The sequence below is a fragment of the Polyangium jinanense genome (genome assembly GCF_028435265.1).
GTDB lineage: Bacteria > Myxococcota_A > Polyangia > Polyangiales > Polyangiaceae > Polyangium > Polyangium jinanense.
Window position 1 is genome coordinate 56270 of record NZ_JAGTJK010000027.1, and the last position, 57671, is coordinate 113940.

General features: G+C 69.6%; 47 protein-coding genes and 1 tRNA gene (2 of these 48 running past the window's edge). 26 read left to right on the forward strand and 22 right to left on the reverse strand.

Annotated elements, in window-relative coordinates:
- On the reverse strand, positions 1 to 495 hold the start of the coding sequence (locus KEG38_RS34905; RefSeq protein WP_272424611.1) for a serine/threonine-protein kinase. It extends 1425 nt beyond the left edge of the window; only the first 495 of its 1920 coding nucleotides appear in the window; it begins with the start codon at positions 493 to 495; its stop codon lies beyond the left edge, outside the window.
- 124 nt (positions 496 to 619) lie between these two features.
- Between KEG38_RS34905 and KEG38_RS34910 the strand changes: the two genes are divergently transcribed.
- Positions 620 to 2272, forward strand: a complete 1653-nt coding sequence (locus KEG38_RS34910; RefSeq protein ID WP_272424612.1) for a DUF2961 domain-containing protein — start codon at positions 620 to 622, stop codon at positions 2270 to 2272.
- Here KEG38_RS34910 and KEG38_RS34915 read toward each other — a convergent pair whose 3' ends face one another.
- A complete protein-coding gene (locus KEG38_RS34915) occupies positions 2273 to 3319 on the reverse strand; it encodes a Ca2+-dependent phosphoinositide-specific phospholipase C (RefSeq protein WP_272424714.1) in 1047 nt (348 codons plus the stop codon).
- A gap of 165 nt (positions 3320 to 3484) precedes the next feature.
- Positions 3485 to 4339, reverse strand: coding sequence for a pyrroline-5-carboxylate reductase (gene proC, locus KEG38_RS34920; protein ID WP_272424614.1), 855 nt, complete (start codon positions 4337 to 4339; stop codon positions 3485 to 3487).
- Positions 4340 to 4528: 189 nt separating this feature from the next.
- Here proC and KEG38_RS34925 point away from each other — a divergent pair, with 189 nt between their 5' ends.
- Together KEG38_RS34925 and KEG38_RS34930 are read left to right on the forward strand one after the other, a co-directional pair.
- Complete coding sequence (locus KEG38_RS34925) at positions 4529 to 6046, forward strand: Do family serine endopeptidase (protein ID WP_272424615.1); 1518 nt, start codon at positions 4529 to 4531, stop codon at positions 6044 to 6046.
- 52 nt (positions 6047 to 6098) lie between these two features.
- Positions 6099 to 7580 (forward strand): 2OG-Fe(II) oxygenase, encoded by a 1482-nt coding sequence (locus KEG38_RS34930; RefSeq protein WP_272424617.1) that lies wholly within the window; start codon positions 6099 to 6101, stop codon positions 7578 to 7580.
- Between the two features lie 13 nt (positions 7581 to 7593).
- Here KEG38_RS34930 and KEG38_RS34935 read toward each other — a convergent pair whose 3' ends face one another.
- Positions 7594 to 8070: a hypothetical protein gene (locus tag KEG38_RS34935; protein ID WP_272424618.1), complete on the reverse strand. Its 477-nt coding sequence runs from the start codon at positions 8068 to 8070 to the stop codon at positions 7594 to 7596.
- Positions 8071 to 8206: 136 nt separating this feature from the next.
- Between KEG38_RS34935 and KEG38_RS34940 the strand changes: the two genes are divergently transcribed.
- From KEG38_RS34940 to KEG38_RS34955, 4 genes are all read left to right on the forward strand, one after another.
- Complete coding sequence (locus KEG38_RS34940) at positions 8207 to 9172, forward strand: DMT family transporter (RefSeq protein ID WP_272424620.1); 966 nt, start codon at positions 8207 to 8209, stop codon at positions 9170 to 9172.
- 19 nt (positions 9173 to 9191) lie between these two features.
- Entirely contained in the window at positions 9192 to 10337 is a 1146-nt protein-coding gene (locus tag KEG38_RS34945; RefSeq protein WP_272424622.1) for a 6-phosphofructokinase, read from the forward strand.
- Complete coding sequence (locus KEG38_RS34950; RefSeq protein ID WP_272424623.1) at positions 10334 to 11260, forward strand: hypothetical protein; 927 nt, start codon at positions 10334 to 10336, stop codon at positions 11258 to 11260. The genes KEG38_RS34945 and KEG38_RS34950 overlap by 4 nt, the downstream gene beginning before the upstream one ends.
- Positions 11261 to 11336: 76 nt before the next feature.
- The gene (locus KEG38_RS34955; protein WP_272424624.1) at positions 11337 to 14192 is read left to right on the forward strand and encodes a response regulator; all 2856 of its coding nucleotides are present in this window, start codon (positions 11337 to 11339) and stop codon (positions 14190 to 14192) included.
- Between the two features lie 21 nt (positions 14193 to 14213).
- Here the strand turns inward: KEG38_RS34955 and KEG38_RS34960 are convergent, their stop codons facing one another.
- Both KEG38_RS34960 and KEG38_RS34965 read right to left on the reverse strand, forming a co-directional pair.
- A complete protein-coding gene (locus KEG38_RS34960) occupies positions 14214 to 14660 on the reverse strand; it encodes a cytidine deaminase (RefSeq protein WP_276074004.1) in 447 nt (148 codons plus the stop codon).
- Entirely contained in the window at positions 14657 to 15520 is an 864-nt protein-coding gene (locus KEG38_RS34965; RefSeq protein ID WP_272424626.1) for a purine-nucleoside phosphorylase, read from the reverse strand. The genes KEG38_RS34960 and KEG38_RS34965 overlap by 4 nt, the downstream gene beginning before the upstream one ends.
- A 203-nt stretch (positions 15521 to 15723) precedes the next feature.
- Between KEG38_RS34965 and KEG38_RS34970 the strand changes: the two genes are divergently transcribed.
- The 3 genes from KEG38_RS34970 to KEG38_RS34980 all read left to right on the forward strand — a co-directional run bounded on the left by KEG38_RS34970 (position 15724) and on the right by KEG38_RS34980 (position 18361).
- The gene (locus tag KEG38_RS34970; RefSeq protein ID WP_272424628.1) at positions 15724 to 16077 is read left to right on the forward strand and encodes a hypothetical protein; all 354 of its coding nucleotides are present in this window, start codon (positions 15724 to 15726) and stop codon (positions 16075 to 16077) included.
- A gap of 404 nt (positions 16078 to 16481) precedes the next feature.
- On the forward strand, positions 16482 to 17141 hold the full coding sequence (locus tag KEG38_RS34975) for an RNA polymerase sigma factor (protein WP_272424630.1): 660 nt from the start codon (positions 16482 to 16484) through the stop codon (positions 17139 to 17141).
- Positions 17138 to 18361, forward strand: a complete 1224-nt coding sequence (locus KEG38_RS34980; RefSeq protein WP_272424631.1) for a FecR family protein — start codon at positions 17138 to 17140, stop codon at positions 18359 to 18361. Before KEG38_RS34975 ends, KEG38_RS34980 begins: the two co-directional genes overlap by 4 nt.
- 44 nt (positions 18362 to 18405) lie before the next feature.
- On the opposite strand, the gene KEG38_RS34985 is transcribed toward KEG38_RS34980, so the two are convergent.
- Complete coding sequence (locus tag KEG38_RS34985) at positions 18406 to 18726, reverse strand: PilZ domain-containing protein (protein WP_272424632.1); 321 nt, start codon at positions 18724 to 18726, stop codon at positions 18406 to 18408.
- A gap of 60 nt (positions 18727 to 18786) precedes the next feature.
- On the opposite strand from KEG38_RS34985, the gene KEG38_RS34990 reads away from it, so the two are divergent.
- The 4 genes from KEG38_RS34990 (at position 18787) to KEG38_RS35005 (ending at position 24317) form a co-directional block, all read left to right on the forward strand.
- Positions 18787 to 19716 (forward strand): hypothetical protein, encoded by a 930-nt coding sequence (locus KEG38_RS34990; protein ID WP_272424633.1) that lies wholly within the window; start codon positions 18787 to 18789, stop codon positions 19714 to 19716.
- Positions 19717 to 19902: 186 nt separating this feature from the next.
- Positions 19903 to 20748 carry a nucleotidyltransferase family protein gene (locus tag KEG38_RS34995; RefSeq protein ID WP_272424635.1) on the forward strand — a complete coding sequence of 282 codons (846 nt, stop codon included), beginning with the start codon at positions 19903 to 19905 and terminating at the stop codon, positions 20746 to 20748.
- A 202-nt stretch (positions 20749 to 20950) separates the two neighbouring features.
- The gene (locus tag KEG38_RS35000; RefSeq protein ID WP_272424637.1) at positions 20951 to 23254 is read left to right on the forward strand and encodes a hypothetical protein; all 2304 of its coding nucleotides are present in this window, start codon (positions 20951 to 20953) and stop codon (positions 23252 to 23254) included.
- A gap of 100 nt (positions 23255 to 23354) precedes the next feature.
- The gene (locus KEG38_RS35005; protein ID WP_272424639.1) at positions 23355 to 24317 is read left to right on the forward strand and encodes an alpha/beta fold hydrolase; all 963 of its coding nucleotides are present in this window, start codon (positions 23355 to 23357) and stop codon (positions 24315 to 24317) included.
- Here KEG38_RS35005 and KEG38_RS35010 read toward each other — a convergent pair whose 3' ends face one another.
- The 3 genes from KEG38_RS35010 to KEG38_RS35020 form a co-directional block, all read right to left on the reverse strand.
- A complete protein-coding gene (locus KEG38_RS35010; RefSeq protein WP_272424640.1) occupies positions 24318 to 25880 on the reverse strand; it encodes a GMC family oxidoreductase N-terminal domain-containing protein in 1563 nt (520 codons plus the stop codon). It lies immediately after the preceding gene.
- Positions 25877 to 26392, reverse strand: coding sequence for a hypothetical protein (locus KEG38_RS35015; RefSeq protein WP_272424642.1), 516 nt, complete (start codon positions 26390 to 26392; stop codon positions 25877 to 25879). Before KEG38_RS35015 ends, KEG38_RS35010 begins: the two co-directional genes overlap by 4 nt.
- Positions 26393 to 26528: 136 nt before the next feature.
- On the reverse strand, positions 26529 to 27104 hold the full coding sequence (locus tag KEG38_RS35020; protein ID WP_272424643.1) for a hypothetical protein: 576 nt from the start codon (positions 27102 to 27104) through the stop codon (positions 26529 to 26531).
- A 401-nt stretch (positions 27105 to 27505) separates the two neighbouring features.
- Here KEG38_RS35020 and KEG38_RS35025 point away from each other — a divergent pair, with 401 nt between their 5' ends.
- Genes KEG38_RS35025 through KEG38_RS35035 form a run of 3 tightly spaced genes read left to right on the forward strand, consistent with a single transcriptional unit; the run spans position 27506 to position 30629 of the window.
- The gene (locus KEG38_RS35025; RefSeq protein WP_272424645.1) at positions 27506 to 28192 is read left to right on the forward strand and encodes a response regulator; all 687 of its coding nucleotides are present in this window, start codon (positions 27506 to 27508) and stop codon (positions 28190 to 28192) included.
- Entirely contained in the window at positions 28189 to 29475 is a 1287-nt protein-coding gene (locus KEG38_RS35030) for a HAMP domain-containing sensor histidine kinase (protein ID WP_272424647.1), read from the forward strand. The genes KEG38_RS35025 and KEG38_RS35030 overlap by 4 nt, the downstream gene beginning before the upstream one ends.
- Before the next feature lie 23 nt (positions 29476 to 29498).
- Positions 29499 to 30629 carry a dipeptide epimerase gene (locus KEG38_RS35035; RefSeq protein ID WP_272424650.1) on the forward strand — a complete coding sequence of 377 codons (1131 nt, stop codon included), beginning with the start codon at positions 29499 to 29501 and terminating at the stop codon, positions 30627 to 30629.
- Here KEG38_RS35035 and KEG38_RS35040 read toward each other — a convergent pair.
- The gene (locus tag KEG38_RS35040) at positions 30619 to 31905 is read right to left on the reverse strand and encodes a hypothetical protein (protein ID WP_272424651.1); all 1287 of its coding nucleotides are present in this window, start codon (positions 31903 to 31905) and stop codon (positions 30619 to 30621) included. The genes KEG38_RS35035 and KEG38_RS35040 overlap by 11 nt on opposite strands.
- 146 nt (positions 31906 to 32051) lie before the next feature.
- On the opposite strand from KEG38_RS35040, the gene KEG38_RS35045 reads away from it, so the two are divergent.
- Positions 32052 to 32747: a hypothetical protein gene (locus KEG38_RS35045; protein ID WP_272424653.1), complete on the forward strand. Its 696-nt coding sequence runs from the start codon at positions 32052 to 32054 to the stop codon at positions 32745 to 32747.
- Positions 32748 to 32781: 34 nt separating this feature from the next.
- On the opposite strand, the gene KEG38_RS35050 is transcribed toward KEG38_RS35045, so the two are convergent.
- From KEG38_RS35050 to KEG38_RS35090, 9 genes are all read right to left on the reverse strand, one after another.
- Positions 32782 to 33219: a nuclear transport factor 2 family protein gene (locus tag KEG38_RS35050; RefSeq protein WP_272424654.1), complete on the reverse strand. Its 438-nt coding sequence runs from the start codon at positions 33217 to 33219 to the stop codon at positions 32782 to 32784.
- Positions 33216 to 34169, reverse strand: coding sequence for an aldo/keto reductase (locus KEG38_RS35055; protein WP_272424655.1), 954 nt, complete (start codon positions 34167 to 34169; stop codon positions 33216 to 33218). Before KEG38_RS35055 ends, KEG38_RS35050 begins: the two co-directional genes overlap by 4 nt.
- Before the next feature lie 55 nt (positions 34170 to 34224).
- Entirely contained in the window at positions 34225 to 35283 is a 1059-nt protein-coding gene (locus tag KEG38_RS35060; RefSeq protein WP_272424656.1) for a type III polyketide synthase, read from the reverse strand.
- Between the two features lie 1024 nt (positions 35284 to 36307).
- Positions 36308 to 37012, reverse strand: a complete 705-nt coding sequence (locus KEG38_RS35065) for a dienelactone hydrolase family protein (RefSeq protein ID WP_272424657.1) — start codon at positions 37010 to 37012, stop codon at positions 36308 to 36310.
- A gap of 28 nt (positions 37013 to 37040) precedes the next feature.
- Positions 37041 to 39413: an efflux RND transporter permease subunit gene (locus KEG38_RS35070; protein ID WP_272424659.1), complete on the reverse strand. Its 2373-nt coding sequence runs from the start codon at positions 39411 to 39413 to the stop codon at positions 37041 to 37043.
- Positions 39414 to 39468: 55 nt separating this feature from the next.
- Complete coding sequence (locus KEG38_RS35075; protein WP_272424661.1) at positions 39469 to 40155, reverse strand: tetratricopeptide repeat protein; 687 nt, start codon at positions 40153 to 40155, stop codon at positions 39469 to 39471.
- A gap of 62 nt (positions 40156 to 40217) precedes the next feature.
- The gene (locus KEG38_RS35080) at positions 40218 to 41045 is read right to left on the reverse strand and encodes a hypothetical protein (protein ID WP_272424662.1); all 828 of its coding nucleotides are present in this window, start codon (positions 41043 to 41045) and stop codon (positions 40218 to 40220) included.
- A gap of 139 nt (positions 41046 to 41184) precedes the next feature.
- On the reverse strand, positions 41185 to 43470 hold the full coding sequence (locus KEG38_RS35085; protein ID WP_272424663.1) for an amylo-alpha-1,6-glucosidase: 2286 nt from the start codon (positions 43468 to 43470) through the stop codon (positions 41185 to 41187).
- Positions 43470 to 43847 (reverse strand): response regulator, encoded by a 378-nt coding sequence (locus tag KEG38_RS35090; protein WP_272424664.1) that lies wholly within the window; start codon positions 43845 to 43847, stop codon positions 43470 to 43472. Before KEG38_RS35090 ends, KEG38_RS35085 begins: the two co-directional genes overlap by 1 nt.
- 358 nt (positions 43848 to 44205) lie before the next feature.
- On the opposite strand from KEG38_RS35090, the gene KEG38_RS35095 reads away from it, so the two are divergent.
- Together KEG38_RS35095 and KEG38_RS35100 are read left to right on the forward strand one after the other, a co-directional pair.
- Positions 44206 to 44289 (forward strand) — tRNA-Leu (locus tag KEG38_RS35095).
- A gap of 140 nt (positions 44290 to 44429) precedes the next feature.
- The gene (locus tag KEG38_RS35100; protein WP_272424665.1) at positions 44430 to 45791 is read left to right on the forward strand and encodes a hypothetical protein; all 1362 of its coding nucleotides are present in this window, start codon (positions 44430 to 44432) and stop codon (positions 45789 to 45791) included.
- Between the two features lie 92 nt (positions 45792 to 45883).
- Here the strand turns inward: KEG38_RS35100 and KEG38_RS35105 are convergent, their stop codons facing one another.
- Positions 45884 to 47062: an AAA family ATPase gene (locus KEG38_RS35105; RefSeq protein WP_272424666.1), complete on the reverse strand. Its 1179-nt coding sequence runs from the start codon at positions 47060 to 47062 to the stop codon at positions 45884 to 45886.
- 127 nt (positions 47063 to 47189) lie between these two features.
- Between KEG38_RS35105 and KEG38_RS35110 the strand changes: the two genes are divergently transcribed.
- The 4 genes from KEG38_RS35110 (at position 47190) to KEG38_RS35125 (ending at position 54669) form a co-directional block, all read left to right on the forward strand.
- Positions 47190 to 48128: a DUF4190 domain-containing protein gene (locus KEG38_RS35110; RefSeq protein WP_272424667.1), complete on the forward strand. Its 939-nt coding sequence runs from the start codon at positions 47190 to 47192 to the stop codon at positions 48126 to 48128.
- A gap of 67 nt (positions 48129 to 48195) precedes the next feature.
- Positions 48196 to 48471: a hypothetical protein gene (locus KEG38_RS35115; protein ID WP_272424669.1), complete on the forward strand. Its 276-nt coding sequence runs from the start codon at positions 48196 to 48198 to the stop codon at positions 48469 to 48471.
- A 92-nt stretch (positions 48472 to 48563) separates the two neighbouring features.
- The gene (locus KEG38_RS35120; protein WP_272424671.1) at positions 48564 to 49583 is read left to right on the forward strand and encodes a serine/threonine-protein kinase; all 1020 of its coding nucleotides are present in this window, start codon (positions 48564 to 48566) and stop codon (positions 49581 to 49583) included.
- Between the two features lie 28 nt (positions 49584 to 49611).
- A complete protein-coding gene (locus KEG38_RS35125; protein ID WP_272424673.1) occupies positions 49612 to 54669 on the forward strand; it encodes a tetratricopeptide repeat protein in 5058 nt (1685 codons plus the stop codon).
- A 33-nt stretch (positions 54670 to 54702) separates the two neighbouring features.
- On the opposite strand, the gene KEG38_RS35130 is transcribed toward KEG38_RS35125, so the two are convergent.
- Positions 54703 to 55635: a lysophospholipid acyltransferase family protein gene (locus KEG38_RS35130; RefSeq protein ID WP_272424674.1), complete on the reverse strand. Its 933-nt coding sequence runs from the start codon at positions 55633 to 55635 to the stop codon at positions 54703 to 54705.
- Positions 55636 to 55733: 98 nt separating this feature from the next.
- Between KEG38_RS35130 and KEG38_RS35135 the strand changes: the two genes are divergently transcribed.
- Together KEG38_RS35135 and KEG38_RS35140 are read left to right on the forward strand one after the other, a co-directional pair.
- Positions 55734 to 56786 (forward strand): NAD-dependent epimerase/dehydratase family protein, encoded by a 1053-nt coding sequence (locus KEG38_RS35135; protein WP_272424675.1) that lies wholly within the window; start codon positions 55734 to 55736, stop codon positions 56784 to 56786.
- Between the two features lie 77 nt (positions 56787 to 56863).
- Positions 56864 to 57671 carry the 5' portion of a DUF5916 domain-containing protein gene (locus tag KEG38_RS35140; protein ID WP_272424677.1) on the forward strand. Its footprint extends 1703 nt past the window's final position, so only the first 808 of its 2511 coding nucleotides appear in the window; its start codon is at positions 56864 to 56866; the stop codon falls past the right edge of the window.

Consider the following 57671-nt stretch of genomic DNA (forward strand, 5'->3'; position numbering starts at 1 on the left):
CCCGAAGCTCGCGAGCTCCCAGAACGGATGGCTCGCATCCGCGAGGAGGTCGCTCCACGACACGCCCTCAATCCGCTTGATGACCAGGATCGGCCGCCCTGTATCGTCGAGCCCGAGCGCGTGCACCGGCACGATGTTCGGGTGTTCGAGCCCCCCGGCGACCTGGCCTTCGCGAATGATCGCCAAGGACGCGCTCCGGGGCGCGTCGTCGTGCGGTATTTTTACGGCGACATGGCGATCGAGGGATCGCTGATGCGCGAGGTAGACGGCCCCCATGCCGCCTTGCCCGAGCTGCCGCACGAGGGTGAGGTCGACGCCCGGCGAGGAGAGCACGGGTGCCTTGCCCTCGATCGCGCCGGTCGAAAGCGACAGGCGCGGCAGCACTGGCGTTTCGGCGTCCGGCGGATGGCTCCGCGGCGGCGCGCCCTCGGTCGTGGTCCCGAGGGCCTCCGCCAGGTCTTCCACGCGGATCGTGTCGGAGATGGTCCATTCCATTGCGCGCCTCGAAGGATGCACCATTCCCGCCGCCCGGAGAAGTGCGGGTTCCGACTTTTCTCGTCCGCTGCGCACGAAAAATACGCTCGCCTCCGGGGCGGCATCGGCGCACATTGAACGGACGATGGACCGCACGATCCGCCGCGCACGCGCCACCTTTTTCGTCCTCGCCGCCGCTTCCGCCGCCGGTTGCAGCGATGATCCCCGCCCCGTGGTGACGCTCCCGCCGCCAGGCACGCGCGAGGAGCTCGCGGACGAAGCCGCGCTCGCGGCGCTCGCGGATTTCCGGGCATTGCCCGTCTTCGGCGAGGAGAGGTACGTCCAGACGGGGAGCCAGGATCGCCTGAGCGGCGCGCCTGCGCCGGCCGATTTCGTGGAGCGTGGAAACCGCGACATGAACCATTTCGTCTGCCGCGGCCGCGAGGCCTCCGTCAGCGAGAACCAGCTCATCCCGCCGATTTACGACGAGGCCGCGTGCCCCGAGGCGTACGTGCGGGGCGTCGTGCTCTCGCGGTTTTCGGGTTCGGGTTACCTGTCGCGGCTCTGGCTCACGGCGAGCTCGCTGCGGAACGGGCTCGTGGCGAACGACGAGGTGCTGCGGATCTGGGTCGACGACGAGGCGAACCCCGTCGTGGAGGAGCCGCTCGCCGCGGTGATCGACGGCACGGCGGGGGAGATGTTCGCGCCGCCGTTCGGTGATGGGCCGGGGAATCACCTCGCGTGGTATTATCCGGTCGTCTTCTCCAAGAAAATCGTGATAGCCCTCGATGGGCTCGGGCCGCTGGAATATTATTATCATCAGGCAGGGGCGGTCCTTTCCCCGGAGGCCGTGCCGCGCAAGGCGGCCGAGGCGCGCCTCGCCGCGCGGGACCAGGCGATTTCCGTCCTCTCGTCCACGGCGGAGGGGGTGATCCCGGGCGAGCCGCTCCTCGCGCCCAAGACCGTGACCCTGGAGCCCGGACAAACGACCACGCTGGCCGATCTTGCAGGTCCTTCCACGATTCATGCGTTTTCCATCGAGGTCGCCGAGGCGCAGCTCGCCACGCTGCGTGACGTCACGCTTTCGGTCACCTGGGATGATGATGCCGCGCCGGCCATTCTGCTGCCGTTCTCGGATCTCTTCGCCGCGACGCTGGATGCGCCGGAGAATGCGAGCCTCGCGCTTGCGGGGTCGAAGGACGGAGGCACGGCGCGTCTCGCCTTGCGGCTCCCGATGCCATTCAAGGAAAAGGCGGTCTTCGCGGCGACGAGCGCGGCCGCGGAGCAGGTCGATTTCACGCTCTCGATTCGAGGCGAAAAGGTCGTCCCGAGCGAGCCGTTCGGCCATCTCCACGCCGTCCGCAACGAGACCGTCGCGCCCGCGCCGGGGCCCGAGCATCCACTCGCGAGCGTCACGGGCCGCGGGCGCTGGGCCGGGACGTGCCTCATGCTGGAAGGCCGCGGAATCGGTGATGGCAGCCTTTTCGACGAACCGCTCAATTTCCTCGAAGGTGACGAGCGCGCCGTGCTCGACGGCGTGACGTCGGTCGTCGGAACGGGCACCGAGGATTACCTGAATGGCGCGTTCTACTTCGAATCCGGCCCTCACGCCTCGCCGTTCGCGCAATGGTGGGGCACCGAGGTCACGCCGCCCTCGGCTCGCACGAGCGCGTGCCGGTTCCACGTGCTCACGGATCGGATCGACTTCCAGAAGAGCGCGGAGATCGCGCTGGAAATTGGTCCAGGCATCCCCGAAACGCTCGACCGGTACCGGAGCGTGACGTTCCTCTATCGCTGATCAGGGCTTCATGAACCGAGGATCTTCGAGCGCCTCGGACGTGCATTCGGCAGGCGCCGTCACGGGATTGCAGCGCGCCGGCGTGCCGCCCGTGATGTCCACGTGATAGGTGGAGCCGTCGATCGGCGCGGGATAATCCGTCGTGACGAGATGCGCGGCGCCCGCGAGCGCCGCATCGCGCAACTTCGTGTCGCCGGCGAGCGCGGCGTCGAGGTCGATCTCGGCGCGCGTGCGGACCATCATGTTCGCGGCCGCGGCCTCGTCGATGAGCACCTTCGTCACCGTGGGATCGTCATAGAGCGTCCATGCGGCATGCGGATCCGTGGGCACCGTCCGGGTGAAGAGGAGCCGGCCTGCGAGGCTCGTTCCCTCGCGGGAATACGCCTTGCCAAACCCGTCGGTCAGGTTGTACATCGTGAAGATCACGCGGCCGCGCAGCTTGCCGAGCGTGGGCCAGCCCTCGGTCTTCACGGCCTCGCCGAGCGTCGCGTAATCGCCCTGCACCTCGTCGGGCGTCACGACGCGATCTTCCGGCCAAACCCCGAGGAGCTTCTCGTGCAGGGTGCCGAAATAAGCCTCGATCGCGTTCGCGCCGGGCGCGAGGTCCTTGATGTCGAGCATGATCGTGAGCGGTAGGTGGGCCGGGTGGGCGTCCGACCAGCGCTTCACGATGCCGAGGCACGCGCCGAGCGTGGCGCACGTGCTGCCTTCGTCGAGGAAAGGCACGTGCGCGACCTTGTAATCCCCGAGCGCCTCGTCGTACCGGAGGTCGAGCTCGATGCAGCGCACGCCCTGCTCGGAGAGCTGCACGTCGAGCGGCGCGTGATCGACGGCGTACGCGGCGCCCGTGAGATCGGGGTTCGCCACGTGGAAGCTGTTGTGCGTGGCCTTGGCCTGCACGTGGTGGAGGCGCAGGACGTCGTCGAGCGGATACACGAACGAGGGTTTGGTCGTGCCAGGAGCGCTGCCTTCGTCGGTGTCACTGCACGCGCAGAAGGAGAAGGTAAGCGTTAGCAGGGAAAAACAGAGGGCAAGGCGAGAATGCATATTCACGGCATGACAGCTCTCCTCGGGAGGACCGTCAAGGCCTGGAGAATCGGACGGCGATGGGGAAATCATCGAGCACGGCGGGGACATGCCGTGCGGACGAGCAAGAGCGCGGCCGAAAGCCAGAGGGCGCTCGATCGGCGACGAGGACGGAATGCGGGGAGGTTAGCGCCGGAGCTTTTTCGCCATCTGCTCGCCGAGCTCGCCGGCGCGGTTCGTGGCCGCTTCGACGGCGTCGATGAGCGTGCGGCGCAGGCCGCCGGCTTCGAGCGTGTGCAGTCCCGCGATGGCCGTGCCGCCGGGGCTCGTGACCATGTCCTTGAGGCGCCCTGGGTGCTCGCCCGTCTCGAGCTGGAGCTTGGCCGCGCCGTACACGGTCTGCGCCGCGAGGAGGAGCGCGGTGTCGCGGCCGAGGCCGACCTTGACGCCGCCGTCCGCGAGGGCCTCGATCATGAGCATCACGTACGCCGGGCCGCTGCCCGACAGGCCCGTGACCGCGTCGATCAGCGATTCGTCGAGCACCACGCAACGGCCGACGGCCTCGAAGAGCGCGCGGGCGACCTCGAGGTCGTCTTTCGTGGCGTGCGAGCCGGGCGCGATGGCCGTGGCGCCCGCGAGCGCGATGGCCGCGGTGTTCGGCATCGATCGAATGACCCGCGTGCGCTCGGGCAGGCGCGCCTCGATGGCCTCGATCGGCACGCCGGCGGCGACGGAGATCACGACATCGCCCTCCTTCAGCCCGGCCGCGACGGCGCCGAGGATACGGTCGACGATCTGCGGCTTCACGGCGATGACGACGACGTCGGCCCAGCGGACGAGCGCCTCGTTGTCATCCGTGGTGTCGATTCCGTACGTCTGCCGGAGCTCGTCGAGCCGCTGTTCCTTCAGATCGCTCGCCCGGATTTGAGCGGGCGTGACCATGGCCGAATGCAAGAGGCCCCGGATGAGCGCGGACGCCATGCTGCCGCCGCCCACGAACCCGATTCGCCGCTCTTCCATGCGTTTGCGCAGATCGTTCATCGCTTCCCTTCCGGCGGCGAACGGTACCAGAGCGCTACGCCAGGGGACAGCGGCATCCGGGGAGACATGCGATCGTCCCAACCGCACCGCGAGGGGTTGCGCAACTCGGTATCGCGATTCATCCGTTAGGCTCGGAATGAAGTGGAGCCTCGGCTGGTTCGCTCGCCCGGAGGTTCGAGGGGAGAATTCATGATGTCCGTCCGTTCGTCCCAGCGCGCGTCTTCATTCGTGTCTCGCTCGGCGCTCGCCCTTTTGCTCGCCACGGGATTGCTCGGGTCCACCGGCTGCGGGCACGAGGCGCACGCGACGCCGCCGCCGCCCTCTACGCAAGAGGTTGCCCAGCAAGTCTCGGCCGAGGCCGCCGCGGCCGTCACGGCAGCGCCCGCGCCCGCCGGGCCCGCGCCCGTGCCCGCGACGTTCGACGTCGCCGACCTCGCCCAGCGCGTGACGCCCATGGTCGTCAACATCACGACGACGCAGAAGGTCGCCGGCGGAGGACCGGGCTTCGGCGGCATCGATCCCTTCGAGTTTTTCTTCGGCCCGCGCGGAGGCGGCGGAGGTGAACGCGCGCCGCGCACCCCGGAGCGACAGATGGCGCGCACCGCGCTCGGCACCGGGTTCATCATCGACCCCGAGGGGTTCATCGTGACGAACGCGCACGTGATCGAGGGCGCGGACGATGTGAAGGTGCGCCTCGCGGACGAGCGCGAGTTCGCCGCCGACGTCGTCGGGCGTGATACGAAGCTCGATCTCGCGCTCTTGAAGCTTCGCGGCGCGAGCGGCCTTCCGGTCGCGGCGCTCGGATCGAGCGAGGCGCTGCGCGTCGGCGAGCACGTGCTCGCGGTCGGGAACCCCTTCGGGCTCGGGCACACGGTGACGCTCGGGATCGTGAGCGCCAAGGCGCGTTCGATCGGCGCCGGCCCGTACGACGATTTCATCCAGACCGACGCGAGCATCAACCCGGGCAACAGCGGCGGTCCGCTGTTCAACTGGAAGGGCGAGGTGATCGGCATCAACACGGCCATCCGCGCCGGCGCGAACGGCATCGGCTTCGCGACGCCGGTCGACGCGCTGAGGGACATCCTGCCGCAGCTCCGCGAGAAGGGTCGCGTCGAGCGTGGCAAGCTCGGCCTGCTCTTCCAGCCGCTCACGGCCGATCTCGGCAAGGCGTTTGGCATGGACACGCCGAAGGGCGCGCTCGTCTCGGATCTCGAGCCGGGCGGCGCGGCGGCGCGCGCGGGCATCAAGCCCGGCGACATCGTGGTCGCAGTGAACGGCACGCCGATCCACCACGCCGAAGACCTGCCCCGCAAGGTCGCGCGGCACGCGCCGGGCACGACGATCAAAGTCTCGCTCCTCCGCTCCGGCAAGCCGCTCGAGGTAACCGCGAAACTCGATCAGCTCGGCGACGGCAACGGCGACGAGGTCGACACGAAGCCCACGCGCGGGCCGAAGGCGCCGGCCACGGCGAACAAGTTCGGCTTCCAGTTCTCGGATCTCGCGGGCGGCGGCGTGCGCGTCGACCGGGTCACGGAGGCCGAGAGCGAGCTCTCGCCGGGCGACGTGCTCCTCGAGGTCAACGGCGCGCCGGTGCGCGACGCCAAGGCGCTCGAAGCCGCGCTCGGCAAGATGAAGCCCGGCACCGTGGCGGCGTTCAAGGTTCGCCGCGGCAAGATCACGCGGTTCGCCGCGCTCCCCATCAAGTGATCCCGGGCCGCCGGGCTTGACAGCGTCGCTCTCGCACGGTGCTGTCGGGCCCATGAACCCCGTCTCGTCTCCGCTGCGGCGCCTTTCCGAGGCGCCGCGCCTCTACGTGCAGGAGGGTTTTGTCTTCGACGACGAGGTGCGCCACGTGCTCGCCTCGTACGGCGATCGCGACGGGCTCACCCGCCGCGGGCTCGCGTGGCAGGCGAACGAGACGGGGTTGTCGAGCGAGCTACCCGTCCGCGAGGACCCCGTGCTCGCGGCGATCGCGGCGCGGATCGAGGCGGTCCTCGGGTTTTCCTGCACGCTCGTCGAGCCGACGTTCCGGTTTCGCCGGTACGAGCGGGGCGACGCGCATCCGCCGCACCTCGACGAATACACGATCGGCGGCGCGCGGCTCATGGCGACCGCGATCGTCTATCTCACGGACGCGGAAGGCGGCGGCGAGACGTTTTTCCCGCGCGCCGAGCCGCATCCGGTGGCCGTCGGCGCGAAAAGGGGACGGCTCGCGCTCTGGTTCAACCATCGGCCCGACGGGAGCGTCGACAGGGCCGCGCTGCATCAGTCGAATCCGCTCCGCGAAGGGGAAAAGGCGACGATCGCGTATTTCGTTTATGCCCCCGTCGAGGCCGCCCGCGTGAAACTCGCGGCGGACGAGAGGCCGGCGGGGAAGGCGCCTGCTTCGCGGCGGTTCGTCTGCGTGAACGACGGCGTGCCCGAGACGACGATACGCGTGCTGCGCGAGGCGTGCGCGTCGCGCGGGGTCTCGTACGAGGAAGTGCAGGCGGCGAATTTCGATTTCACCGCGGCCGAGCCGCTCCCGCCGGGAACCTTGCTCTTCCGGCCGGCCGTCTCGTCCTCGGCGGTGCGCGTGGAGCAGGCGCTTTCGGGGCCGGGGGTGGTGACATTTCATCGGGAGCCGGACGGCATGTTCCGCGATATCGGGCCCGAGGTTTCCGTGCTCGAGCGGCGGGGAATCTCGGTGCCGCGGTGGATCTGGGGGAACACGACGAACCGCGTGCTTTTGCGGCGCTATGTCGAGGATCTCGGCGGCCTGCCGATCGTGATGAAGTTTGCCGGCGGATCGGGGGGGATCGGCGTCTTGCGCATCGACAGCCTGGCGGGGCTGTTTTCCACGATGGATCATGCGCTCGCGTCGGGCCGGATGCCCGTGCTCTCGGCCTACATCCCGGATGCGACGCATTATCGCTGCATCGTGGTGGGCGACCGCGTCGCGGGGTACTGGCGAAATCAAAAGGACGAAGACGATTTCCGGACCCACGCGACCGATGATCCGGCCGATTACCGGACGCCGCCCGCGCCCGAGATCCTGGCGAGCGCCGTGGCTGCGACGGCCGCCCTCGATGTCGAGCTCGGCGGCGTGGACGTGCTCGAACATCCGAGCGGACGCCATTACGTGCTCGAAGTGAACTTTCCGTGTTTTTTCGCGCGCGCCCGGCTCGTCGGCGGGCAAGACGTGGGGGGAGCGATGATCGATTGGCTCGTGCGAAAAGCGGAGCGAAGGGCCGGTACGTAGCGGCGACGGCGCTTCAGGAACCCTTGTCGCTCTGCTCGGCCGTGCGCTTGTCGCTCTGCTCCGCGCCGCGGGCGCCCTGTTCCTTGTCCTTGTCCTTGCCGGACTTCTTCTTGTCGCTCTGCTCCGCGTGGCGCTTTTCCTTCTCCTCTTGGTTCTTCCGCGAGCCGTCGTCGTCGTCGGAAGCCCAGAGCGGCATGCCCGGCGAAACACCGAGGGCCGGGGCGCTCTCGACCGTCGGGCCGCGGCGAACCCGAGGACCACCAGCCGGAGGGGCCACGCGCGCCTCGAGGAGGCCGAGATCCGCGAGCTCGTCGAGCGCGCGGAACACCGCGTCACGCGTCCACCCGTCGGTTCCGGTGGCGGCCGCGAGGGCAGCGATGTCCGCGATGGACCGGGTGCCGTCGGCCTGCGCGAGGGCGAACGCGGCGAGGGGCGAGAGCGCGGGCAGGGAGCCAGCGTCGATCGAGGCACTGCGGGCTTTCGGGGTCATGCAGATCTCCAGCGTGGGGTAGGTTCGTCCCAAACGTGACGATTCATATCACGGAGGGCCAGCACGCACACAGGGGAGACCAACCCTCGCGCGCAAGTGCGGGCTTCGCGGCCTTTCGCGTGGTAACGCGGCGCGGGTGAACAGCGTCGAGCCGGGGGGCCGAGAGAGGAGCGCCCCCGAGGCCACGAGCGGACCACGAAAGGCGCTCGCGTGGATGGTGGTCGCGCAGGTGCTCTTCACGATCATGGGGATCTGCACGCGCCTCGGCGCGCAAAAGCTCCCGTGGTCCGAGGTCGCCGCGGCGCGCGCGGTGCTCGGGGCCGTGGTCGCCATCGCGGTCGCCCGGATGCGCGGCGCCCCGCTCGTGATCCACGACCGGCGCACGGCGTGGGCCCGATCGATCTGCGGAACGGTCGCGATGTTCTGCACGTTCTACACGTTCGGCGCGCCGGCGATCGCGCTCGGGGACGCCGTGACGCTCGGCGCGACGTCGCCGATCTTCATCGCCATCCTGGCGCCGTGGCTGCTCGGCGAGCGGAGTTCCCGGATCGTTTGGGTTGCAACGACGATCGCATTCGCTGGCGTGGCGCTCGTCGCGGGCCCGAGCTTCCGGCTGTCCGGTTCGCTCTCGCTCGTGTCGCTGCTCGGCGCGGTCGCGAGCGCGCTCGCCATGATCTGGCTGCGTCGCCTGGGCACCGGCCGATCGGGCACGCCGCGCGAGAGCCCCGAGGCGATCGTCGCGCATTTCTCGCTTGTGGCGGGCGTTTCGCTCTCGCTCGTAGCGCTCCCGACGCTGCGCATGCCCGACCTCGAAGGCGCGCTCTTCCTCCTCGGCACGGGCGCGAGCGGCGCGTTCGCGCAGATCGCGATGACGCGGGCGTACGCGCTCGATCGTGCGGCTCGCGTGGGCGTGTGGAGTTACCTCGGGGTCGTTCTGACGCACTTCGCGGCGATCGTGATCCTCGGGGAGCCCGAGAAGCCGGTCGGGCTCGCGGGGGCGGCGCTGGTGATCGCGGCGGGTGTAGGGCTCACCTGGTCCGGCTTGCGCGAGGCGAGGGCGACCGCGGCGCTCGTTTCGCCCCCTTGCCAAACGGGCCGATGACCGCGATCCTCCCCGCAGGATGCCGCGCACGATACGGAAGATCGCCATCAACACCGGGGGCGGTGACGCGCCCGGGCTGAACGCCGTGCTTCGATCCGTCACGCTCTCCGCCATCGAGCGGGGTATCGAGGTCTGGGGCATCAAACACGGGTATCGCGGTTTGCTCGAGGACGAGCCTGGCGGCCTCGTGCGGCTCGATCGTGATGCCGTGCGCGGCATCATGCACCTCGGCGGCACGATCCTCGGCACGGCGAACCGCGGCGATCCGTTCCACTACCCGACACACGAGGGCGACAAGATCGTCCCCAAGGATCGCGCTGACGAGCTCGTCGAGCGGTTCCATCGCGAGGGCTTCGACGCGCTCGTCGCGGTGGGCGGCGACGGCTCGATGCGCATCGCGAACGCGCTGCTCGAACGCGGCCTGCCGCTCGTCGTGGGCGTGCCGAAGACGATCGACAACGACGTGTACGGCACGGAGCTCACGTTCGGCTTCGACACGGCGGTCTCGATCGCGACGGAGGCGATCGATCGGCTGCACTCGACGACGGAGGCGCACGAGCGCGTCATGGTCGTGGAGGTGATGGGGCGGAACACGGGCTGGATCGCGCTGCGGTCCGGGATCGCAGGCGGCGCGGACGCGATCCTGATTCCCGAGGTGCCGTTCTCGTACGAGCCCATCGTGGAGAAGGTGCTGCAGCGTGAGGCGCGCGGGCGGCGCTTCTCGATCATCGTGGCGGCCGAGGGCGCGTGCCCGAAGGGCGGCGACGTGACCGTGCGCGAAACGGGCGACGCGTTCCGCCGCGTGGCCGTGCTCGGTGGCGTGGCCGAGCGCGTGGCGAAGGAGATCGGCGCGCGCACGGGCAAGGAGACACGCTCGATGGTGCTCGGCCACCTGCAGCGCGGCGGCGGCCCCACGACGTTCGATCGTCTGCTCGCGTTGCGCTTCGGCGCGGGAGCCGTGCGTTTCCTCATGCAGGGCTGCGAGAGCGGCATGGTCGCGTTGCGTTGCCATCGCGTGGAGCTCATCCCGCTCTCTGAGACCGCGGGACGCACGAAGACGGTGGACCTCGACGGCGACACGGTGACGACCGCGCGCGAGATGGGCATCTGCTTCGGCGACGAGCCTCCGGGCCATTTTGCGAAGGAAGGGACCGCCGCGTCGTGAAGGCCACGTGGGGGCTCGCGCTTGGCGTCGCACTCACGCTCGGCGTGCCGGCGGCGCTCGCGAAGGAGCCGAGCAAGGCCGAGGTGCAGCTCGCCAAGGACATGGTGCGGGACGCTGTCGTCGAGGTGAAGGCCGGGCGCTGCTCCGACGCGATCCCGATGCTCGAGCAGGCGATCGCGATCCACGAGACGGCCGAGGCGTTTCTGGCGCTCGGGGAGTGTCAGGCCACGACGGGCAAGCTGCGCGCGGCCGTGGCCACGTGGAAGCACGGGGAAGAGATCGCGGCGGCGCAGAAGGACAAGGCCCGTCGCGAGGCGATCGAGAAAAAACGCAAAGAGATCGAGCCGCGTATCCCCACGATCCGGCTGAAGCTCCCCGCGGACGTCTCCGGCATCGTCGTGACGATCGACGGCGAGGCGCTCCCGGCGTCGAGCCTCGGCGCGCCCGTGCCGGTGGATCCCGGCACGCATCAGATCGAGGCGAAGGCGCCGGGCGGCGAGGCGTTTTCGACCAAGGTCGAGGCCGAGGACGAAGCGAAGCTCACGGTCGAGATCAAGCTGCCGGGGAGCACGAACGCGGGGCCCACGGAGCCAAAGGCGAGCAGCGCCGTGCCGCTCGGCACGTGGATCGCGGGGGGCGCAGCCGTCGCGCTCCTTGGCGGCGGCGTGGCGTCGTACCTCCTGGCCGGCGCGCATGCCGAGGCGGGCGAGATCGAGTGTCGCAAGCGGGTGCAGTGTGGCGCGGATCGCATCGACAGCGTGCGGACGTTCGATGGCCTCGCGCTCGGGGCCTTTATCGGCGCCGGCCTCGCGGCGGGCGCGGCGGTCGGGATCTGGGCGCTCGCGCCGAAAAAAGCGAAGGACGAGGCGTCGGCGCGCGTCTTCGTGGGCCCGGCCTCTGTCTCGATCGTGGGTCGGTTCTGAGCTGAGTTTGACAGTCCTCGAACGAGATCGATATCTTGGCGAGGAAGGCTCCGAGCCTGTCGAAACGGCCCGAAAAATGACAAAAGTCCTCGTTTTCGAGAGCGATCACGCGTTCGCCGGAGAGCTCCGTACCGAGCTCGGGCGTCTCGGCTGCACCGTGCAGGTCGTCGACGACGGCAACGCCGGGTTGCAGCTCGCCGCGAACGACAGACCGGACCTGATCCTCCTCTCCATCGAGCTGCCGCGCATGAACGGCTTCTCGGTGTGCAACAAGCTGAAGAAGGATCCGCAGCTCAAGGACGTGCCGCTCCTCATCATGTCGAGCGAGTCGACCGACGAGACCTTCGAGCAACACCGCAAGCTGCGCACGCGGGCCGAGGACTACGTGCACAAGCCGATCGCGTTCGGCGAGCTGCTCGACCACATCCGCGCGCTCGTGCCGATCGAGGCGACGATCGAGCCGGATGCGGATGCGATCGTCATCGACGATGCCGAGGTGATCGAGGCCGACGAGGTCGAGGAGGTCGAGGAGGAGACCGCGCCGCCGAACGAGGCCGCGGGCGAACGCGAGATCGACGACTTCCTCGGCGGCGCCTTCGATCGGCTGATGGCCGACGACGACGAAGAGAAGACGCGCGCGCAAGTGTTGCCGGTGGTGCCGCCCGCGCCGCGCGCGCCAGCCGTGGCGCCACCGCCTCCTGCGCCGCCGCCCGTGCCCGCCGCTGCCGTCGCGCCGCCACCTCCTGCACCGCCGCCTGTGCTTGCGGTCGCGCCGCCGCCTCCTGCACCGCCGCCCGCGCCTGCGCCTGTCGCGGCCGCGCCGCCGCCTCCGCCGCCTGCATCCGCGGCCGCTGCGCCGCCTCCGCCGCCTGCGCCCGCGGCCGCTGCGCCGCCTCCCGCCGCGCCGCCGCGTCCCGGTGGATCCACGACCGCGATGCCTCCGCGTCCGACTGCAGCAGCGCCCGCGCCTGCCACGACGCGCTCCGTGCCTCCGCCCGCGGCGCCTTTCCGCGGGAGCGAGCGCCCGCCGGCCCCGCAAGCGGCCGACACGGCGGAGCTCGATCGACTCCGCGCAGAGCTCGCGCAGAGCAAGGAAGAGCTCACGCGCAGCAAGGAAGAGATCGCGCGGAGCCGCGACGAACTCACGCAAGCGAAGGACGAGCTCACGCGTGCCAAGGGCGAGTTCGCGCGCCTCGAAGGCGACGTCCCGCGCGCCCAGCAAGAGATCGAGGCGCTCCGGGGCGAGCTCGCGCGGACGCGAGACGAGAGCACGCGCCTCGATCAGGAACTGCAAACCTCACGCGCCAGCGTGTCGAAGCTCGAAGCCGACCTCGTCAAGGCGAGCGAAGGATCGGCCGACGTGGCGCGGCTCAAGCGCGAGGCCGAGGAGCTCAAGGCGAAGCTCTCCGCGGCCATCGCGGCGACGGCCGCCGTGCAAGGCGGAGGCGGTTTGACGGGGACGGCGGCACTCACCGCCACCTCGCGCCTCGGCGGCGTGTCGAGCCGCGAGTTCCTCGATCTGCGCGAGGCCCTGAACAAGAAGGACAAGGAGATCCTCGCCCTGCGCGAGCAGGTCTCGCAGCGAGACAAGGAGCTCATCGAGCTCAGGGATCAGGCACTCGTGCTGGAGCGCGAGAAGGCCGATCAGCTCGATCGGATGATCGAGTTCGAGGGATCGCGCGAGCAGGTCGACGCCGAGCTGAGCAAGCTGCGCGACGATCGCGAGGCCCTCGAGAAGCGCGTGCAGAACTTCCAGCTCTTGCTCGAGCGTGTCGAGGAGAAGCTCGCGACGCGGGACGCGGAGCTCGCGGCGGCGCGGCTCGATCGCGAGGCCGCGATCGCGATGCGGGAGGAGCAGCTCCGGACGTCGAGCGAGACGCTCTCACAAGCCGTCGCCGACGCGGAGGCGCGGACGCGCGCGAGCGAGGCCGAGCGGCTCGGGAAGGAGCACGCGGCGGAGATCACGCGGCTCGGCGAGGAGCACGCGGCCGCGATCAAGAAGCTCGGCGAGGAGCACGCGGCGGCGATCGCGAAGCTGCGCGACGAGCACGCGGCCGAGATCGGCGAGCTCAGCGCGGAGCAGGGCGCGGAGCTCGGCAAGGCGCGCGAGGAGCACGCGGCGGAGATCACAAAGCTCCGCGAGGAGCATGCGACGGCCATCGAGGCGCTGCGATCGGCGGGCGCGAACGAGGCGGAGCGCACGCGGCAAGAGGAGATCACGAAGCTCCGCGAGGAGCACGCGGCCACGCTCGCGCGGATCGAAGCCGAGCACGCGAAGGCCCTCGAAGCGGCGAGCGCCGAGAAGGCGCAGGCGATCGAGGCAGCAACGCGCGCGGCCGACGAGCGGATCGCGGCGCGCGTGCAAGAGCTCGAGGATGAGCACGCGCACGCCGTGGGCGCGCTCGAAGCGCGTCACGTCGCGGCGATCGCGAGCGCAGAAGAGGCCACGCGGAAGGCCGTCGCGGAGCAGGAGGAGCGATCGCGCGCGAACGATGCGGCGCGAGCCGCGGAGGTCGAGGAAGAGCGCGAGGTTCGCAAGCGTGCGCTCGCCGAGCAGGAGACGACCTTGCGCGCCGCCGCGGCCGAGCTCGAAGCGCGCATCGCCGCGCTCGGGACTGAGCTCGAAGAGGCCCGCGGGGCGATCGAGTCCGCGCGCCGGGACGAGGGCACGCTGCGCGCGGATCTCGCGGCTCGCGTGGCCGACGTTGCGCGGCTCGAAGAGGAGCTGCGCAAGCGCGAGGAGGAGCGCGACGCGCTCGCCGCGGAGAAGGCGACGCTCGTGGCCGACGCCGTCAACGCTGCGGCGCGCCTCACGCGCGTCCGCTCGAGGTGGGACGAGGACAAGCTCGCGCTCGAACGCGCGCGCGAGTCGCTCCTGCAGGCCGTGCAGCGAATCCAGGAAGTCGAGTCGCGGCCGATCGACGCAGAGTGAGCCGAGCGGCCGCGCGGCCGCTCAGCCCGATTTCGCGCGGAACGCCTCCGGCAGGAGCGCTGCGAGCGACGTCCTCCGCGAGAGCCCTTCCTGCCCGGTGACCGACATCTGGATCCGCAGATCGTCCGCGAACTCGGCGAGCGTCTGCCGGCACATCCCGCACGGTGCGCCGATCGGCGGGCTCTCCACGCCCGGACCGAGCTTCAACGTCCCCGGCGTCACGACCACGAGCGCGATCGGATCACGTTCACCCGCGGCCACCATCTGCACGATCGCCGATCGCTCCGCGCAGATCGACAGCCCGTACGACGCGTTCTCCACGTTGCAACCGGTGAAGATCCGACCCGACGCGGTGAGCAGCGCGGCGCCGACCTGGTACGTCGAGTACGGCGCGTGCGCGCGCGCCTGCACGTCGAGCGCCGCGCGTTCGAGCACGGTCCAATCGATGTTCGTCTGCAAATCGGTCAAGCTGCTCCTCCTCGCCAGCTCCCGCCGCCGGTGATCGCGGCGCCGACCTTCTTCACCCAGGCCGAGAGCAGCGTCGTGAACCGCTCGCGCGACTTGCGCGCCGTCTCCTCGACCTCGGCATGATCGAGCGGCGTCGGGCTCAGGCCCGCGGCGAGGTTCGTGATGCACGACATCGCGCCGCACCGCACGCCCATGTGCCGCAGCGCGATCACCTCGTGCACCGTGCTCATCCCGACCGCGTCCGCGCCGAGCGTCCGCAGCATCGCGATCTCCGCCGGCGTCTCGTACGACGGACCGAGCAGACCCGCGTACACGCCCTCGTGGATCGACACGCCCGTATCCGCCGCCGCCTCGCGCGCGAGTGCCGCGATGCGCCGATCGTAGGCGTGCGTCATGTCCGGGAAGCGCGGCCCCATGCCGGCTTCGTTCGGCCCGACGAGCGGGTTTTGCCCCGTCAGGTTCAGGTGATCGCGGATGAGCATCAGGTCCCCGGGCTGGAACGTGGGCCTCGTACCTCCGGCGGCGTTCGTCAAGAGCGTGGCACGACACCCGAGCCGTGCGAGCAGCCGTGCGCCGAACACGGCGCGCTCGGGCGCGTGGCCCTCGTAGAGGTGCACGCGGCCTTGCAGGCAAGCGACCGGCACGCCGTTCGCGAGGCCCATCCAGAGCTTGCCCGCGTGCCCGACGACGTTGGACACGGGCATGAACGGGATTTCGCTGTAGGGGAGCACCACGTGCTCCTCGAGGCTCTCGGCCCACGCGCCGAGCCCCGAACCGAGCACCACACCGACCACGGGGGTGATCGGGCTCTTCGATCGGATGACGGAGACGGCCTCGTCGAGGTGGGAGATCAGGCTCATTTGTCGGAGGTTAGTACAGGCTGACGGGGCGGGTAAACGTTTGCCCGCGCTCGCTCCGCCGTCCGTCCTTTCCTTCGTCGGTTCGAGAAGGGTGCAGGGTTCGGGCGTCCGTGATAGGGTGCGCGCCCTCCTGCGTGTTGAGGGGTGTTCGCGCCCAACCTCGCGCGTAGCCCGCTCCTCCAGAAGCTTCCAAGGTGAATCCGATGAGCACGTTCGAAGAGTTCCTCAAGGCCAAGGCGATCGACCCGCGCAGGATCATCGCGGCGTCCCAGAAGATCGAGAAGCTGCGCCCCGAGGATCGGGCGATTCGTCTGACCAAGCGCCTCGCCCGCAAGAGCGAGGACGGCGCGAAGAAGAAGGAGGGGCTCAAGAAGCCCCGCAGCGGCCGTCCCGTGACGGACCGCGCGATCGCGTCGGCGCTCGCGGGCAAGTCCGTCAGCGGCCCGTCCAAGACGCGCATCCTCCGCGCGGTCAACCACATCCTCGAGCAGAAGAAGCAGGAGAAGGTCGACCTCAAGGCGCTCTTCCCCGGCGAGAAGAAGGCCGCGGCGGCCTGAGGGATGAGGCGGGGGCGAGGCTTCGCGAGACGCGAGCTTCGCCCCCGAATCTTTTTCGAAGGGTACGTCGCGGGCGGCGCTTGGGCCGCCCGTCACAGATCGCTGAGACGTCGGCGGGCGGGCTTGCGCGACGAGATGTCGAGCAAGTCGGCGGCGACGAGGGCGACGGTCAATCCCACGGCGATGTAGAGCATGCGCCGACGTTGGGGCCGGCCGCGGGAAATGGACAAATTTCGTGCAAAAGGGCGGCCTCGTGAATGCGGCCCCGCCGCCGCGCAACGGAGCCGTTCGTGTACCCCGTGGCGCTGCCGCGCGCGATCTCCTCGCTGGTCTCGGCGCCCGCTGTCGCTCCATCCCCGTCGTTTTTCGCATGGCCGAGCGCGAGCCTGGCCACTCGGGCCTTCGTGGACAGCGGCGACGTAGACGAGCTCGTCCGGCGCGCCCGGAGCGGCGACAGGGGCGCCTTCTCGGCCCTCTACCGGATGCACCGGGAGGCCGTGGCGCGGCTCGTCTTCCGCATGCTCGGCCGCGCGAGCGACATCGAGGACGTGGTGCAGGAGGTCTTCCTCCAGGTGCACCGGAGCCTCGGTGACTTCCGCGGGCAGTCGAAGTTCTCCACCTGGATTCATCGCATCACGGTGAACGTGGTGCTCATGATCCGCCGGGCCGAGCGCAGCCGGCCGGTGTTCGCCGACGAGCCACTCGCGACCGAGCACGAGAGGGATGCGGGCCTCTTGCCGGACGAGGAAGCGACGCTCCGGCGCCGGCTCGCCGCGTTCAAGCGGCTGCTCGATCGGATCTCCGAGAAGAAACGTACGGTGTACGTGCTGCACGACATCGAGGGCTTGGCGCCGGCCGAGATCGCGACGATCGTGGATGCTCCCGTGCTCACGGTGCGAACGAGGTTGTTTTACGCGCGGCGCGAGCTCGCCGAGCTCATGCGGGAGGAGCCTGCGCTCGCGCAGCTCGTGGATGAGATCGGGGGGCTCGGGGCGCAGCTCGGCGCGTCCGAGCGGAGCCCTCGAACGTCGAATGCTCTACCGGCGGAGGGGAAAGCCACGTGAGCGACAACGACCCCGGCACGCGCGCCCTCGAGGTGATGCGCGACGCGCTCGCCGACGAGAAGCTGCCCGAGCTGCCCTGGGATGCGATCGAGCAGAAGCTCGAGGCGCGCATCGCAGAGGACGAACAAGCGCGCGCGTCCCGAGCGCTCCCTCGCATCGGTCGCGGCGCGCGTGTGGGCCTCGCGCTTTGCGCGGCCGCTGCGGCGGTGATCGCAGTCGCGAGCTTCGGCGCGCGATCGAAGAACGACGCCCCCGCGGGCTTTGCCGTCCGATGGCGCGCGCCCGAGACGATCGCGTTCCTCGCGGGCAGCGAGTCCGAGCGAGATCTCTCGCTCCTTCGTCCCGGTGACGGCGTCGAGGCCGGCGAGGCGCCGCTCACGCTCGTGCAACGTGGCATCGTCCGCGTCACGCTCGCGCCCGGCGCGCGCGCGACCGTCGTCGCCGCGGCCTCCGAGGCCGGGGATGCGCTCGTTCTCGGCCTCGAACGAGGCTCGTTGCGCGCAGACGTCACGCCACGAAAAACCGCGGAGGGCCTCGTCGAGACCTTCGCCGTCGACGTCGGCCGCACGCGTGTCGCCGCGCATGGCACCGCGTTCACCGTCGTCCGCGGCAACGACGATGTCTTCGTCGATCTCGAGCATGGCGCGGTCGCCGTCGGCCCCGCGGGTCGCCCCGGCGTCACCACCGGCCGTCTCCTCGTCGGCCGCGCACGCGCCTCCTTCTCGCTCGACGGCGGCGAGACCGCCCGCATGCTCGCCGTAGACGACGCGCCCCCCGCGCCGCCTGCGCCGGTGGAGACCACGCCTCCGCCGAAGCCCGCGATCGCGCCGCCGCCTCCGAGCGTCGCCGAGCGCCCGCACCTGCACGCCCCCGATCGTCCGGACGCACCCCCCGTGCCGCCTGCACCTGCGCCCACGCCCTCCGTCGAGCCCGAGGCGCCGCCTGCGCCCAAGCCGGCGCCCGTGCTCACGCGCGCCTCCGTGCAGGCGGGCCTTTCGGGCTGCTTCGAAACGCACTACCGCGGCGGCGACCCTTCCGTTCGTCTCTCGGTCGCGGCCACGGTCACCGTCTCGCTCGACCCGGAAGGCGCCGTCTCGTCCGTGCGCTTCGACCCGCCGCTCGAACCGCAGTTCATGCAGTGCGTCTTCAATTCGCTGCGCCCAGGCAAGTTCCTCGGGACGACCGGCCCCCTCGCTGTGCCTTTCCAGCTCGGTCAGTAGGGGTTTGCCCGGGCAGAACCCTGCCCCGACAAACCCCGCCCGCCTCAGCGGATCGAAGGCGGCGCGCCCGTGAGGAGCTGCATCAGCGCGTGCGTCTCGCGCGCGCCCATCAGCCCGAACTGCACGCCCATCCCGTCGGGCTCGGTCCAGCGCACCGTCGACTTCACCATGACCTCTTGCTTCACGCCGGGAAGCTGCATGTAGAGGTTCACGTTCGCGTTGAAGGGCGCGGGTTTGTCGGTGACGATGAACATGCCGCCGATGCTCAGGTCGCGTGAGAAAGCATCGATGCGCGGGCCATCCCCCACCTGGAACGCGACGGACAGTCGAACGACCCTTCGCGCGTGTTTTCGCTTCTCGGCCAACACTTTCTCTCCTCGTGTCCCGACGGCGTCCTACAATAAACGGTCGGAGGTCGGAGCGCGGTGGCAAAAAACGAGGCGCGCGTCGCCAAGGGGTTCGGCCGGCACTTCGAGGGCTGGCAGCCGGGCGTCGTCGCGGTCTTCCTCGCCGGCAGCGCCGCCCTCCTCGCCGTCCCGCAGTCGGTCCCGCCCGAAGGCCTGCCCGTCCCCCTCGTCGAGCCCGGAAAGCTCGCCGAGACCGCGGCGAACGACGACGCCCGCGTCCGCGCCGTGGAGACAAAACCCCTCGACGCCGACGTCCGCGCGCTCGGATCGCTCCTCCGCGCCTTCGGACGCGCCGACGCCCGTGGCGACGACGCCATGCTCGCCGAGCTCCGCCGCCAGATCGGCCCCGCGGCCGCCCGCGCCCTCGCCCAGGGGGAAGACGCCGTCCTCGCGCTCCGCGCCTACCAGCTCCGCTCCTTCCTCCGCGAGGTGCGCCGCTTCGTTTTGACCGGCGAAACCTCGGACGAGCTCGTCGAGCTCGGCGGCCCCTTCGCCGACGTCCTCACCCGCAACGGCTGGTGCGAGGGCGCCCCGCCGTGCGTCATGCACATGGACGAACGCGCGCTCCGCGCCTCCTTCAAGCGCCGGTGGAACGAGATCAGCGGCCTCTCGGGCAGCGCGCTCGCCCTCGGCGTCGACGAACAGCGCGCGCTCTTCGGCTTCCTCCTCGTGCACCCGCCCCGCCCGAATCCGGGCCGCGACGAAGGGCGCGGCGCGCAGGACCAGGCGGCCTTCCTGCTCCGCAAGATCGACGAGCTTTCGGCCCTCGATCCCTCGTATCCGCGCGAGCTCGCGCGCGGCGTCGTGCGGTATCGCAAGGGCGAGTTCGGCCGCGCGGCCGAGCATTTCGCGACGCACCTCGAGATCTCGCCCGACGGACCGTACTCGCTGCGCGCGCAAAACCACCTCCGCGCCGCGCTCGAACGCTCGCTTGCGGACGCTCCGTAGCGCCCCGATTTCTGTCCCCGCGCCCCTTGCGGTTCGAACTGCCCGGCAACACGTCCCGCCGTGATGTTCCGCCGCACGGTTGATGCAATCTCGTCCTCCGGGACGCCACGCTCGCTCGACACGACGCGGCTCCCGCTCCCCCAACCCATGGCCGCTTGCGACCCTCCACCTCCACCAAGCGTGCCCGTGGAGCCCACGATCGCCTTGCCTCGCGACGCGGACCCGAACGCGATCCTCGCGATCGACATGACCCCCGAGGCCCGCGACTTCTTCGCGTCGGCGCTTCGCGCGCTCGCCGCGTCCGACGTTCCTTTCCTCGTCGGCGGCGCCTACGCGCTCGCGCACCACGCCGGCATGCGAAGGCGCACCCGCGACCTCGACGTCTTCGTCCGCCGCCGCGACGTCGGCGCGGCGCTCCTCGTCCTCGAAAACGCCGGCTACCCGACCTGCATCGCGTTCCCGCACTGGCTCGCTAAGGCGTACTCCGGCAGCGAACACGTCGACGTCATCTGGAGCTCGGGCAACGGCCTCGCCGAGGTCGACGATCTCTGGTTCGAGCACGCGGGCCGCGGCGAGGTCTTCGGCGTCGAGGTCGGCCTCTGCCCTGCGGAAGAGACCATCTTTGCGAAGTCCTTCATCCAGGAGCGCGAACGATACGACGGTGCCGACGTGGCGCACGTGCTGCGCGCACGCTGCGAGGATCTCGACTGGCCTCGGATCGTCGCGCGCTTCGGCGATCACTGGCGGGTGCTCTTGAGCCAGCTCATCCTCTTCGGCTTCATCTATCCGACGGAGCAGCGACGCATCCCGCCGTGGGTCATGCGTGATCTCCTCGCGCGCCTCGAAGCCGAGCATGCGTCGCCTCCCGAAGTGGGTCGCGTCTGCCGGGGCACGCTCCTCTCGCGCGCGCAGTACCTCGCCGACGTGAGCGAGGGCTGGGACGACGCGCGCCTCTGGCCCGAGGGCAGCATGACGTCCGAGGAGATCGCGCGCTGGACCGCCGCGATCGACCAGCCGCCCCCGCACCCTTGAGCCTCGCGAACGCGAGAGCACGACTTCGGTTGGCCCTGATCCGAGCGATCTGCCAACTCTGTTGCTAAATTTTTCGTGTAACTGAAAAATAACACCAAAAGTCGACAAAATAGGACGGCATCCCTTTTGCGAAGAGGGGGAGGCGCTGCTGCTGAGGCAGCCAACCCGCCAGGCACCTCGCAAATCAGGAAAGGGAGCCCCCATGAACCGCCGTCCTCTTCGTCCAGGTCTTCCGGGCGTCTTCGCTGCCACCTCCGCGATCGTCCTCCCCGGCCTCGTCGCCATCGGTTGCCTCGACCGACCCATCGACGTCGTCGACCCGCGCATCACGTCGACCATCGTCGAGGTCGTCCCGCACAGCGGCGTCGACAAGATCGACCTCGTCCTCGGCATCGATAACTCGGCCTCCATGGCCGACAAGCAGCAGATGCTCGCCCAGGCCATCCCCGATCTCGTCGAGAGCCTCGTGAACCCGCCGTGCATCAACGAAGCGGGCGCGCCCCTTCCGAGCGCCGAGCAGCCGAAGGGCCCCAGCGAGGACTGCCCCACGGGTTCGCGCCGCGAGTTCGAGCCCGTGCTCGACATCCACATCGGCATCGTCTCGTCGAGCCTCGGCGGCCACGGCGGCGGGCATTGCCCCGACCTCCAGACCGACCCGAGCTGCAGCGACGAGAAGGTCTCGAAGAACGACCGTGGTCACCTCCTCTCGCGCGCCGATCCCTGCGTCGCCAGCGAGGTCGTGCCGACGTACGCCAACAAGGGCTTCCTCGCGTGGGATCCGAAGGAGCAACTGAGCCCGCCTGGCGAGACGAACCTCGGTACGCTCGACGGCTCCGAGCCCGGCCTCGTGCCCGCGCTCGCCGACATGGTCCGCGGCACCGGCCAGGTCGGCTGCGGCTACGAGTCGCAGCTCGAGAGCATCTACCGCTTCCTCGTCGACCCCGAGCCCTACGGCACCATCGACGCCTCGTCGGGGAACGTGAAGGTCAGCGACACGGACGACGTCCTGCTCAAGCAGCGCAAGGACTTCCTCCGCCCCGACTCGCTCGTGGCGATCCTGATGCTGAGCGACGAGAACGACTGCTCGATCAAAGAGTCGGGCTTCAACTTCCGCGCCTCGCACACCGCAGCACTGCCGCGCCCGCGCGCCGAGTGCGCGATCGATCCGAACGACAAATGCTGCACCTCCTGCGGCATGACCCCGCCCGCAGGGTGCCCCGAGGATCCGGGATGCTTTGACGCCCAAGGAAACGTCATGGTGCTGACCCAATCCGAAGATCCCGTCGACCTGCGTTGCTTCGACCAGAAGCGCCGCTTCGGCGTGAACTTCCTCTACCCGACGGATCGCTACGTGAAGGCGTTCTCGAGCCCCGAGATCACGACGCGCAGCGGTGAGCTCGTGGAGAACCCGCTCTTCCCGAAGGCGAATCCCGCCGGGGGCGTGCCCGTCGTGCGCACGCCGGACCTCGTCTTCCTCGCCGGCATCGTCGGCGTGCCGTGGCAGGACATCGCCCGCGATCCGGCGGACCTGACGAAGGGCATCAAGAATGCGCGCGAGATGGGCGAGGACGGGACCTGGGACGTGATCGTCGGCGACCCCGCGAAGGGCATCCTGCCGACGGATCCGCTCATGCACGAGTCGCCCGATCCGCGCGCCGGAAAGCACCCGATCACCGGCGAGCAGACCGACATGGACCCGAGCTCGCCGCTCGGCAACTCGATCAACGGGCACGAGTACGACACGCTCGGCGAAGACCTCCAGTACGCGTGCATCTTCGAGCTGCCCGAGGCGACCGATTGTCCGAACGATCCGAAGTGCGCCGAGTGCCGCGACGGCACTGCGGCCAACCCGCTCTGCGATCCGGCCACGCCCACGATGCGCGTGCGCGCCAAGGCCTACCCCGGCCTGCGCCAGCTCGACGTGCTCCGCGGCCTCGGCGATCAGGGCATCGTCGGCTCGGTTTGTCCGAAGCAGGTCAACGATCGCACCAAGGACGACTACGGCTACCGCCCCGCCATCGGCGCGCTCGTCGATCGGCTGAAGGCCAAGATCGGCGGCCCGTGCCTGCCGCGCACGCTCGACCGCGACAAAGAGGGCGCGGTGAACTGCCTCCTCATCGAGGCGCGCCCGACCGGCGGAGCTTGCTCGTGCGATTCCGAGCATGCCCGGCTCCCCGTCGATGACACGCACGCCGCCGCGATCGACGAGGCCAAGGCGCGTTCGCCCGAGGCGGGCTGGGACTGCTTCTGCCAGATCCCGCAGCTCAAAGACGAGGAGCTCACCATTTGCCAGAACGACGTCTCGGACGACCCGGTCACGCCCGCCGGCGAACCCGTCAGTGGCTTCTGCTACGTCGACGCCTCGACCGACCCGGCCATCGGAAACCCGGCGCTGGTCGCCCGCTGCGCCGACTCCGAGCGCCGCATGATCCGCCTCGTGGGTGAGGGCGAGCCCTCCAAGGGGGCCACCCTCTTCGTCACCTGCTCGGGTGACTCCAGCCCCTGAGCGGACCCGGACGCACCATCTTGTCACTGCCCAGCGTTGACGCGCGCTCGGTCCCGGGGGAGACGGGAGGAGAGCAGCGCGAGACCGGAGTCTTCACCGCATGGGCACGATCATCCGCCACACCTTCCTGGACTCGAACGGCATCCGCATGCACGTGACCGATGCGGGCCGCGGCTATCCGATCCTCCTCTGCCACGGCTTTCCCGAGCTCTGGTACTCCTGGCGCCGCCAGATCCACGCCCTCGCCGAGGTGGGCTTCCGCGTCCTCTGCCCGGATCTTCGTGGGTACGGGGGGACGGACGCGCCCGAGGAGATCGAGAGCTACGTGATGCGCGAGCTCGTCGAAGACATCCACGGTCTCTTCGACGCGCTCGGCATCGACAAAGCGGGCGTGGTCGGACACGACTGGGGCGGCTCGCTCGCGTGGCAATTCGCGCTGCGCCATCCCGAGCGCACCGAGCGCGTGGCGAGCCTCAACACGCCGTACATCCCGCCGGGCCCCGTGGCCCCGAGCGTCATGTACCGCGACGCCTTCGGCCTCACGGACAGGACGTTCTACATGCGTCACTTCCAGGAGCCGGGCATCGCGGAGCGCGAGCTCGAGGCCGACGTGCGCGACACGTTCCAGAAGATCATGCGCCCGTCGAAGTACTCCGACTCCCTCGGCACGTTCATGACCGTCGGCGATGGCAGCTCGCTGCTCGGGAAGATCGGCCCCGGCGAGACGTTCCTCTCGAAGATCGACCTCGACACGTACGTGCGCATCTACAAGCGCACGGGCTTCCGGGGCGGCCTCAACTGGTACCGCGCGATGGATCTTTCGTGGGAGGAGGATCGCTCGCTCCCGTCCCACGAGATCGATCTCCCCGCGCTGCTCGTGGTCACGGACAAGGACCCCGTCCTGCGGCCGGAGATGGCCGAGCTCTCGAGGCCGTACGTGAAAAACCTGCGCATCGAGCGCGTCGCGGATTGCGGCCACTGGACGCAGCAGGAGAAGCCCGCCGAGGTCTCGGACATCCTCATCGACTTCTTCGGCGACCTCCGCGATCCCTCGATGGAGTGATCAGGAAGGGCGCGCGATCCGCCGGAACCTCTCGGCGATGCGCCAGGCGATGCGCGTCGCCATGGCCATGATCGGCACCTGCGAGTTCACACCGATGCTCGTCGGCAAGATCGAGCCGTCGGCCACGAAGAGCCCCGGCAGCTCGTACGTCTGGCCGTCCGGATCGACGACCCCGCGCCGGGGATCGTTCGCGGCGCGCGCGCTCCCGAGCGGGTGGAACGCCATGCATTCGAGGCGTCGCGCGTCGTAGTTCAACCGTTCGAGCGCGAGCGCGTCGTCCATCGTGCGTACTGGATCCGCGCCCGTCACCGATGTGTAGACCTCACGCGCGCCGGCCGCGAGCGCCATCTCCGACACGATCGTGATCCCCCGCCGCAGCCGCGCGAGGTCCCGCGGCGCCATCTCGTACGTCAGGATGGGCTCGCGCCCTGGCCCCGACCGCACCGTGCCGCCGCCCTCGTCGTGCACCATCGCGCCGAACACCGCGATCCTCTGGACCTCGCGCGCCATGCGCCGGAGCCGCGGGCCCACGCCCGGCATGCTCGCCGCGAGCACGTTCACGCTGCTGTACACGCCGACGAGCTTGATCCCCTCGGACGCGAAATCGTCCGAGTACACGCTCTGCATCGCGCCGTCCCAGCCGCCGATTTCCTCGTCGAACATCGCCACGCAGCGCACGCCCGGATGCAACGTCACCCGCCGTCCGAGCTTCTCGCTTGCCCGCCCCACGCCGCTCGCCCCGAGCAAGAGCGGCGTATGCAGCGTCCCGCAGGCGGCCACGACGACCGGCGCGCGCACGACGAACCGGAACGACGGCCGCCCGCCCTCGCCGCCGAGCAGCCACCCTTCGACGCCCGCGGCGCGCCCGTCCTCGACGCGCACCCGCGTCACGAGCGCGTCCGATACGATGCGCGCTCCGTGCGCGAGCGCGCTCGGCAGATACGACACGTCCACCGAGCGTTTCGCGCCTGCCGGACATGTAAAGTTGCACCGCGCGTTGCCCTCGCATGCCTCGGCGTTGCGGCGCATGGGCTTCATGGTGATCCCGAGCTTCTCCGCGCCCTCGACGAACTTCATCGTGGAGCGCGAGCGCAACGCAGCCGGCACCTCGCGCACGGAGAGCCTGCGCTCGACGTCCTCGTACGCCGGCTCGAGCGCGCGCTCGGAGAGCGCGTCGAGCCCGAGATCGGTGACCCAGTGATGGTGCACGTCGCTCGGGATCCGGAAGCAAACGCCGCCCGTCAGCAGCGACGAGCCGCCCACGGCCCGCCCCATCGTGATCGCGATGATCGGCGTCTGCCCGATCCCGAACGCCGTCGCCATTCCCGACTCACGAAACAGCCGGCGCAGCGCCTCGCTCGGCCGGAACCGCTGGTACTCCTCGGGCCGGTAATACGGCCCCTCTTCGAGCACGATCACCTGCAGGCCTGCCTCGGCAAGCAGCGTCGCGACCACCGAGCCGCCCGCCCCGGACCCGACCACGACCACGTCGCACGACGCTTCGAACGGCCCCGACAAATCCCGCCCGTGGACGACGGACTCGCCCGATGGAACGTCGCTCATGGCGCCCGCTCCGGCGCGACCGGGAGCCGCCTTCGTGCCGTCGTGCTCGGCCGATCGAAACCTGTCGACACGAGCTCCTCGCCCTCCTCGAACACGGCCACGCTCGTTGGCACCTTGAAGGCCACGAGCAGCAGCGCGAAGAACCCGAACCGGCTCTGCTCGAGCGCCTCCAGGTAGCTGACCCGCCGCGCGATGGGCAGGCGGCTCATGCGGGAGAATGCGCCGATCACGAAGAGAGGCATGAGCTCGAGCAGCCACGTGAGGACCGCGAAGCCGCGGCGCAGATCGCTGCTCGCGCGGCCCACGGAGTGGTCGAGCCACGCCGTGGCGCGCTCGCAAATGGCCGGGTTCGCCGGCACGATTGCGCCCTTTTCGTCCTCGTCTGCGTACATGGCCTCCGCGTAGGCGAAGACCACCCGACGCGCCCGGGCCGAGAGGCCCCGCACGGGCCAATCGAGCCGATCGAGCGCGACTTCGGTCCCCGACGGCTGACCCGAAGCGACGTCCGACATCGGGCGAAGCCTAGCACTTGTTTGGAAGGATACATGCTCCAGGTCCGACGAAATTGCGTTGTGGGGTGGACAAACGCAAAACGCCCCGGGGTTTCCCGGGGCGTTCGGCGGGGTGTACTCGCCGAGTGTCAGACCATCAGTAGGGGAGGACGCACTGCGTGCTGCAGCCGCTGCCACCGCCCCAGATCTGGGAAGCACCCGTCGGCGCGATGATGCCGCCGCAGGTGGTGACCGGGACGGCGTGCGGCGGGCAGGGGGGCTCGTCGTCCGGAACGCAGACGCACTCCGGCGGGGCGATGATCGACTGAACGCCGCCCGGCGCCATCACGCTGCACTCCTCATGCTCGCCAGGCGGGCAGGGGGGCTCGTCGTCCGGAACGCAGACGCACTCCGGCGGGGCGATGATCGACTGAACGCCGCCCGGCGCCATCACGCTGCACTCCTCGTGCTCGCCAGGCGGGCACGAGCTCGGCGGCTCCTCGACGGGCGGCTCCTCGACGGGCGGCTCCTCCGGCGGAGGCTCGCACTCGCAAGGCGGCGCCACGATGTTCGACGAGCTGGCGACGACCGTCGGGCACTCGCAAGGCGGCTCGGCAAGCGACTGCTTGCTCTGCCCGATCAGCTCCTCTTTCTCGCTGACGCTACACCCAGCGGCGAACGCGAAGAGAGAAGCCATCGCAAAGAGCCCGGTGATCGAACGAAGCGTATTCATGAGACGACTCCTACGCGCATTCTCTCGCGCGTCATGAGACCAGAAACGTCGGATACACGTTCCCCGAGCAACAGCGCGGCGAGCTGTGAATCCGAATACCTGCGGAGCCCAATTCGGAGTTCCGCGATGACTCTTCTACTTACCAGCCGACCTCCCGGAAGAGCAAGGACTTTCGTTTTCCAGCGCCCTCTTCCATGACCAGGGAGCAGGAATGTGGCGCCGGCCCGTTCCGTACGTTTTTTCCTTCCGGAAAGCGTTTTCGTGCGGGCATCATGGTGGGTTTCGTTCTCGCCGCGCGACCCCTTTTGCATTTCTTCACGGAAGGCCGCGCAGGCGCTTCACGAGGCGCGCGCAAGCTCGGGTGACGGCCGCTTCCGTGGCCCTGGTACTCTGCCAACGCCATGGCGCTCCGCGTGCTCCTCATCGACGACGACGTCCGACTCTTCGACCTCCTGTCGAGTTACCTCGAGCAGAACGGGTTTCACGTGACCGGAGCCCCGGACGGACCCCGCGGGCTCGCCGCGCTGGAGACCGGCATCTTCGACGTCGTGCTGCTCGACGTGATGATGCCCGGGATGGATGGGATCGAGGTCTGCCGCCGGATCCGACAGAAAAATACGATCCCGGTCCTCATGCTCACGGCGCGCGGCGACGAGACGGATCGTGTCGTCGGCCTGGAGATCGGCGCCGACGACTACATCGCCAAGCCCTTCAGCCCGCGCGAGCTGCTCGCACGGATCAAGGCCGTCCTGCGCAGGGCCCGGCCCGAGGTCGCCGGAGAGCGGATCGTCGCGGGCGACATCGTGATCGACGTCCCCGGCCGCGTGGTCACGCGCGCGGGAGAGCTCGTGGAGCTCACGGGCCTGGAGTTCGATCTGCTCTGCGCGCTCGCGAGGCGCCCGGGACGCGTGGTCGCTCGGGACGCGATGCTCTCGGAGGCAGGGCGTGGGGACGTGATCGTTGGAGAACGAACGGTCGACGTGCACATCTCGCACCTGCGGCAGAAGCTCGGCGACGACCCGCGCTCGCCGCGGCTCATCAAGACGGTGCGCGGCGTGGGGTACGTTCTCGCGAAAGAAAAGTCGTGAATCGACTGTCGTGTTACGTGCGCGACCGGCTGCAGCGCCGCCTCTTCCTGTGGTTCGGCGTGGCCATCCTCCTCTCGGGCGTGGCGTTCTCGATCGTGATGCTGCTCGTCTCGGCCCCGGGCGGCCCAGCCTGGGCGCGCGAGATGGGCCGCGCGCGCGCCTTCCTCGGCGCGCGCTTCGGCGAGGTGTGGCACGACGATCGCGCACGCGAGTCACTCGCCCGCGCGATCGCGGACGACCTCGACGTGAGCGTGACGTTGCGAGACCCGAACGGCGCCGCGTTCCAGGCGTTCGGCCACGGCTGCGGGCGGAGGGCGTGGACGCTCGACGCGCCTGCGGTGCGCGAGGGACACAGGCTCGGGGTCGTCTCGATCTGCGCCGAGCGTACGCGCACGGGAGGCCTTTTGCGCTGGTTCGCGCCGCTCGTGGCGGCGGGCATGATCCTGTGGGCGCTCTCGGGGACGGTGGCGCGCAGGCTCTCGCGCCCGCTCGAGGAGCTCGCGCGCGTCGCGGGCGAGATCGGCCGCGGCAACTACGGCGCACGGGCGCGGATGGGGCGGCACGTCCACGGCGAGGCGGTCGTGCTCTCGATGGCGATGAACGAGATGGCCGCGCGGATCGAGCGGCAGATGAGTGATCAGCGGGAGCTGCTCGCGGCGGTCTCGCACGAGCTGCGCACGCCGCTCGCGCGCATCCGCCTGCTCACGGAGCTCACGCGGGACGGGGTGAACGCGCAGAAGAACCTCGACGAGCTCGATCGCGAGGTCTTCGAGATCGACGCGCTCGTCGGGGATCTGCTCGCGCAGAGCCGGCTCGATTTCACGGCGCTCGCGAAGGAGCAGCTCGATCCGGTGGAGACGGGCCTGCGCGCGCTCGATCGCGCGGGCGTCGGCGCGGAGGCGCTCGTCGTCGAGGGCAAACCGGAACCCGTCCTCGCCGAACCCACGCTCTTCGCGCGCGCGCTCGCGAACCTGCTCGACAATGCGAAGAAGCACGGCGGCGGCGTGGTCGCGCTGCGGATCACGGCCCTTGCCGATGCGGTCGTCTTCGAGGTCGAGGACGCGGGCCGCGGCCTCGAGCCGGGCGAAGAGAGGCGGATCTTCGAGCCGTTTTACCGGCGTCCGGACGAGAAGGCGCGGGAGCAGGGCTCGCTCGGGCTCGGGCTCTCCTTGGTCTCGCGGATCGCCGAGGCGCACGGTGGCCGCGCGCGGGCGGCGAACCGGGAGGAAGGCGGCGCGCGGATCGGGCTCGAGTTGCCCGTCGCCTCGCGCCAAACGGCGTGACGGGTGTGCTAAGCGTGGCGCCGATGTTTTACGTCGAGGCCATCTCGGTTCGCCCTTTGTCGGTCCCGCTCCACGATCCGTTCGTCATCGCGACGGGCCGCGTGACCGTGACGCGCTCGGCGGAGGTGCGGGTCACGCTCGCGGCAGGCGGCGCGCGGGCCGAGGGGCTTGGCGAGGGCGCGGCGCTCTGGCCGGTGACGGTCGAGGATCAGCCGGACGTGCTCGCGGCGCTCGGGGCGGCCGCAGAGCGTTTGTCCGGGCAGACGATTGTGCTCCCGCCGGTGGACGAGGCGCACGGGGTGCTGCTCGCGGGGCTCGTGGAGCTCGGGGCGGCGCTCGACGGCGTGCTTTCCAGCAAGCCGGTGGCGCGGGCGGCGCTGGAGACGGCGATCCTCGACGCGTGGGCGCGGCTTCTCGGGATGCCGCTCCGGCGCCTGCTCGGCGGAGCGCGGGGCGAGGCGACGCGCACGCTCACGACGGACATCACGATCCCGATCGCGGAGCCCGCGCGCATGGCCGAGCTCGCGCAGGGCTGGGCCGCGCAAGGTTTTCGCCATTTCAAGGTGAAGGTCGGCAAGGACATGGATCAGGACCTCGCGGCGCTGTTCGCGATCCGGAACGCCGTGCCCGACGCGCGGTTTCGGATCGACGCGAACGCGGGGTTTTCCGCGACGCAGGCCATTGCGATGGGGCGCGCCGTCGAGGCGAAAGGGCTCGTCGTGGAATGCTGGGAGCAGCCTTGCGCCGCGGACGACCTCGAAGGCATGGCCGAGGTCGCCGCCGCACTCGCGCCGCCGGTGATCGCGGACGAGTCGGTGAAGACGCTCGCCGACCTCGGGCGGGTGCGGGCGGCGCGGGCCGCGGACGGGGTGAATTTGAAGCTCGTGAAATCGGGTGGGCCGCTCGGGGCGCTCGCGATCGGGCGGGCGGCGAAAGAGGCGGGGATGCCGATCATGATCGGCGGCATGGTGGAGACGCGGCTCGGCATGACGGCCGGCGCGCACGTTGCGGCGGCGCTCGGGGGCGTCGATTTCGTCGATCTGGATACGGCGTGGCTGCTCGCCGGGGATCCCTACCGGGGCGGATACGAAGCGGACGGCCCGCGCTACGATCTGCCGGCGGCGCCGGGGCTCGGCGTGACGGCTATCGCGTGATCAGGACGGGCAAACCGTCCCCGTCGTCGAGCACGCGGCCGAGGACCACGTCCCGATAGCCTTCGCCTGCTGTCCGTTCTTGCCCGGCCATCCCCCAGGCCTCGATGTCGTCGCCTTCTCGAAGGCAGGTTTCGCCGAGTTCCACGAATCGTGGCTCGGCCTGGATTCCGCGCGCGGTGAGAAATGCCGCGACGCGCGCGGCGGCCTCGGTATCGAGGGACCCGGCCTTCTCCTCGGGCTTCCCGAGCGCAATGGCAAAACGTTCGCCGCGGATCTCCACGGATTCGGCGCCGTTTACGACGGTCATGGGAACGGCGTCGCCGTCGTCGAGGGCGATATCGTCGATGTGGCCCACGAGCCGGAATGCGAGGCAGGGTTTGCCCGAGAGCGGGGCGACGAGCGCTGGCTTCTGGCCTTGCGACACACGACCACGCGCCGAGGCGCGCCCGGCGCGGAGGGGCTCGACCGAGGGTTCGTCCTCGAGACGCGCGCTTTTTCGTTCATCGATCCGCCGGAGGGCCGCGACGAGCCGCTTGGTGGTGCGGTTCGCGGCATAAAGCGGGAAGATCGAGGTGATCGTCGCCACGACGGCGATCGGGATCATCATGATGAGCAGGGGGCCGACGGAGTTCGCGAATGCCTTCAAGCTCGTGAGCTCGATTGCGGGTTCTTTCGCGAAAACCTCGGCGAGCACCATCGCGGCCAGGAGCACGAGCAGCGGGATGCGCTGGCTCGGCTTCTGTTTTCCGTCATGCCACGCGTCGAGCTTCTTGGAGAGGTCGTCGAGGCGCTCGGTGGCCCGACGCAGGAGGCTCGGGCGAAGGGGCGCGGGCAGGGGCAGCGGCAAAAGGCGGGGCGGGGGCGCGGGGATTCCGCGAATGTGTCGGTAGACGGCGAACGTGAGGGTGACGAGCCCTGCCCACAGGCCCCACGGCAAGGCGAGGACCAGGCACCAGATGCCGAAGAAGCAGAGGCCCGCGAGCATCATCAGCCCGACCCCGAGGGCGTTTTTCTGAAAGGACGGCGCGCCGATCACCTCTTCCCACAAGAAAAGCGCGTCGACGACCACCGCGGCGACGAGGCCGAGGGCCGCGGGCACGTAGAGCGCGAGCGTGCGCGGGACGTCGAGCCACGTGTCCTTTCCGACGCGACCACGCAAGCTCCGGAGCGCGTCCGCGACGGGCATGGTCGCGGCGCGGCAACGGGGGCAAACCGAATCCGTCGCCGGGAGGCGGAGCTCGCAGGAGGCGCAGGCCTTTTCGAGATCGTTTCGCACGCGATGCGTCAGTCTACCGCCCTGAACAGGTGAAGCGCGAGAGCGTATTGACGCGTGCCGTCTGGGCAAATTTCCGCCCTCCGCGCCGTCTTGTGAGAGCGCGCGTCCCGTGTACGCTCCTCTTGATCTCGTTCCTGGAGGCATGGATGTCCGAAGGCCCGCTCGTCTCGCCGCAGCTCGTCATCCACAGTCGCATGCTCTACACGAGCTTCATCCCCGCCGATCCGAAGGCTTGTGCGCGCCTCTTGCCGGCCACGCTCCGCCCGGCGAAGAACAATGCCATCTACATGAACCAATACGTGGTCGATACGCCCGAGCAAACGACGGGGTTCGGCGCGTATTCGCTCACGTACCTCGGCCTCGATCTCGACGGCCACGTCGCGCCCGACGGCGTGACCCCCGGCCGGTTCTTCACGCATTACCTGAACTCGTCCGAGCGCGTCCGCGCCTACGCCCGCGAGCGCGGCGTCCCGGCCTCGTCCGGCGAGACCACGCTCGAGATCGAGAACGACATCCTCACGGCCACGACAACCGTCGACGGCGTCCCCGTGATCCGCTCCCGCGCCCGCGTGGGCAAGGAGATCGGCGTGGTCGCCCGTGGCCATCTCTTTTATTTGACGCGGCTCGGTCACCGCATCCTGGGCGGCCGATATCCGTACATCGGCGATCTCGTGACCCCGTTCGAGGTGCTCTCGATCGAGATGCTCGCCCCCGATCACCCCGTGTATGCGCTGCGCCCCGCCTCGCCGCTCCAGGTCGTGCCGGGCGCCTGTTTTTATTCGCCCAGCGATTCGTTCGTCTACCCCGGCGGCGAAGTCGACCTCGGCCCCGCCGGCCATTGACCGGCGAGGCCCGAGGCTCGAACGACGTGGTGAATCAGTCCTCGTTGTGCACGAACGCGGAGCTGATCTCGTTGCCGCAGAGGAAGGCCTGGACGGTCACCACGTCGTAGGCGTTTTCCCAGTGCTCCGTGATCCGACCGTCGCGGAAGCGCCACACGCCGCAGAACGGCACCGCGAGTTTCGCCCCGTCGCGATGGGCCCTGAGGATGCCGAAGACGGCCCCGAAATGGTCGTTCGCGGTGATGTGCTCCACGTCCATCACCAGGGTGTTGCCGGTCAGAGCAATGAGCTCGCGCTCGTGGGCGACCGCGGCTTCCCTGCCGACGACGCGGCCGGCCATGGCATCACGAAAGAACGCCCGATCGGCCTTGTGCAGGATCATATCGTCGGTGACGAACTCCCCGATGCGCGCCAGATTGGCGTACAGGGTGCGCAGCATCCGGACGTTCGGGTGAATGGCGGTGGTATTCATGCGACCTCCTTCGTGGCGGAAGACGTGGGGGGCGACGGACGCCACGTCGGCACGCTCGCGGCGAGGTACGCGAGCTCGGCCATTTCCTTCTCGTCCAGCGTGAGCTCAGCGGCGCGGAGGTTTTCCTCCAGGTGGGTGATGGAGGACGTGCCGGGGATCGCGAGAATGGCCGGCGACTTGTGCAAGAGCCAGGCGAGGGCGAGCTGGGCGGGCGTGGCGCCGCGCTTCTTGGCAAACCCGGCGAGGATGCTGTTCGGCCCGGCGAGGGCGCCGTGGCCCATGGGGAACCACGGAATGAAGGCGATGCCGCGCTCCTCGCAATAACGCAGAACCGGCTCGCCGGCGCGGTCCGCGACGTTGTAAAGGTTCTCCACGGCGACGATCTCGGTAATCGCGCGCGCCTGTTCGAGCTGCTCGATGGTGACCTCGGGCTGGCCGGAGAGCGCGATATGGCGGATCTTGCCCTGCTCGCGGAGCCGGACGAGCTCGCCGAGCTGATCGGAAAGCGGGACGGCCGGATCGATGCGGTGGAGTTGATAGAGCTCGATGCGCTCGAGCCCGAGGTTGCGCAGGCTCAGCTCCACCTGCTGGCGGAGGTATGCGGGGCGTCCGCAGGGGACGATGTACGGTTTGTCCCTATTCGTCCAGTCCTCCGGTCCGGAACGCAAAAGCCCGCCTTTGGTGGTGATCACGAGCCCCGCGGGGTAGGGATGGAGCGCGCGGCGGATGATCTGCTCGTTGGCTGCCGGACCGTAGGAATCGGCGGTGTCGATGAAATTGACGCCCAGGTCGACGGCGCGGCGGAGCAGGCGGATGGCCGCGTCCGGGTCGCTCGGCGGGCCCCACATGCCGGGCCCCGTCAAATACATGGCGCCATAACCGAGTCGCCGCACGCGAAGGTCGCCGCCGAGGTTGAACGTCGACGACGGAGCTTTCAGCGATTTATTCATTATAGTCCCCCTCCTGTCCTTCTCGATCACGACAGCGGCAGCATGCGCGCCGTCCCTACTGGCCTTCCTTGGTCCTCCAGGAACCGACGTTCATTTCCGCCGTGATTCCGGGGCCGAACCCTGCGATGATTCCCTTGCCACCGTCCTTGAGCTGGTTGTCCGCGAACAGGCGGCTGATGGAGTCGAGCACCACCACGCTGGCGATGTTGCCGTATTCCGTCAACGTGGCTCTGCTGTACCGGAACGACTCGAGCGGTACGCCCAGGTACTTGCAAAGATCGTTGAGGATGCGCGGCCCGCCGGCGTGAATGATGTAGAAATCCAGATGGCCAACGTCCCAGCCGTGGCGCTCGGCGAGCTCGCGCAGCACGGGGGCGAGGGGCTTCATGGTCCCGGGGACCCGCTTGTCGAGTCTGAAATGGAATCCCGTTTCCTTCACGACGTACGAGATCCATTCCTCGGTGTCCGGGATGATGTACGCCGCGTTTCGCTCCAGCCGGATGCCGGTGCCTCCGCGTCCCCGGAGGACGACCGCGCCCACCGCGTCTCCGAAGAGCCCGTCGGACAGGAGCGACCCGACGTCGTCGTCGGGCGGCTGATAGCATAACGAGCAGAACTCGCAGGCCACGATGAGCACGTTGGTGCCGGGATGCGCCGTGCAGAAATCGTGGGCGCGATTGATGGCCGCCGCGCCGGCCGCGCAGCCGAGTTGCGCGATCGGGATCTGCCGCGTGTCGTGACGGAATCCCATGGTATTCACGAGCCAGGCCGTCATGGCCGGCATCATGAAGCCCGTGCACGAGACATAAATGATGGCGTCGATGTCCCGCGCCGAGAGCTCCGCGTGCTGGAGCGCTCGCTCGATGACCGGCGGAACCCGGCGCTTGGCTTCCATCTCGTAGATCTTGTTGCGGGTCTCGAACCCGGGGTGCGCGAGGGTCTGCTCCAGGGGCTGAATGATGTGCCGCTTCCGCACCCCGGTGCTGCTGATGAGCCGCATGGCGAGCTTGAGCTGCGGTTTGCCCGCGTGCAATCGCTCGGCCAATTTCAGCGTATCTTCCATCGTGACGATGTACTCCGGAACCGCGACTTCCGGCCTGCACAAGATGGCCATGATCCCCTCCGTGTGGTTTGACGCCCGAGAACGTCTCGCTCGAAGAAAAATGTTCGTGCGGCAGCGATGGTTTTATTTAAATGGGAGGTCGGGCACGTTCATGCGGCTCATTGGTTTTCTTCATCCGCAGCGCTTTGCGGCTGCCTCAGGGCGGCTGCATCCGGTTTCGCACACCGGAGGCTCGTGAGGACCAGCTCCAGAAGCTCGGTCGCGAACGTGATGACGTCGCGAGATCCGTACCCGGAGCTCATCAAATCACGGAACATCGTCTTCGCGAGGACCGAGACCTCCGTGCCCGTCGTCGAGACTCGTACGGAGGGCGGTTTCTGACTGTCCGCCGGCGGCATGGCATTGCTCTCCGATTTCTCCGCTCGTGGAAGAGCCGTCGATTGCACGACCGAGCAAGCTCCAGACCACGCGAGCGCTCACCGAGCATTCATGAAATTGCGGTCGCCAGACTCCAGCGTTGCCGCGCATTCATCGATGCAAACGAGCTCGGCTATGTCTGGTGCGGCAAGGTGGGATACCGCATGCGTCGGCCGGGTAAATGCTGCCCGGTTTCATTCGCGGCATATGGGTGTGCCTTGCCCGGCCCGCGTTGCCGCCATGGCCGAATCGAAACGCAATGTCGGGAACGCGCGGCGCCTCGTTTTGCAGGAGGAAGGCCCCGGCTCGTCAGGAGCGGCGTCGTAGGCACCCTACGCGCGCGCCGGGAGGCCTTCCGCGCGGCGCCCACGTCGACGGTCGGGAGCCGCCCCCTGCACTACGCCCGCCCCCTCAGCCGCGTCGAACGACGCCGTCCTCCTCCCCGCAGACGCGCTGTCGGGGTCGGCAACGTGATCACGGGGCAAACCCTCGTCCACGCCATGCACGCGTCGAAAGTCATGGACGGCCGTACGTCCGCGCGGTCCGGCCGATGCTCCAGCGCGGCGCTTTCATCCATGCGGAGGCGAAAAATGACGACAAAATTGCGAGCGCCCTTCGGGGGAAGGGCGCTCGCGGGGCAGCCGGCGGGATTCGCCGATCAGAGGTGCGACTTCAAGAACGCGAGCGTGAGCGCCCAGGCCTGGGACGCAGCGGCCGCATTGTAATTGCTGCGCGCGTCGCAGAAGAAGCCGTGGTCGTGCTCGGAGAACTCGATGTTCACGAACGGCTTTTCGTGCTTCCGCAGCGCGTCCACCACGCTCTGCGCTTTCTCGTTCGGGATGAACGGATCCTTGCCGGCCCAGAGGAGCAGAATCTTTCCCGATTGCGTCGCGGCATACGGCAGCTTGTCGGGCGCGATGCTGCCGTAGAAGGAGACCGCGCACTTGAGCGGGGCGACGCCGTTCGTCACGAACGCGAGGCGCCCGCCCATGCAGAAACCGAGCGCGGCGACGCGGCCCGCCTCGACGGCCGGGTGCTTGGCGAGGTATTCGACGGCGGCGCGCACGTCGGCCTCGCTCTCTTCGGCCTTGTATTGGGTCGCGAGCTTCATGCTCGGGGCAAAGTCCTCGTAGCTGCCCTCGTAGCCGGGCGCCGTGCGGTGGAAGAGGTCGGGTGCGAGCGTCACGTACCCCTCGCGGGCGAAGCGCTCGGCGACGTCGCGGATGTGCGCGTTGACGCCGAAGATCTCCTGCAGGACGAGGATCGCGGCGCGCGGCGTGTCGCCCTCGGGCCGGCAGAGGTAGCCATCCATCGTGGTGCCGTCGGCGACGGGGATCTGGACATGCTCGGTGCGAATGGTCATCGGTTTCTCCTTCGAGGGTTTGGCAGGGCTAGCTCGCCGCGGGGGTTTGTCCCGGCGCCTTCGCCGGGGAGAGCTCGGCGTCCGGCTTCGTGCGGAAGACGAGCCAGAGCGCGGCGGGGAGCGCGGTGAAGTCCGCGATCATCGAGAGGACGAAGGCCACGGCGGAGAGGATGCCGAACTGCCGGATCGGCGGCAGATCCGCCATTCCGAAGGCCACGAAGCCGCCCGCGTTGATGAGCGTCGCGAAGAAGATCGCCCGGCCCGACACGAAGAGCGTGTGCCGGAGCGCCTGCTCCACGGAGCCCGTCTTTCGGCCTTCCTGGAAGTGATAGAAGAAATGGATCTGGTCGTTCTCGCTCGTCCCGAGCACGGTCGACGCGATGAGAATCGTCGCGACGTTCAGCGTCATGCCGGAGATGCGCATCACGCCGAACATGACGAGGATCGCGAAGAGCGAGGGGATCATGGCCATGAGCCGCGCCGCCCCGCTGCGGAAGACCACGAGGAACGTGACGAAGATGATCCCGACCGTGAGCTCGAAGCTCTCGACCAGCGTGGGCACGAGGCTCTGCGAGACGCGCGCCTGAAGCGGCGCCATGCCCACGGTGCGGAGCTCGAACTCCCTGAGCGCCGGGTTCGCCTCGGCCGCGGCCTTCCAGTGCTTGTCGATGCTCGCCTGGAGCTTCTGGAACGCCTCGTGCTCGGTCGCCTTCGACATGACCGTGAAATGCGTCTGCCCGAGGCCGTTTTTCTGGACGAACCGGCCGAGGAGCGGGTCCACGGGCGCGAGTGATTCCAGCGTGCCCGCGAGCTCGTCGAGCGCCTCGGCGTCCTTGGGGAACGCGTCGCCCGCGCCGCCGAGGTACTGCATCATGCGCAGGATCGTGGTCGGTCCGATCGCCGCGCCGACCTCGGGGTCGGCGACGAGCGCCTCGTGAAACGCCTGGAACCCCTTGAGCGCGTCAGGCTCGGAGACGCTGCCGACGCCGCCCTTGAGCCAGACCTCGGTGATCGAGAGGCCGGGCATCTTCGACTCGATGGCTTTCGTGTCCGCATAGAGCCGTGATCCCGAATTGATGTATTCGACGGGATCGGTGAGCAGCCGCATCGGCTTGACCACGCCGGGCAGCCCGAAGAGCGCGACGCCGCCCGCGAAGGAGAGCAGGATCGAGCCGAGGACGAGCGGCCAGCGATAACGATAACTCCAGCGAGGCAGCGCCTCCGTGAGGCGGACGAACCACGCGGCCGCGACCTTCTGCTCGATCGCGGTCGGGGTCTTCAGGATTTTCTGCAGCGCGGGGAAGAGTGTGAAACAGACGATGTAGCTGAGCGCGAGGCCAACCGCGACCCAGACGCCCATCTGCCGGATGGGCTGGATGCTCGACACGACGAGCGCCGCGAAGCCGACGGCCGTCGCGAAGACCGAGGCCGTGCAAGCGAGCCACTTGTTGGCGAAGGAGAAGACCTGGTGCTCGTCGACGCTGCGATCCGCAGGGCGCTCGACGAAGCGCGACTGCACGTAGACGAGCGTCGCCGTGGTCGTGACGAGGATCGTCATCGGCACCATCGGCGAGACGATCGTGAGGACGCCGCCCGTGAGGCCGATGTAGCCCATGGAGAGGGCGATCGAGACGCCGAGCGTGATCAAGAAGGCCGCGAGCGTGCGCGCAGAGCGATAGAGGAAGAGGCAGAGGCCGATGATGAACGCCGCGAACAGGCCGAAGTACTTCGGCCCGGTCTTCTGCATGTCCTCGTCGAGGTAGATGTTGACGTAGGGCTGGCCGACCTGGCGCAAGGTCTTCAGCGGGGCGCCGTCGCCGCCCGTCGTCTCGATGGCGCGACGCACGGCCGCGAGGGTCTCGCGGCGCTCCTGGCTCGTGTGCACGTCGAGGATGAGCGCGATCGCGAGGTAGCCGTCGCCAGCGAGGCCCTGATCCTGGAAGAGCTTCGTGCCCGATACGAACTTGCGGAGCGCCTCGGATTGCTCGGGGGTCGGATCGAAGCCGGCCTTGGCGCGGCGATAAATGGAGAGCGCGGAGTTCGGCTCGACGTGCGGGATCTCCTTCAGCGCGCGCTCGAGTTTGTCGAGACGCTCGAGCACCGCGGGCGCGAACGGATCGTCGGCCTCGGCGAGCAGGACGGCGAACTCGCCGGCGCCGAAGATCTTCTCGAACTCGCGTGTCTTGACGAAGTCGGTGTCGCTCGTCGCGATGAGGCGCTCGATCGCGTTGTCCTGCTGGACGCGCGCCGCGAACCAGGCTGCCGGCGGCAGCACGAGCGCATACAGGGCGATGATGATCCAGCGGGCCGCGATGATGCGGGAGAAGAGCCGGACGAGCCATCCGGGCGCGTCGTGGCTCGGGCTCGCGGGGCCGTTCGAAGAGCTCGAAGAAGTCGACACGGCCACGCTGCTATCACGATCCCGCGCAGGCCGCCCGTCGATCCCGCGCGGCGTTTCAAGGCGTGGGCGCGGTCGCCGCAGGCTTCGGGCATGTGGGGTTGCCCGCGTCCTTGAGGAGCTGCGCGAGGAGCGCCTGATCGTCGCGCCGGAGCTTTGCGCGGTCTGCCGAGCAGCGGCAAAGGTGGGGCTTGGCAGGATCGACGTCGCCGAGCGCGATGTAGGCCTCGGCGACGCGCAGGTGGTTCTCGATGACGTCGGGATCCTTGTTCACGAGGCCTTCGAGCAGCTCGAGCCCCGTCTCCGAGTCTCCATTTCGGAGCAACGCGGCGGGCGCGACCACGTAGAGCGTGCCGAGCATGCGCGTGGCGGCGCCGCTGCGGAAGTTCGGATCGAGCTGGCGGCTGCGGCGCGCGTAGTGCTCGACCTCGCCGATCATGTCGGCCCCGAGCAAGCCCTTGAGCTGCACGAGCCTTCCTGTGACGACGGCGCGCGCGTACGTGTACGCGGCCGTGTCGACAGCACGCGCGCGCACCTCGGCGTAGGCGAGCTGGCGATCTTCCGGCGTGTCCGCGCCCGCGGCGATGAGGTCTTCGAGCGCGTCGGCGATGACGAGCGCGTCTTTCGTGGCGACGGCGGTCTTGAGCGCAGCGTTGACGGCGGGGCCCTGCGCGCCGGTCACGCCGCCAAAGCACGCGGGCAACACGCCCAGGGCAGCGACGAGGAGGAGAAAGGACCAGCGCACGGGGGGGAGAAATAACACCGCCTGGGGGGAGAAGCGCCCCGCGTTAGGCGAGCGAAGAGGCGCTACTTGTCGTACGCAGCGATGACGCCCGCATAATCGGAGGACGTCGCGGACTTGAGGGCGAGGATGCCCACCTCGCCGCACGTCGCTTTGCCCTCGCCCTCGCAAATCTTGCCGAGGTTTGCCTGGAACGCTTTGCGTGCGTCCGCGGGCGCGGAGGGGAAGGCGACGACGACCATGGGCGGGAGCTTGTCGCTCGCCCAGACGGACTTGATGCCCGCGTCGATCTTGGTGGCCTCGGCGAGCTGGGCGTCGTCGATGAGCGCGCACGCGGCGTCGCCGCTCACGACCTTCTTGATGGTCTGGATGGGGCGGGTCGTCGTGACCAACGTGAAATCACCGAGCTTGAAGGCGCCCTTCGAGACGACCTTGTCGATGAACTTGGGATCGTCGGCGTGGTCGCTGGCGAGCGCCTTGCCCTTGCAACCAGCGAGGTCCGAGGCGGTCTTGCTGATGAGGTGATACTGCTGGCCGCCGGCGCGATTGACCGCGACCTGGCCGATGATGTCGAGGTTGTGCTTGGCCTTGAGGCCGAGGAAAGCGCCGAGCGAGAGGATCCCGTAGTGGGGTTTCTGGGCGGAGATGAAGGCCTCGGCGTTGCCGCGGCTCGTGTGATACTCGCCCTTCGCGCCGCCCCAGCCGTTCTGTTTGGCCGCGACGGACACGAACTTGTCGACATAAGGCTGGGCTTGCGCCGCGCTCCCCACCCCGTGCTCCCGGAGCACGAGGACCCCGACCGTCCCCTCCGCGGCCGCGTCCGCGCACAAGAAAGCAGAGGCGGAAGCGATCACAGAAGTGGCGAGCAGGGAGCGAATGACAGTCGTTCGCACGGGTAGACCTCCTGGCAGACTTGGACGAGGGAGCCGGGAAGGTATGCATCGAAGGCTGTACGGACATCGGAAAAAATGAAGGGAGGGAGCTTGCTCGGGTGCGTGAAGGTGGGAGGAGCGGCGCCAAGGCCGGAAAACCTCACGGATTCGAAGGGTTGGGTGGGTACGTCCCGTCCTCTTCCCAGGTGTCCACGAAAGTCACCCGTACATCTCCCCGCATCGCAGCGACGTCCACGGCAGTATGCTCTTCCACACGCTGGTACCGAAGGTCGACTTCCCCACGGCCGACCGAGAGGCGCTTGACCTCGACCCAGTGGAGCCAGCGAGGAAGGGTGGGGCGGACGATCCGAAGCTCGTTGCCCGGCGCGTTGGGAGAGAGGCCGAGGAGAGAGGCGAGGAGGGTCGCCCAAGAAGCCGCGGCCCAGGCCTGGGGGCTGCACGCGACGGGATAACGGACGGGGACGGCGAAGGCGCTGCGCGCGAAGCCGCAGAAGAGCTCGGGCATGCGGTACGCAGGGAAGTGCTGCGCAGCCTCGAAGAGCGCGGTGACGAGCTCGAGGGCGAGAGGCTCCTGGCGGTAGCGTTTGAAGCCGAGCGCGATGAGGGCGTTGTCGTGCGGCCAGACAGTGCCGAGGTGGTAGCCCGTGGGGTTGTACCGAGCCGCGCGCGTGGAGAGGGTGCGGATGCCCCAGCCAGAGAAGAGGTCCTCTTCCATGAGGCGTCGCGCCATGAGCTCGCCGCGCGCGTGCGGGACGGCGCCGGCCCAGAGCGCATGGCCCGCGTTCGAAGAGACGGTCGCGACTTGCCGTTTGTCGCGGTCGAGCGCGATGGCGTACGTGTTCTCCGCAGGCATCCAGAAGGCCGCGTCGATGGCGTCGCGGAGCGCGGCGGCGCGTAGCTCCTCGGAGGTGGCGCGCGCGGGATCGCCGAGCGCACGGTAGATGCGGGCCGCGGCGCGGCGGCTCGCGTAGGCGTAGGCCTGCACTTCGACGAGCGCGATCGGAGGTTCGGCGAGGGTGCCGTCGGGATGCGTGATCGCGTCGGTGGAGTCCTTCCAGCCCTGGTTGACGAGGCCTGCGTCGGAGCGACACGCGTACTCGAGGAAGCCGTCGCCGTCGTGATCGCCGTAGCGATCCATCCAGAGGAGCGCGGCGTCGAGGTTCGGGCGGAGCTCGCGGACGAGATCGAGATCGCCGGTCGCGCGGTAGTACTCGGCGAGGAGGATGATCCAGAGGGGCGTCGCGTCGACGGTGCCGTAGTACGGCGAGAAGGGGACGACGCCGAGGCGCGCGAGCTCGCCGCGGCGAAGCTCGTGCATGACCTTGCCAGGTTCCTCGTCACGCGCGGGGTCGTCGCGGCTGCCCTGGTGGCGGTTGAGCAAGCGGAGCGCCTGGCGCGCAGGCTCGGCGGAGATCCAAAGGTAGAGGAGCGCCGTGATGATCGTGTCGCGCCCGAAGAGGCACGCGTACCAGGGGATGCCCGCCGCGATGAAGGGCGCGTCGGGATCGCCGGAGAGCAGGACACGAAGGTCGCTGCGCGCCTTCGCGAAGACCGCGTTGAAGAGGCTGTTGCTCGTCTCGACGCCGACCTGGCCCGCGAGCCACTGCTTGTAGCCCGTGAGTGCGCGGCGCGGAGCCGAAGGGCCGTTCGTGTTCATCATCGGCGAGGCGTCGACGCTGACGCCGATCGTGATGCACGTGGAGCCGCCCGGGCGGAGTTCGATGCGGTAGCTCGCGGTGCACGACGCGAGTCTGTCGGGCGTGGGATCGAAGCGGACCTCGGTGCGACGCGCGAGGCCGTCGGCGCCGTCGTAGCGGAAGCTGAGGACGTTCGGCATGTGCTCGGGCGCGTGAGGTTTGCCCTTGCGCGCGCCCTTCACGATGCCGCGGACCTCGAACATGTCGGAGAAGTCGGCCTCGAAGTGGAGCTCGACGTCGAGCGTGACGGGGAAGCGGTTGTAGTTCTGGAACGTGAGCGACTCGCTGACCTCGGTGGGTCGAACGAGGCGGTAGCGGCGGATCTGGATGGTCTGCTCGTGGACGGCCTGGCCCTCGGGCGTGACGAGGTTCGGGTTCGTGAGGACCTGCGCGCCGAGGAAGTGCGCGTGGTCGCTGGAGAGGAGGATCGTCGGACGGAGGCCCTGGATGGCGAGCTCGTAGCTGCTCAAGAAACGCGTGTCGCCGAGGTAGAGGCCGTAACCCTCGCGGTTCTTGCGCGGGACGTTGCCCTCGGCGTCCGTGAGGAGGAAGAGGTCGCCTTCTTTGAGGAGGGTGGCGTCGCGGATGTCACGCGCAGACGGCGGTGCGTCGAGCGAGACGATGCCGGTAGGCTTGTTCGGCTGCGGCGCGGGCGAGGGAGCAGGAGCGTCGAGGTCGACGGGGAGCGCGAGGCCGCGCGCAGATCCGGCGTCGTGAGGACCGTTCATCAAACCACCTCTTCGCGGGGACGCTCGACCTCGCGCGCGACGGCGTCGAGGAGATCACTCACGTCGAACGGCTTCGAGAGGACGCGGCGGACCTGCGGCGTGAGGCGGAGCTGCGCGAGAAACGCGGAGACGACGATCACGGGCGTGGGCCGCGTCTCGGGCTCGGCCGCCAGCTCTTCGAGGACCGCGTTGCCATCCTTGCCCGGCAGCATGAGGTCGAGCAGGACGAGGTCGGCATGCTCGCGCTTGACGATCGCAGCGGCATCGATGCCATCGGCGACGCCGACGACGTCGTAGCCCTCGGCGCCGAGCAGGAAGGTCTCGAGATCCCGGAGCTCGGGGTCGTCCTCCACGACGACGATCTTCTTCCTCGGCACGAAGAGGCTCCTCCGATCGGGGGGTGAGGCAGGGACGCTCGCAACACCGAGCGGACCGCCGGTCGCAGCACGAGCGACCGCCGGAGACCCAAGGTGCTCGCGCCTCGCCATCGGGGTTTCGCGGAGCACGTACGGTGCCGCGCCCGTGTGGCGGACGCGCACGTGCAGGCGTGCTCGGCAAGGAGCGAGCGCTCTGGAGGGGCGCGCAGTGCGGTTTTTCGCGGCGCTTCGGGGCGCCCGGCGTGATGGAGACGAAAAGCGAAAATCGTCCTTGCGCACAGGGCTTCAGCCGATCTATCTATACGCCCCCGCTGGCCGAACGGCCGGCGGATCGATGTCCTTCACGGGAAGGCATCACGCGAAGATGGCGGAATTGGCAGACGCGCTGGATTCAGGTTCCAGTGCCCGCAAGGGCGTGGAGGTTCAAGTCCTCTTCTTCGCACTGTTCGTAAGCGAAAACACATTGAGGGATCGCGACTTCGCTTGATGGGATAGGCTGCCGTGGTCCCTCTTCGTGGATCAGGTGCCGGCCTTGTCGAGGTTGATCCAATGTCGCATGGCGCGCCGGGGGGCTCGGCGGGGATGAAGCAGATTCGCTCCCCAGAGATCGCGACCGGCGCGTGGCCCCTCGGGTTCGTCGGCGTCACGATGAGCCTGGTCCTCGGCCTCGCTCCCGCCGGGTGCGGGCAACGGAAGACGGAAGGCGGCGCCACGCCAGCCCCGAGCGCTTCGGTCGCGCCGAGTGCGTCGGTCGCGACGAGCGCCGCCGCGGATCCGCCCACGACCTCGGCGAGCTCGGTGCAAGCTCCGCCTCCGCCGAGCGAGCCCGTGGGCTCCGGCGTGTCCTCGTTCGTCGCAGCCGCGCAGACCGAGGCGTGCAAGGCGCAGACCGGGGAGATCGCGACGTACCTGCAGCGCGGCGAGGTGACGGCCGCAGGGCAAGAGGGGGCGATCGCCGCCGCCTGGCTCATTAAGCTCGCCGCGAACAAGCCGGGCGCGCAGCTCGCCTTCGCAGGGTTCGCCCTCGACGCGAAGCAGGTGGCGCGGGCGCGCGGCATCGGGACGGCGAACGAGACGGCGCCGCGGATGTTCGCAAACGGCGCGGGCTGGACGCTCGTGTGGTTCGACGCCGACGGCCTCGCGTACACGAAGCCGCGCTGGGAGACCTCGCCCGCGCCCGTGATCGAGCACCTCAGCACGGTGAACGCCGCGAACGCGGACGACGTGGCGCTCGCCGCGACGCCCGCAGGAGCGATCGTGGCGGTGGCGCCGTTCAACATGGAGAAGGCGCAGCTCGGACTGTTCCAGTTCGCCCCGACGGACGCTGCCGCGCCGGCCGTGCAGGCGCTCGGCGCGACGCACCACGCCCACGAGCCGCGCAGGCCCGCCGTCGCCGCGGATGGAACCGGTTACACGCTCGCCTGGCACGAGGGAGACGGGCGGATCGTCGTGTCGCGCTTCGATCTCGCGGGCAAGGAGATCGACGAGGCCTACACCCTCGCGGCAGCCCCGCCGGCCGGCGCGCCCGCGCGCGAACGCGTGAACCTCGTGGCCACGACGAAAGGCGCGATGGCCGTGTGGATCGAGGGCGACAAGATCCTCGCGCGCGCGGTCGACGCGGCGGCGCGTCCCGGCGAAAAGACGTGGCTGGTCGGGCGCGGCCGGGCCCCGGCGCTCGCGCCGATCGGCGATGGCGCGCTCGTCGTGTTCCTCGGTCAGGAGGGCGGCAAGGACGATCAGGTCCTCGCGGTGAAGCTCTCGGAGAGCGGCGAGCCGTCGGCGACGGGCATGCGGGTCAGCGACGGGACGGGCGCGGTGAAGGATCCGGCAGCGGTCACGCCGGCCGGCCCGCGCATGGGTTTCCTGTGGGCCGAGCCGATGAGTGGTGGCGTGAGCACGAAGCGCGCGGTCCTGCGCACGCTCGAGTCGAGCTGCATCCCCTGAGCGCGGCAGAACGTGTCGTTCGAGCGCACGCGCGTGGCGGGCCCTGCACACGCACGTGACGAGCGTTCGGACGCGTCGACGCGCGTGATCGATCAGGACGCGAGGAACGCCGACAGCTTGCCGCCGGCCGCGACGTGGGCCTGCGCGGCGCTGAGCTCGGTGAAGTCGAGGCTGCGCACGGAGAGGTCACGATACCGGTTTGTCTCGACGAGCCGGAGCTCTTCGGGGCGCGCCCAGTCGACCACGTGCGGCGACTTCGTCGAGACGATGATCTGCCGGTGATCGGCGCAAGCCTCGATCACCTCGAGCAGCGCGCCGATCTTGCCGGGGACCGCGGAGACCTCGGGCTCCTCGAGGAGCAGCGCCGTCGACTCCGGATCCACGAGCGCGACGAGCAGCTCGAGTCTGCGGATCACGGTGTCGGACAGACGTCCGAAATCCACGCCCTCGAACGTGATGCTGGCGCGATCCTGCGGCGCGACGTCCGTGCGCGCGGACGGGTCACGCGTGATCTGTACCGCGAGCTCGCCCGCCGCGCCGATGCGCTGGCAGAGCTCGACGACCTTGTTGTACCGCTCGCGGTAGAGCTCGAACCAGATGACGAGCGTCGACGCGAGCGAGAGCAGGCGCGCGTCGAGGCCACGCGAGGTCCAGAGGACGCCCGATCGACCCGTGAGCGTGACGACCGCGCGATCCTCGATCGGCGGGCGCGAGAGGGCGAGGCCGAGCCAGCGGATGCCTTCGAGGTAGGCGCGGATGCGGCGTGCGTCCTCGGGCACGCGATCGGCGGACTCGCCCGCGAGCGCGAGCGCGCCGACGCCCGAGGGCAGCGAGATGCGGCTGCCGTCGCCGAAGACGGCGCGTCGATCGCGCACCGTCCAGAGATCCACGTTCGCTTCGTCCGTGCGGGCTGCGTGTTCTTCCCAGCGCATCGAGGGCGGGAAGGGCTCGTCGTCGTCCTCGAGATCGTGGAAACGACGGTCGTAGGCGTAGACGAGGTGCTCGCCGGCGTCGCCCTCGAACTCGCAGCGGAAGTGGCGAGGTTTTTCCGGGTCGCTCAGGGCGTGGACGGCGATGTGCGCGCCTTCGGCGATGCCCTGCACGAGCAAGGACGCGAGGGATCCGCCCTTCGCGTGGAGCACGGTGCGGCGCGCGGCGATCGCGAGCTCGATCGTGCTGTTGCCGAGCGCCTGGTAGTCACCGATCGTCACGGACACGAGCCGGGCGGCCGGGGCTCGGGGAAAGACGGAGGAGCGGGCCGGTTCGATCATGAGAGCGCACCTTCCTCCTACCACGCTGCGTGGGGGGTTGGCGTATCCCTTCTGCACGGGCGGGACGCTTCATTCCGTCCATCCTTGGTTTGCAAGCGTAAGCGAGATTAGGCGCTAGAATTCGTGGGTGAGCGAGGCCATTTCCCCGAGGTCCGCGCTTTCGCGCGTCGCCCGAGCCGAGGGCCCGACGGAGCTCCCTCCGCTCTCGGACCCGTACCTGCGGGGGCCGAGGCCACCCCAAAAAAAGCCGCTCTCGACGCTGGCCTTGACGTCGATCCTGGCGCCGTTCGTGGGCGGACCGCTGGGCTCGGTCGCCGCCATCGTCTTCGGCTGGGCCGCGCGTCGGGAGCACGCCGGCGTGGGCGCCGAGCGCCGCGGGTATGTCCTGGCAACGCTGGGAATGGGGCTCGGGATTTGCCTGACGGTGGCCTGGGGCGCGGCCATCGCGTTTGGCGTGTGGACGATGGAGCGGAGCCACGAGGCGCAGCTCGCGTCGATCGCCAACGTCGTGACGGTCGGGGACACCGCGTCGCCGCCCGAGGGAGCGGTGGACACCACGGATCCCGCGTCGCCGCCCTCCAAGGCCGTGCCGGTTTTCCAGAAAGAGACGATGGTCCGCAAGGAGGGCACGGTCACGGTCGTGGACGTGGGCGTGTCGGTGTCGTCGCTCTCGCAGGAGCTCGCGAAGGAGCGCGCGGCCGCGGCCGCGGCGGGCGAGACGATCGTCGTGATGACGACGAAGAACGAGTGCGTCTCGTGTCGCAGCTTGTCGTCGTCGCTCGGGAATCCGCTCATGCAGACGGCGCTCGCGCATGTGCGGCTCGTCCGCGTGGACATCGACGCGTTCGACGAGGACCTGACGGGGCTCAAGATGCCGCACGAGCGTGTGCCGGGCTTTTTCCTGCTCGCGCCGGATCTCTATCCGCGCGACGCGATCGACGGCGGCGAGTGGGACGAGGACGTGCCGGCGAACATGGCACCCGTGCTCGGCGCATTCGTGCGCGGGAAGTACGAGACGCGGCGGCAGAGCTTCGAGCCGATTCAAAACGGCGGGATCAAGCTCTGAGAGAGAGGCGCGCCGAGGGCTCGGATCCCGGGCGCGGCGTGTCCATCCGCTGCTAGGATGCGCGGTCATGAAGCGCGCCGGGCAGATCACGATCTTCGTCCTCTGCGTCTTGTTCAGCGTCTCCGCCGCGGTGAACGTGATGGCGGACAACAGCGAGGTCGAGCGCGCGGCCGCGGCGGTGGCGTGCGGGGAGCAGGGGCCGAACTGCCGCGCGCAGGTGACGCGGCTCGAGCGGACGCCGTTCGGGCAGACGTTCGAGATGGTGACGCCGAAGCGGACCGTGGACGTGGTCTGCCGGCGTGCGTTCGTCTTGGTGGGCGAGTACGCCTGCAAGCTCCGCTGATGGGGAGGCCCGCGCTGCGGTCTTTGACCGGGCTCGTTTGCCCGCGCTGCCGGGAACCGAAACCCGAGGCGGCCAAAGGGACGACTCCGCTCGTGTTTTGCCCGCGCGATGGGTTCGCGCTCGTCGCCGCGTCGGTCCTCGCCGACGCGGATGGAGATCCGTTCCTCGGGATGACGATCGCGGGGCGGTACGTGGTGCTCGGTCGGATCGGCGCGGGCTCGATGGGGGCGGTGTACCGGGCGCGGGACGTGACGCGGGGGCAGGACGTCGCGGTGAAGGTGTTTCGTGGGGATCGAGGGCTCGGCACGCGGGCGCTTTCGCGGCTCGATCGAGAGGCGCGGGTCCTCTCGATGCTGCGTTCGCCGCACACGGTGCAGGTGCTCGACGTGGGCGAGATCGTGCACGGCGGCGAGGACGCGCTCGTCTCGCCGACGGTGTCGCGGTTCCTCGTGATGGAGATGCTCGAAGGCGAGCCGCTCGGCGTCCGGCTGCGTCGGGAAGGGCGGCTCTCGATCGCGGAGGCGACGCGGCTCGCGACACACGCGCTCACGTCGCTGGCCGAGGCGCACGAGAAGGGGATCGTTCACCGGGATCTGAAGCCCGACAACGTGTTCATCGCGCGCCTCGAAGGCGGCGCGGAGGCGGGAAAGCTGCTCGATTTCGGGCTCGCGGACCTGGGGCTTCCGCCGCGTGATCCGAAGGAGGCGGCGCTCGGGTGGGGGAGCGGTCCCGTCGGTACGCCGCGGTACATGTCCCCGGAGCAGGCGCGGGGCGAGCCGGTGGATGCGCGGAGCGACCTCTATGCGGTGGGCGCGCTCCTTTACCAGATGCTCGTGGGCAGGCCCCCGTTCGTCGAGCGGGATGCGGCGCGGGTGATGGCCAAACACGTGCACGAGCCGCCGATCGCGCCTTGTGATGCGGCGCCAGAAGCGGGGATCCCGCGGGCGTTGGTGGAGCTCGTGGTGCGGGCGCTCTGCAAGCGGCCGGAGGATCGGCCTTCGAGCGCGCGGGTGTTCATCGCGGCGATCGAGGAGGCGCTCGCCGGAGGGCCAGGGGGCGGCGCGGCGCGGCATGCAGCAGGCGGGCGCGAGGCGACTATACGGCGCCCGTAGAGCCGTGTACCTTCGCGCACGGACAACGATGGATCCTCGTGAAATCGAAATGCTCGTCCAGCGCCTCCTCGCGAACCCCCACGACCAGGAGGCGCTCGCGTACGCGCATCGTGCAGGCGCGCAGGACCCTCGCTCGTACGCCATGCTGCTCGAGCGCGTCGGGACGCAGACGCCGGATCCCGCCTACGGCGCCCATTGGCTGAGCGAGGCCGCGAACGTCTGGCAAGCGGCGTTCGGCGACATGAACAATACCGTGCGCACGTTGCTGCTCGCGGTCGACAGGGATCCGATGCATCGCTCGGCCGAGCGGCTCGCGCAGATCTTCCGCGAGAAGGGCGACGCGATGTCGCTCATCCAGCTTTACGAGCGGCAAGCGAAAGGGCTCGCGCCCGCGGCCGCGAAGCCGGAGGTGCGGACGATGCTCCTCAAGCTTCACGAGGAGCTTGGACGGATGTGGAGCGAGCCGCAGCTCGCGCGTCCCGATCGCGCGGTGGAGAACTGGCGCAAGGTCGCCGAGCTCGATCCCCGCAACGTGTACGCGATTTACGCGGCGCGCGAGATCCTGAAGGCGCAGCAGCAGTACGCGGAGGCGATCCCGTACTTCGCGATGGAGCAGGCCATCGCCGAGGATCCCGAGCGCAAGCTCGCGCTCTATCGAGACGAGGCCGACATCCGCAAGCGCGCGGGCGACATGGCGGGCGCGACGCAGGCGCTGCGCTCGGCGCGCGCGGTGCGTCCGACCGACGTCGCGCTCACGCAGGAGCTCGGCGTGAGCGTGCTCGAGCGCATCAACGCGGGCGAGAACGTGCCGCAGCCGGAGCGCGACGAGGCCGCCGGGATCTTCGTGCAGCTCGCGGAGACGTACGACGGGGAGTATGGGCTCTCGTACTCGTTGTCGGCGCTCGGCGCTTCGCCGGGGCACGATCGCGCGATGCAGCTCGCGGATCACTTCGCGGCGCTGCTCGGCCGCACGGGCGAGCTCGGTCCGCAGTACGCGGCGTACCTGAAGGCGAACCCGAACGGGTTCATGGCGAACGTGGCGCGGATGAAGGCGGGCAACGCGCAGCCTCCGCCGCCGCCGATGCCCGCCGCGCAAGCCGCGCCGCAGCCGGCGCAGCCCGCACAGGCGGTGCAGCCAGTGCAAGCCGCGCAGCCCGCGCCCGTCGCGCAGCCCGCGCAGCCCTCGCAACCCCCCGCGGCCCCGCAGCCGTCGCCGCCGCCGGCAGCCGCGCCCGCGTCCGAGCCGCGCGCGCCTTCGCCTTCGGTCGTCGCGATGCAGGCGCAGCCGGCGGTCCCGGCAGGCGACGTGCACGCGCTCCTGGAGGAGGCTTCGGCCGAGGCGCAGAAGGGACGGAAGCCGCAGGCGTACACGAAGTACCGTGAGGCGCTGAAGATCGATCCGGCGAACTCCGAGGCGCTCTCGTGGGTCGAGGAGTACCTGCGACAGAAGCGCATGTTCGCGGATCTGCGCGACGTGCTGCTCGCGGCGTCGCGCGTGCCGACGGTTTCGACCGAGACGCGCAAGGCCCAGCTCCGCGACGTGGCTGGCATGTGCGAGTCGCAGCTCCGCGACATCGATACGGCGATCGCGGCGTGGAAGCAGCTCTGCCAGATCGATCGCGGCGACGAGCAGGCGCGGGATCAGCTCCGCAGGCTGCTCGAGCGCGCGACGAAGTGGGACGACCTCGCGACCGTGCTCGAGCAGGACGCGATGAGCACGCCCGACACGGAGCAGAAGCTCGCGATCGAGAAGAAGCTCGCGAGCCTGCACGAGGCGAAGCGCAAGGATCCCGTGGCCGCGGCCGAGGTGTGGACGCGGATCGCGTCGCTCATGCCCGAGGACGAGCAGGCCGTGAACACGGCCGTGAAGCTCTACGAGAAGGGCGAGCGGCTCGACCTCGCGGCGCAGGCCATCGCGGACAACATGACCGGGTTCACGGACCCGAACACGCGCGCCGGGCTCCTGCAGAAGCTCGGCGAGTTGCGGCTGAAGCTGAACGATCCGGGCGCCGCGGGCGACGCGTTCGCCGAGGCCGCCGAGCTCGGCAAGCAAGCGAAGATCTGGGAGCAGGCCGAGAAGGCGTACACGGCCGCGGGTCGCATGTCCGACGCGGCGAACGCGATCGAGCAGCGCGCCGAGCTCGCGGACGGCAAGCAGCAGGCGACGCTCCTCGCGCAGGCCGCAGATCTCCTGGTCAAGGCGGGCGACGCGCCGGGCGCGATGATCCGGCTCGAGCGCGCCTCCGAGATCGATCCGACGAACGACGCGTACGTGCAGGCGCTCGAAGAGCAGTACCGCGCGGCCGGGCGGCTTTCGGATCTCGTGCACCTGCTCCTCGGGCGCGCGGAAAAACTTTCCGATCGTGGCAAGCGCGTGGCCTCGCGTCGCGCGGCGGCCGAGGTGCAGCGCTCGCTCGGCGACAACGAGGGCGCGCGCGAGAGCCTCTTGCTCGTGCTGTCCGACGGCGACGACGAGGGCGCGCTCGCGCTGCTCGTCGAGGACGCGGCGCAGCGCGGCGATCACCAGGAGTGCGTGGAGCTCCTCCGACGGCTCGGCGCGATCACGAAGGCGCCGGCCGACAAGCTGAACCACGCGCTGCGCGAGGCGAGCATCCTGGCCGAGGGGCTCGACGACGTGGACGGCGCGATCGAGCGGTACGAGGGCATCCTGAAGACGCTCGATCCGAAGAGCCGCGTTGCGCTCGCGGCGATCGCGGATCTCGAAGAGCGGCGCAACAACCCGCAAGGCGCGGCGGCGGCGCTCGAGCGCGAGGTCGCGCTGGCCGAAGGCGATCAGAAGGTCGAGCTCGCGCAGCGCCTCGCGCAGATTTATGAGGCCCGCCTCTCCGATCCGCGCGGCGCGATCCGAGCGCTCGAGATCGTGCACGCGGCCGACTCGGAGGACTTCGACGCGATCGGTCGGCTCGAGCGGCTCTGCGCCGAGGTCGAGGACTGGCCGCGCGTCGCACACTTCCTGCAGATCCTCGTCGAGGTCGAGGGTGACGAGGAGGAGCTGTCCCGCATGACCCGAAGGGTCGCGGACATCCTCTTCGACAAACTCGGCCGTGGCGACGAGGCGCTCGCGGCGCTCGACAAGATCGCCGAGACGGGCGACGAGCCGTGCCGGCGCGCGTACGTCGAGCTCGGCGACAAACTCGGGTGGAAGGGGCTCGTCGCGACGAAGCTCGTCTCGTGGAACGAGTCGGGCTCGGGCCCGGCACGGAACGAGGCGCTGCGCGGCGCGTTCGAGCGGTTCATCGAGGTCGGCCGTGACGCCGATGCTGCCCGCGTGGCGATGGAGCTCGCGCGCTCGCGCGGCGCCGATCGTGCGCTCGCCGAGCGGCTCGAGCAGCTCGCGATCAAGCTGAAGGATCTCGACGCCCTCGGCGTCGCGCACGACCTGCTCGCAAAGGACGTCTCGGGCCCCGCGCGCGCGGCCGAGATGGTGCGTCAAGCCGAGGTGCAGATCGCCGCGTCCGTGCCCGCGAACGAGGCGATCCAGCACGGCGAGGGCGCGCTCGCCAGCGTCCCGCCGGGCGAGGTCGAGCCCTTGCTCGCGCGGCTCGCGGTGCTCGCGCCGGACGTCGCGCAGGTGATCGACGTGTACGAGCGTCAGGTCGGGCGTTGCCGTCTGCCGGCGGATCGGCTCACGGCGCTCGCGCGCGCGGCGCAGGTCGCGGCCGAGCGCGGCGCGAACGATCGCGCACGTGGCTTCTTCGAGCTCGCGCTCAGCGCGGGCGTCCAGGAAGAGACGCTCGTCGCGCTCGAAGCTGCGGCCACTGCGGGCGACGAGCGCTCGGGCGGCACGGGCCTGCGCCGCATCCTGGCCGAGGCGCTCGCGGGCGGCGGTCAGGGGTCGCGTGACGGCGGGCGCACGAAGAGTGCGCTCCTCCGGCGCGCCGCGACCATCGCGCACCGCGCGCTCGCCGATGTCGAGCGTGCCTTCAAGTGGCTCGGCGACGCGCTCGTCACGCACGTCGACGACGCCTCGCTCGACGCGCTCGAAGCGCTCGGCCGCGAGCTCAACGATCTGCCGCGCGTCGAGGCCACGCTCACGCGCGCGCTCGAAGAGGTCTTCGACGGCCCGCTCGTTCGCAAGCTCCTGCAGCGCCGCGCGCGCCTGCGCCGCGACGCGCTGAACGACAAGAAGGGCGCGGGCGTCGACTTCAAGAAGCTCCACGACCTGTCGCCTGCCGATCAGGACGTGATGAACGAGCTCTCGAACCTGCTCACCGAGCTCGGTGATCACCGCGGCATGATCCAGCTCTACGAGGATCAGATCCTCCGCGGCCGTGATCCCGCGATCCGCGCCGAGCTCGCGCGCAAGGTCGCGCGTCTGTGGGAGGAAGAGCTCGGCGACGCGCGCGAGGCGGCCGACGCCTGGCGGCGCGTGCTGCGCATGAAGGCCGGCGACGCCGAGGCGACCCAGGGACTCGAACGCGCGAAGACCGGCAAACTCAAGCGTTCGCCGGCGCGCGCGTCGATGCCCTCGGTGCCGCCGACCGCGGCAGGGCCGTCCGCGCCGCCGCCTGCGTACGCGAGGGCATCCACGCCGCCGCCGCCGCCTGCGTACGCGAGGGCATCCACGCCGCCGCCGCCTGCGTACGCGGGGCCGTCCACGCCGCCGCCTGCTGCGGTCCCCACGCCGTCCGCGCCGCCGCCTGCGGCTCCGACGTGGCAGCCCCCGAACGACAACGAGCCGACGCCCATCGCGCCCGCGGCGGCCTTGGCCGCGCCTCCGCCGATGGTCGTGGCGCCTCCGGCGTACGTCCAGGCCGAGCCGGCTCCCCAGCCTGCGTACGTGGATCCGCAGGCGCAGCCGCAGCAAGCCGCGCAGACGCCGGAAGAGGCGTATGCGCAGCAGCAGGCGTACGCGGCGTACTACGCGCAGCAGCAGGCGTACGCGCAGCAGCAAGCCGCGCAGACGCCGGAGGCGTACGCGCAGCAGCAGGCGTACGCGGCGTACTACGCGCAGCAGCAGGCCTATGCGCAGCAGCAGCAGGCGTACGCGCACCAGCAAGCCGCGCAGCAGCCGGCCCAGGGCGAAGAGCTCGAAGAGGCCGAGCTTCTCGACGACGAATCCTGATGAGCCCGAGGGGGCGGTCCCGCCGCCCCCGCCTCACCAGAACACCGACCTCCGCTCCTTCAGCCCGCGGTTCAACATCGACTGGATGGTCGCCTTCACGCGGAGGACCTTCTCCTCGATGATCGCGTCGTCGTCGTCGGGATCGCCGTCGAAGCGCATGGGTTCGCCGAACGTGATCCTGTAGCGCGTGGGCAAGGGGAGGATCCCGCCCGGCACGAGGAGCTGCGGCAGGATCGGAAAGCTCGGCAAATGCAGCGTCTTCGCCACGCGACGGAAGTTGCCGAGCGAGATGTATTGCTCCTCCGCGCCGATCACGGACACGGGCACGATCGGCGTGTTCGTCTCGAGCGCAAGGCGCATGAAGCCGAGCCCGAAGTCCGTGAGCTTGTAGCGCTCGGCGAACGTCTTCGTCACGCCACGCACGCCCTCGGGGAACACGAGGATCGCCTCGCCGAGCTCGAGCAGCCGGCGCGCGTTCTCGGGCACGCCCACGACCTGCCCGACACGCGAGAAGAATGTCGAGACGAACGGGAGCGTCTGCGACCACTTCTCCACCATGCTCCGCACGATGCGCGGAGGCTCGGCGTCGAGGAACATCGAGGCCGCGATGATCACGCCGTCCATCGGGATCTGCCCCGAGTGGTTCGCCACGAAGAGGACGCGTGACGCGGGCACGCGCTCGATCCCGCTGACGATCGTGCGGAAGTAGAACCGGTGGAAGAACGCCGCGACGCCGATCGCGTACTTCGCCCACTCCGGATCGAGCCCGAAGGGGTCGACGCCGCCGCCTCCCAAGGGGATCGGCACACGACGCAGGCGCTCCTCGAAGTCGCGGCCGAGCAGCTTGATCCCGAGCTCGCCGATTCCGTCTTGGGCGACGCCGAGGGCGGAGCGCGCGATCGGGAAGGCCTCGCGCGTCGCGAAGGTCGAGAGCCTGCCGAGGGTGCGCGCTGCTGCATCCAGCATGCATGCGAACGTAGCAAATCGAGGGCAACACAGCACGGTGCGAAGTGCTTGACGTGACGTGCTTCCGAGCTTCACGGTGAGCGTCGGGGATCGGGGGGATGAACGTGACGAACGGGGGAGGCGAAGCGACGCGCGTCGCGCCGCGGCTCACGATGCGGCCGCCGCGCAGGGCGAGCGTGAGCGTGGATGGGGATTCTTCACGCGAGCCGAGCGTGGAGAGTGATCGTTCGCATTTGCCGGTGCTCATCACGGGCATCTGCGGGCGGCTCGGGCGCAGGCTCGCCCGGCAGTTGCACCGCGAGCGGCCGGTGATCGGCATCGATCGGCGATCGTTCGAGGGCAAACCGAAAGACATCGTCCATCACCAGCTCGACATCCGCCGCAAGAAGACGCAGGACGTCTTTCGCCACGAGCGCCTCGCCGCCGTCGTGCACCTCGGCGTCATGCACGATCCGCGGGTGAGCCAGGCCGAGCACCACAGCTGGAACGTCGTCGGTCTGCAGCGCCTCCTCGAGTACGTCGCGCACTACGACATCCCCAAGCTCGTCGTTCTTTCGAGCGCCAACGTGTACGGCCCTCGCCCGGACAACCCGCAGTTCCTCACGGAGGATGCGCCGCTCCTCGGCGGCGCCTCGTTCAGCGAGATCCGCGATCTCATCGAGGTCGACATGCTCGCGCAGTCGTTCTTCTGGAAGAGGCCACGCACCGAGACCGTGATCCTCCGGCCCGTGCACATCCTCGGCGCCGTGCGCAACGCGCCTTCGAACTACCTGCGCTTGCCCGTGATCCCCACGCTGCTCGGCTTCGATCCGATGGTGCAGGTCATCCACCAGGACGACGTCGTCAGCGCGATCGCCCGCGCGCTCACGCCCGGCGCGCGCGGCATCTACAACCTCGCGGGCCCGCCGCCGCTGCCCTTGTCGCGCCTCGTCGGCATGACCGGACGCTCGCGCATCGCCATCCCGCATGGGATCGCGCAGAACGTCGTCCGTAAGCTCTGGCAGTACCGGGCCACGTCGTTCCCCGCGCCCGAGATCGATCACATCCGCTACGTGTGCATGGTCGACGACGCGCGCGCGCGAAACGATCTCGGCTACGCGCCAACGCACGATCTCGCGCAGACCGTGGCCGCGATCGACGACGTCTTCTGAGGCGCTGCGGCTCTCCGCAAGCTTCCGCCGTCCGTCCGTGCGTCACGCGGTGATACGCTCGGCGTCCATCTCCCGCCATGTCTCTCCTGTCCGCGCTCCTCGCGGTGACCACCCAGGTGGCCACGCCGCACCTCACCGCGACGCGCGTCTCCACCCCGCCGGTCCTCGACGGCCGCCTCGACGAGCTCACCTGGAAGCGCGCCAAGGGCAGCGACGCCTTCACGCAGAAGCTCCCCACGCCCGGTGAAAAGCCGCGTTATCGCACGCTCGTTCGGGTCGTGTACGACGACGAGGCCGTCTACGTCGGCATCGACTGCGAGCAGACGGACGACGAGATCATCGCGCGCCTCACGCGGCGCGATCGCCAGGTCGAGGCAGACGCCGTCACGGTCACGCTCGACACACGCGGCGACGGACGGAGCGCGCTCGAGTTCGAGGTCAACGCGGCCGGCGTCCTCTCCGATGCGCTCCGCTTCAACGACACCGAGATCTCGCGTGAGTGGGACGAGATCTGGGACGCGCGCACCACGCGCACCACGCACGGCTGGTCGGCCGAGTTCAAGATCCCGCTCCGGATCCTGCGCTTCCGCGATCTACCCACGCAGAGCTTCGGCCTGCAGGTTCGTCGCCGCGTCTCCATGCTGCAGGAGGTCGACGAGTGGACGTTCATCCCGCGCGACGCCGGCGGCGAAGTGTCGCGCTACGGCAAACTCGACGGCCTCTCCGGCCTCCGGCCCAAGGCCGCGCTCGAGCTACGACCCTTCCTCGTCGGCGCCCTCCGCTACAGCGAGAGTGAGGCCGAGAGCCGCGGAGCGGGCGTGTTCCCCACGGGCTCGGCGGGCCTCGATCTCAAGTGGCATCCCTCGCAGAGCCTCACCCTCGACG

What these genes read in the sequence shown, in the direction of transcription:
- KEG38_RS34910 (WP_272424612.1), top strand. Translation starts at nt 620, where the DNA reads ATGGACCGCACGATCCGCCGCGCACGCGCCACCTTTTTCGTCCTCGCC.
- KEG38_RS34915 (WP_272424714.1), bottom strand. Translation starts at nt 3,319, where the DNA reads ATGCATTCTCGCCTTGCCCTCTGTTTTTCCCTGCTAACGCTTACCTTC.
- proC (WP_272424614.1), bottom strand. Translation starts at nt 4,339, where the DNA reads ATGAACGATCTGCGCAAACGCATGGAAGAGCGGCGAATCGGGTTCGTG.
- KEG38_RS34925 (WP_272424615.1), top strand. Translation starts at nt 4,529, where the DNA reads ATGATGTCCGTCCGTTCGTCCCAGCGCGCGTCTTCATTCGTGTCTCGC.
- KEG38_RS34930 (WP_272424617.1), top strand. Translation starts at nt 6,099, where the DNA reads ATGAACCCCGTCTCGTCTCCGCTGCGGCGCCTTTCCGAGGCGCCGCGC.
- KEG38_RS34935 (WP_272424618.1), bottom strand. Translation starts at nt 8,070, where the DNA reads ATGACCCCGAAAGCCCGCAGTGCCTCGATCGACGCTGGCTCCCTGCCC.
- KEG38_RS34945 (WP_272424622.1), top strand. Translation starts at nt 9,192, where the DNA reads ATGCCGCGCACGATACGGAAGATCGCCATCAACACCGGGGGCGGTGAC.
- KEG38_RS34955 (WP_272424624.1), top strand. Translation starts at nt 11,337, where the DNA reads ATGACAAAAGTCCTCGTTTTCGAGAGCGATCACGCGTTCGCCGGAGAG.
- KEG38_RS34965 (WP_272424626.1), bottom strand. Translation starts at nt 15,520, where the DNA reads ATGAGCCTGATCTCCCACCTCGACGAGGCCGTCTCCGTCATCCGATCG.
- KEG38_RS34970 (WP_272424628.1), top strand. Translation starts at nt 15,724, where the DNA reads ATGAGCACGTTCGAAGAGTTCCTCAAGGCCAAGGCGATCGACCCGCGC.
- KEG38_RS35000 (WP_272424637.1), top strand. Translation starts at nt 20,951, where the DNA reads ATGAACCGCCGTCCTCTTCGTCCAGGTCTTCCGGGCGTCTTCGCTGCC.
- KEG38_RS35005 (WP_272424639.1), top strand. Translation starts at nt 23,355, where the DNA reads ATGGGCACGATCATCCGCCACACCTTCCTGGACTCGAACGGCATCCGC.
- KEG38_RS35010 (WP_272424640.1), bottom strand. Translation starts at nt 25,880, where the DNA reads ATGAGCGACGTTCCATCGGGCGAGTCCGTCGTCCACGGGCGGGATTTG.
- KEG38_RS35015 (WP_272424642.1), bottom strand. Translation starts at nt 26,392, where the DNA reads ATGTCGGACGTCGCTTCGGGTCAGCCGTCGGGGACCGAAGTCGCGCTC.
- KEG38_RS35020 (WP_272424643.1), bottom strand. Translation starts at nt 27,104, where the DNA reads ATGAATACGCTTCGTTCGATCACCGGGCTCTTTGCGATGGCTTCTCTC.
- KEG38_RS35025 (WP_272424645.1), top strand. Translation starts at nt 27,506, where the DNA reads ATGGCGCTCCGCGTGCTCCTCATCGACGACGACGTCCGACTCTTCGAC.
- KEG38_RS35035 (WP_272424650.1), top strand. Translation starts at nt 29,499, where the DNA reads ATGTTTTACGTCGAGGCCATCTCGGTTCGCCCTTTGTCGGTCCCGCTC.
- KEG38_RS35045 (WP_272424653.1), top strand. Translation starts at nt 32,052, where the DNA reads ATGTCCGAAGGCCCGCTCGTCTCGCCGCAGCTCGTCATCCACAGTCGC.
- KEG38_RS35050 (WP_272424654.1), bottom strand. Translation starts at nt 33,219, where the DNA reads ATGAATACCACCGCCATTCACCCGAACGTCCGGATGCTGCGCACCCTG.
- KEG38_RS35055 (WP_272424655.1), bottom strand. Translation starts at nt 34,169, where the DNA reads ATGAATAAATCGCTGAAAGCTCCGTCGTCGACGTTCAACCTCGGCGGC.
- KEG38_RS35060 (WP_272424656.1), bottom strand. Translation starts at nt 35,283, where the DNA reads ATGGCCATCTTGTGCAGGCCGGAAGTCGCGGTTCCGGAGTACATCGTC.
- KEG38_RS35065 (WP_272424657.1), bottom strand. Translation starts at nt 37,012, where the DNA reads ATGACCATTCGCACCGAGCATGTCCAGATCCCCGTCGCCGACGGCACC.
- KEG38_RS35085 (WP_272424663.1), bottom strand. Translation starts at nt 43,470, where the DNA reads ATGAACGGTCCTCACGACGCCGGATCTGCGCGCGGCCTCGCGCTCCCC.
- KEG38_RS35100 (WP_272424665.1), top strand. Translation starts at nt 44,430, where the DNA reads ATGAAGCAGATTCGCTCCCCAGAGATCGCGACCGGCGCGTGGCCCCTC.
- KEG38_RS35105 (WP_272424666.1), bottom strand. Translation starts at nt 47,062, where the DNA reads ATGATCGAACCGGCCCGCTCCTCCGTCTTTCCCCGAGCCCCGGCCGCC.
- KEG38_RS35115 (WP_272424669.1), top strand. Translation starts at nt 48,196, where the DNA reads ATGAAGCGCGCCGGGCAGATCACGATCTTCGTCCTCTGCGTCTTGTTC.
- KEG38_RS35125 (WP_272424673.1), top strand. Translation starts at nt 49,612, where the DNA reads ATGGATCCTCGTGAAATCGAAATGCTCGTCCAGCGCCTCCTCGCGAAC.
- KEG38_RS35130 (WP_272424674.1), bottom strand. Translation starts at nt 55,635, where the DNA reads ATGCTGGATGCAGCAGCGCGCACCCTCGGCAGGCTCTCGACCTTCGCG.
- KEG38_RS35135 (WP_272424675.1), top strand. Translation starts at nt 55,734, where the DNA reads ATGAACGTGACGAACGGGGGAGGCGAAGCGACGCGCGTCGCGCCGCGG.